Source organism: Mesorhizobium sp. WSM4306 (assembly GCF_007003975.1).
Taxonomy (GTDB): Bacteria; Pseudomonadota; Alphaproteobacteria; order Rhizobiales; family Rhizobiaceae; genus Mesorhizobium.
This window is the reverse complement of record NZ_VFTC01000041.1, coordinates 1-44,963: the sequence shown is the minus strand read 5'-3', so window position 1 is coordinate 44,963 and position 44,963 is coordinate 1. Positions and strand designations below refer to the sequence as shown.

Below are 44,963 nucleotides of genomic sequence, written 5' to 3'. Positions count from 1 at the left end.
GGTCTCCTTTCAACCGCAATGAATCACGAACTCAAACCAAGGGGAATCCTGAATCCTTTAAAAGGCGACAGGCTTTAGGGTGCGATCAGCTTCTCGCGCCCTTCCGGCTCCACCATCTTGAGCCGGGTTTCCGGTCACGATCTCAAGCCCGCTGCCGCGCAAGATGCCGACGGCGTCCTGCGCTTTGGCCGGGAGAATCTGCATCAGACCGGTTGCTGCAAACAGCCCAGATTAACCGCAGTCACGGCACAAAATATCACTTCGCGTCGCATCGGCTGGTCGTCCAGTCATGAAACGAGTGGAGCAAGGACCGGCAGTATTTTTCGCGTCGCGCCGGGCCTATGCTTCCCAGAACTGATCAAGCCAAATATTGAGCTTGAGGAAGCCGGCATTGCTGACCGTATAGACCCGCCTCGTGCCTTCGGCCTTGGCGTGGACCAGGCCGGCGTCCAGCAATACTTTCAAATGCTGGGACACGGCCGGGCGAGAGACTGGCAGGCCCGAAGCCAGTTCGTTGACGGTTTTCGGGCCGCGCCGGAGTTCTTCCAGGAGATAGCGCCGGTTGGGATCGGCAATCGCCATGAAGGCGTCAGAAAAGATCATGCCTATACTTGTGGGGCAAAGTTTTTCAAATCTCAACCGTCAGCTTCCGCTTTTCTGAGCCGCAATGCTTCAGGGGTGACCGAGCGATCGGCCGGCTGGGTCTTGAAGGCATCGCGGTCTTCGATCGGCACTGGCGCGCGGCGGCTGATGCGCAGCAGCGTGTAGGCGGCGAGGCTGAGATGTGCCAGCGCGGTGGCCAGGAAAAGGCCTTCGGGGCGGAACCAACCCATCAAAGCGGCGGCCAGCAAGGGGCCGATCATGGTGCCGAACCCGTACAAAAGCAGCAGGCCGCCGGAGACCTTGACGAAATCCTCGGCGCGCGCGTGGTCGTTGGCATGCGCAACGGCGATCGAATAGAGCGTGTAGGCGAAGGCGCCGTAGGCGGCGGTTAGCACAATGACGAGAACCGAGGAGTGCGGTTCGAACAGGAAGATCAGGATGGCGAAGAGCGCGGCGCCGAAAGCGGCGCCCGCCAGCACGAAACGACGGTCGGTCTTGTCGGAGAGGCGCCCGGCCGGAAGCTGCATGGCGGCACCGGCGACGACGACAAGGCTCATCATCAGCGCGATCTCGGCGGTGGAAATGCCAATGCGGGCGCCGTAGACGGCACCCAGCGTGCCCCAGGCGCCGTTGGCAATGCCGACCAGCAGGCAGGCGATCGCCGACACAGGTGAGTTGGCATAAAGCCCTTTGACGTCGAGCTTGACGTCCTGCAACGGCTTGGGAGTCGAAGCCGACGACACCGCTGTCGGGATCAGCGACAGGCAGAACAAGATGCCCGTGATCATGAACAGCGATGCCGATTTGACGTCGCCGCCGGCAACGATCATCTGGCCGCCCATGATCGAAGCATAGGTGACCATCATATAGAGGCCGAAGACGGTGCCGCGGTTCTCATTGGTGGCCTTTTCGTTCAGCCAGCTTTCGATGACCATGAAGGCGCCGGCCATGGTGAAGCCGGTGAAGGCGCGCAGCAGGATCCAGACATATTCGTCGATGATCAGGCCGGTGAGCAGGGCGACGATAGCGCCCGACGCGGCAAAGGCGCCGAACGCCCTGACATGGCCGGCGCGGCGCACCAGGCGCGGTGCAAAGAAGCAGCCGGTGACGAAGCCGCCGGCCCAGGCGGTGCCCATCAGGCCGAGCGATGCGGTGGAAAACCCTTCGATCTGGCCGCGCAACGGCAGCAGCAGGCCGTGCAATCCCGAAGCCGCGAGCAGGAAAGCAGTGCCGCGAAGCAGCGAGAGGATCGGTCTGTAACTTGCAAACATTGTTTGATCCGGCTGGAGGGGCTTGTCGGTTCTGAAGACGGGGGCAGCTCTGAAGACAGGCGCATTCGGGCTTTTCGGCGGCGGATGCTCCGACGCCGAAACCAACGCGAAAACTAGCCGCGGCGAAACAGGGCTTCGGCCGCCGATTTGGTGCTCCCCTTGGTCTGCAATTCGGCTTCCAGCCGGGCGATCTCGTCGCGCAGGATGCCGATCCGCTCGGTCAGGTCACCGACCGAAAGCAGCGACAGATCCTGTCCGATTTCATGCGGCCTGGATTTCTTTTTGGGTTCGTCGTCGAAGATCGCCATCGTCGCTCCTCCCTGATTCAGCATTTGCCTGATCCGGCAATCAGCATACATAGGGCAGGGGTGCTGATGCAAACAGCCGGCGACAGACCGGCAGGATCGGGACGGAAAACTTCATGGCGAGCGGACATAAAATTCCGACCAGGATGACGGCCATAGCAATTTCGCGACCGGGCGGACCGCGGGTGCTGAAACCGGAAACGCGCGACGTGCCGGTGCCCGGCCCCGGTGAAATCCTCATCCGGGTGCGCGCAGCCGGCGTCAATCGGCCCGACGTGCAGCAGCGCAAAGGCGCCTATCCGCCGCCGCCCGGCGCTTCCGACCTGCCCGGCCTCGAGGCATCGGGCGAAGTGGCAGCACTTGGCGACGAGATTTCGCGCTGGCGCCTCGGCGACCGGGTCTGCGCGCTGACTCCGGGGGGCGGCTATGCCGAATATGTCAAGGTTCACGTCGGCAGCGTGCTGCCGCTGCCCGCCGGCTTCACCCATACGGAAGCGGCCGCGGTGCCGGAGAACTATTTCACCGTCTGGCACAATGTGTTCGAGCGCGGCGGCCTGAAGAAAGGTGAGACATTGCTCGTGCATGGCGGCTCGTCGGGCATCGGCACCACGGCGATCCAGCTGGCGTCGGCCTTCGGCGCCTATGTCGTCACCACCGCCGGCTCCAAGGAGAAATGCGACGCCTGCCTGAAGCTCGGCGCCGACCAGGCGATCAACTACCGCGAGGAGGATTTCGTCACCGCGGTCAAGGATGCCACCGGCGGCAAGGGCGTCGACGTCATTCTCGACATGGTCGGCGGCGACTACGTCCAGCGCAACTACGAGGCGGCGGCGGTCGAGGGCAGGATCGTCCAGATCGCCGTCCAGGCCGGCGCGGTGGCGAGCGCCGATTTTTCAAAAATCATGGTCAAGCGGCTGACCCATACCGGCTCGACGCTGCGGCCCCGCACGGTCGAGTTCAAGGCAGCGATCGCTGCGGCGCTCGAAGCGCAGGTGTGGCCGCTGCTCGGTACACGCAAAGTGTCGCCGGTCATGGACATGATCTTCCCACTGGCCGATGCCTGGCGTGCGCATGAGCGCATGGAAGAGGGCGAGCATATCGGCAAGATCGTTCTCGACGTCGGCTAGGGCATATCGAGGGTTCAGGTGAGGCCGGTCTGCAAATGATGGCGTCCTACGCTTCCGGCCTTCGCCGGCCGAAGCCCTTCTCTGAAGAGTGGTTGCGGTTAGGGCTACGGCCGGCGTAGGCCGGTGCTCACGTACGAAAAGTACGCTCCGCTCCGGTTCTCGGACGCCACCATTTTCGACTCGGCCTGACCTGAATCTCGACACGCCCTAGGCGTGTGTCGCCTGCCGGCAAGATGAACAGAACCTTAATGGTGCAATGCAGCATTTGCATTGCGGCTATGCAAAGACGTCTGTTCAATTCGTGGGCAGCGCTGCCTATCTAAGCGTCATCGAAACGATTTGATCCAACAACTGGAGGAATACCATGAACCCGATCCGCGCTTTCCGTAACTGGCGTATGTACAACGAAACCGTGCGCGAGCTGAACAAGCTCAACGCCCGTCAGCTCAGCGACCTCGGCATCAGCCGCGGCGACATCGAGCGGATTGCCCGCAAGGCCATCTAATTCGAAGCATGGCCGGCCGTAAGGCCGGCCATGTGCTAGAAGCAAGAGCCGCAGCAGACGTTTACCGTCGCCGGTTCCGAGCCCGCTGGACCCTGTCCGGCGGGTTTTGTCGTTTTGGAACGCTTTTTTACGTCTCGGCATCAATGATCGCCGAAGATGAGGCTTTTCCGGCCTCCACGCAGTCTGCGTCCGGCGGGCACCCTGCGCCAAAAACATGTCGGTAGCTAATCAAGTTGTCCGGGTTAGGTAGCACATGAGTTGTCCGGTTTTATGAGCAGTCCGATGGAGGCTGCGAATGAAACGGACAGCATGGCTACCTAACCCGGACAACTCATGTGCTTACGACACCCTGCGCCAAAAACATTGCGAAACGGCGGCGGAGCGGTTATACAGGCCGCGAATTTCCCATTTTGGTGGCTCTAAACCACCGCCCGCGCGGGAACGCGGGCGAACGAGAAGGATTTTTGAAATGGCCAATACGCTGCTGATGCCCAAAGCGACCGCCGTCTGGCTGGTCGACAACACCGCGCTCTCCTTCGAGCAGATCGCGCAGTTCTGCGGGCTGCATCCGCTCGAGGTCAAGGCGATCGCCGACGGCGAATCGGCGCAAGGCATCAAGGGCATGGACCCGATCATGACCGGACAGCTGACCCGCGACGAGATCGCGCGCGCCGAGAAGGATCCGAACCAGCGCCTGAAACTGTCCGACCCCAAGGTGCGGGTGCCGGAATCCAAGCGCAAAGGTCCGCGCTACACGCCGCTGTCGAAGCGCCAGGACCGACCCAATGCCATCCTGTGGCTGGTGCGCAATCACCCGGAATTGAAGGACGCGCAGATTTCGCGCCTGGTCGGCACGACCAAGTCGACGATCGAACAGATCCGCGAGCGCAAGCACTGGAATTCCGCCAATCTGCAGCCGATGGATCCGGTGACGCTGGGTCTCGCCTCGCAGATCGACCTCGACATGGAAGTCAACCGTGCCTCGCGCGGCCGCGAACAGGCGCAGCCGGTCGGTGACACGCTGCTGCCGGCGGCACTGACCGAGCGCCTGGTGCCGGCGCCGGAGAAGCCGAAGGACGAGGATGCCGAACTCGACGCCAACGCCGTGTTCGCCAAGCTCTCGGCGCTCAAGTCCAAGAACGAAGACGCCGACGAAGAGTGAGTGCTTTCACCTTCTCCCCTTGTGGGCGAAGGTGGCCTCGCGAAGCGAGGTCGGATGAGGGGTGTTCCAGAAAACACTGACGCCTCACTCCGCTGGAACACCCCTCAACCGTCTCGGCGCTATCGCGCCGATCCACCTTCTCCCACAAGGGGAGAAGGCAAGAGCCAGTTCACTCAGCTTCGGGCCGCCCGGTCCGGCGTCATGCCGTAATCCTCCGAGCGCTCGACCGCGCGGTAGAAATCGGCGAGTTGCTTGCCGCGCTCCGGCTTGAAGATACGGCCGGCGATGACCACGGAGCCGATGCGGTCGATGCGGAAGGCACGGAAATCGTCGCGCATCTCGCACCAGGCGACCAGCGTCCATACCTTGCCCCAGAACCATAGGCCGAGTGGGCGGATATCGCGCCCGGTGCCGCGACCGGCCTCGTCACGATAGTCGATGGTCAACACCTGGCGCTTCTCGACGGCGCGCTCGATCAGGTCGATCGCCTCGCGGGCGGCGTCGCTCACCACCCACATCGGCGTGTGGATCTCGGTGCGGGCGATGCGGTCCTTCTCTGTGTCGGGCAGCACGGCGCCGATCTTGACCAGCGCCTCGTCGGCGGCACGCGCCATGGCCGCACCACCAAAGGCGCGCACCATGCGCGCGCCTGCGACCAGCGCGACGATCTCGTCACGCGTGAACATCAGCGGCGGAAGGTCGAAACCCTCCCTCATCATGTAGCCAACGCCCGCCTCGCCGTCGATCGGCACCCCGGTCGACTGAAGGTCGGCAATGTCGCGGTAGATGGTTCGTTCGGAAACCTCGAGCCAGGTACCGAGCTTCTGAGCGGTGACCAGCCGGCCACCGCGCAGATGCTGCACGATCTGGAAGAGCCTGTCGGCACGGCGCATCGTATGGTCCCTCGGCTGCGTTTCTATGAATGTCGTGGTCCCCAAACCGGTTCCGGGCGACATCCATTTCCTGTTTCATGCCTGCCGTTGCCCCAAAAACCGCTAAACACTTTTTGGGCGGCAGGCATTATGGTTTCAGTCCTTCGCGCTTGCGCTGCGCGGCGACGAATTCCGCGCCGAAGGACAGTTTCTTCGTCGTCGGCGCGTTGGTGTCGAGCACGCGCCAGAACGGCGCAATCGCTGACAATTCCATGCCGCGCTCGAGATCCTCATTGGCGGCTTCTGCAACAGTGCGCAGATGATAGCCGATGGTGACCGGACATGTCACTTGCGCCCCATGCTCGATGGCGAGAGCGGTGCGCAAGGCGCGGACGTCCATCTCGACGCCTTTGGGTATGGAGCGGATGAAATCTTCGACCTGGCGCGCCGTCGGCACCAGCATCGGCTGGCCCTCGACGACGTCACCTATCGTGTGCGGCGTCGGCTTGACGCCATTGATACCGGGCGTGTTCAGCCTGTCGTTCCAGCTTTTCACCACTCATGTCTCCTGACACAGTTATGGCATGGTGCTCCTGACAGCATTCTGTCAGGAGCCTTCAGCATCGTCGGTAAGCGGGCGCAAAAAAGATTTTGCGCCCAGCCCAGGGAATCGCCGGCCGAGTCTCATGTGATCTGGGCGTTGCCGGGGCCGCATCCAAGCATTGTCATGAAAAAACGCCTCAGACCTCGCGAATGCGGCTGGGACCCTCATACATATCAGGCCAGCCAATGTCCTTGCGGATGTCCGCCGGCAGGGAGTTCAAGAAGCGCTGGGTACGGACTTCATTGCGCATCGTGCGGATCTTGCCGACATAGTGCTGTACGCTGTTCAAAATACCGAAGCTGTTCATGACCGTCTCCTCTTCTCTGATGGAGACACTATCGCACACCCCTCCTGACAGCAGTCTGTCAGGAGCCTGTCAGGTCGCTGAAGAAAGCTGCGAGGCGCTTTGCGGGCGGCGGGGAAAACGAGCCTTTTGTCAGGAATGGCCGATTGGCAAAGACCATGCAAGAAGCGCTTTGACAGCCGTCCGCGATGCTGGTCAAAGGCAGCATGTCGAAACTGCTCGCCCTTGTCATCATCGGCATGATGGCCATCCAGTTGATCAAGCCACTCGGCTGGCCGGGTCTGCGGCGGCGCGGTGATTTCTGGAAGCTGGCGCTGCTGGCCATGGCGGCTATCGCGCTGGCCGGCGCCCTGGGGCACTGGACATAACGCAGCGCCGCGACGCTATGCCGGAGCTTTCGTCAGGTCGGGTCGACCGTGCCCATGGCGATCATGCGGATTGCGGTCAGGCTTGGCACGAAGAAATAATCGCCGCCGCGCGTGGTCACGAATTCGGGTAGATTCGCCGCGATGAAGGGCGTGGCATTGGCCGGTCCAGCCGGAATGACGTGCTTGCTGGATTCGGCCCGGTTGCCGGTCAGCGGGCAGGTGTCATTGCCGGCTTCGAAATCCAGGCCGTAGCTCATCCATTGCTGCTGAATGAATTCGAACTGCCGGAAAATGCTTGAACAGATCGCCATCATGATCACGCCCTGTTCGCCGTCGGGATCGGCATAGGGCAGCCCGCGCCGCAGGATGCGGCGGCGGTTGGTGAGCGTGCTTGCCCCATGCGTCTCGCTCAGCAGCGGGTCGAGCATGTCGCGCGGATTGGCGCGGCGTATATGGGCGCCGAACGGGCATTTGGCGCCGTCGGGGTCATCGCCGTAACGGAAGCCGGTGAGCAGCTGGGCAAACGCCGCCAGCCGCTCCTGGTGCCTGGCGTCGTCGCGCGGCTTGCGCAGCGCGGGGTCGATGCAATCCGCCCATTCGGCCATCAGACGCTGGTGATCGGCCCAGCTCGGCGCGGCCAGCAGCGGTATGCCGGACCGCCAGCGGCCGACCAGTTTGGCCGAGACGGTCTCGTAGGCCTCTTTGTCGTCGGCAATGCCGGTAACCTGCTTCCATAGGGCCGCCTGTCGCCGCATCTCGGCCTCGAATCCAGGCACGTCCTGGCGTAGCTTGCGCCAGACCATGAAGGTGCCGTTGCGGGCAAAGCCGGGCGGCTGCGTGGCGACCGGAAATTCCTGGCCCTCGTCGACCTGACCGAGGATGAACTCGCCGGTCTCCAGCGCTTTCCAACTGGTCTTGGGATCGTATAGGCCCTCAGCGATCTTGCCGGCGCCAATCACGGCGCGCGCCTCTGCGTCAGCCTGGAACTGGCCGCGAAAGACCGGATCGCTGATGCCATCGGTGAAGCCGAAGGGCTCCTTCGGCTGCGGGATCATCGTGCCGTCAGGACCGGGGTCCATCAGCGCGGCGGAATCCTGCCAAAGGCCTTGTCCGTCAGCTCCGTGCCCTGCGAGCAGAGCCACGCTGCCGTTGGACTTTGCCGCAAGTCCCTGCAGCCATGTCGTCCACTCGGCGAGTTTAGGCAGCGGCGTGCCGTCGGGATTGGCTCCGACGTTGAGCGAGACCCAGACGTGGACCGGCCGAACGCTGCCGTCGAGATGCGAGCGCCACACCGGGTCCCAGTGTCCCGGCGCGCTGCCTTCGACGTCGCCGAGAATGTCAGCGCGGCAGCCCATGCCGTCGATGAACTCGTCGGGCAAAAGGCGCAGCGTGCGGGTCGGCAGATCGAGTGCGCGCAGGCCGAGAAAGGTAAAACCGATGTTGAGCGTGATCGGCGGCTTGAGCAGCAGCGTGGGTCCGGCGCCGCCAGCCTCGGATTTCCCCCACGGCTCAGCGGTGGTGATGCGCGGCCGGATGCCTTGCACGAACAGCCGGCCGGCGGCGGCGTCGCTAATGGTGAAAAACAGATGGCGGCTGTGCGGAAAACCGAAACGGCCATAGGGGCGATGGATGTTGCCCTGGATGTCGGGAAGGTCGAGTTCGATCATCGCGCCCACTCCGCCGCCGGCGCCCGGATTTCACCGGCCTGCTGTGTTGGTTCTGCCGGATCGTCCGGTTTTACGGCGCCGACAAAGGCACCGAAGCGGGCGTGAAGTGCGGTGTCGTCAAGGCCCTGCGCCTCGATGGCGAAACGGGTGAAATGCTGCTGGATGAACAGCGACTTCAGGACCGAAGGCAGGTCGGCGCCGGGTGCGGCTGGAAAGGGCGTCATGCCCTGGCGGAAGACCTTGCGATACAACTCCCAGGCCATGAGCAACGTCAGGATGACCAGCAGCGTAACCACGACGACGCCCCAAGTAGCTGCCGTCGCGATCCATTGCGCAAAAGCATCGTGCACGCCGAAGACAGCGAAGACGCCGTGCAGGAGCAGGACCGCAAGCCAGATTACGATCGCCCCAGCGGCAGCTATGCCAACCGGCTTGAGCGCGCCGATCTCCAGCGTCTTGTCTTTGACGTCGAGGCCGTCCGGCCAGTAGTCGTTGAACGGCATCGTCGTCTCTATCTGGCAGCGTTTGATGTAGGCGTGAAACCCGTCCGCGGAATCGATGCCGTCGAAGCCGACGCAATGGCCGAAGATGATCACCAGATCGCGTTTCATCGTCGCCCACAATTGATCGGTGTAGGCGCGTAGAGCATCGCCTTCGGCCTGTGCGTCGATATCGGCCGCGAACAGCAGAAAAGGCGTACCCAGCTGGTCTACGGGCTGCGGTGCCAGCGGATTGACGGCGCGCACGGCGCTGACCAGCGCATCGCTCGAAATGCGCCCGTTGAAGGCTGGTCCATGGATGATGACGAACCGGGCGAGGTGGTTCAAAGTGTTGAGTGAGAAGGGCGAGGGCCGCGCATTGGGCGGCGATTCCGCCGTTTGCTTGCCGGTGGCAAGCAACGCCAGCTTCTGCGCCAGCAGTTGCCGGTGCGAGCGCGAACGGCCGATCTCGTCGGGGTCGATCATGATGTCGACGCGGATAGGGGCGAGGACCGTCAGGAAGTAGTGGCCACCGTCAAGGTTTGGCATTGGCCGCCCCACGCTTCTTTTCGAGCATGTCGATGAATTCGTTCCGCGCCTTGTCGGCCTTGCGCGTCGCCACCGACGCGATCGGGGCAAAGCCCGGCGACGCCAGCGAGTTTGCCACCTTCACAAGCGCTTCCCTGTAGGCCTGCGCAAAGGCCTTCGGGTCGCTGCTGGCGTGGATCCTGGCGAGCCTCAGCACCTCGTTTCGGACACGCAGCGCCGCCTTGATGTCGCGCTGTGCTGCCCCGGGCGTGGCGTTGTAGTAGTAGTTGGTATGGATCTGGTTGGCGCCGATATAGTCCTTGAAACTCGAGATCGGGATCGAGTGCGGATATTTGGTGCTGGCATACCAGAACATGTCCAGGCCGCTTGGAATGCCGTCGGCGAAGGCGTCGATATACTGGTCCCAGGTGCCGTTGAAATTGGACAGGAACAGCATGTAGTCGTTCTGGATGGCCTGCTTGCCCTGGCCGAGATCAGGCCATTGGTCGCGCCGGATGATCACCCAGCGCGCGAAATGAATGAGCTTCAGGCCAAGCAAACCCGACAGCTGCGCAGGCCCGGCGCGCGCCACCATGAAAATCAGGTGCTGGATCCAGGTCCACCGAGGCCGCATCGGTGTTAGCACATTCATTGCATATGCTTTGCCGGCAATGTTCGACATGCCACCCCACACCTCTTGCCCAATGTCAGAATGACCCAGCAGTCTTGAATCCGCAAGGTGGCATTGCAGAAGTAACACCGGGCTGGCGCATTCATGTTGTTTTGACTTGGAATATTCTTCCTCCAATTCATTGGAGGGATGCCAAAATCAACAGTATTTCGAAAATAATCGATCCAGTTATCCGAAACCGGCTAGTCCGAACTCGTGCCTGATCTGGTCAATCGGCGAGGACCTGCCCAACCAGGTGTTCGGCCCAAGCTCGATACCCGGCTTCCGAGGCATGAAAACCGTCGGAGGCAAAACCCTCTTCGGGATTGGTGATCGGCAGGCGCGGCGCGGGTACGGCGCCGCGCTCGAAACACAGGCGCTCGCCCATGCGGTTCATTGCGGTGGCGCGGATCTCAAGGATTTTGCCGAGCAGCGGAGGCATGGCTGGCGCACGGGTGAACTCGAGCACCGGCGACCAGACGACACGTGCCTCCGGCCATTTGGCCCGGAGTGCGTAAAGCAGGCCGCCGAACTCTTTCTTGAAGCGCGGCACCGAGTGGAAATTCTTGGTGTCGTTGGTGCCGATGGCGAGCACGATATGCGTCCATGGATCGGCCGACAGATTGGGCAGCACATGGTCGCGGATCTGGCCCGACGTGGCCGAGTTGAAGCCGGCGGCGCGCCAGCGCACGGCGTCGCCGGTACGCTGCGCGATCATGACGGCAAGCTGCGCGGCAAGCCCGTCCTCGGAATTGCCGATGCCGACCGAGGCGGCGGAGGAATCGCCCAGCACCAGCAGCGAGATTGCCGGCGCCTTGCCCGATATCTCATGCATCACTGGTCCTTGTGCCGGCAGCATGCGGGTGGTGCGGCGGCGCACGCCGAGCCCCTGCCAGACATAGACGGGGTAGGCGAGCCAGGTGAAGAGGGCCGGGAAGCGCATGGCGATACCGTTATAGATTGGCGGCAGGCTTAGCGCATGTTCGGGCTGAGGTGAACGCCTTCAATCGTCGCAGCAGTTCGGCTTGTCCGCGTGCCTGTCCTGATATTCGTCATGCAGCCGCACCCAGTCCATCAGGCTTTGATAGGGGCCATTTTCGTCGCGGCCCTTCGGCGTCATGTCGAGATAATCGTAACAGCCGATCTGAGACTCGCCGCCACGGGCGCGCGACGTGAAGGTAAGGAAGATGTCGCCGTTCTCGTCCTTGTAGAAAACACTGGTGCCGGGAAGATCCTTCGATGTCCGTGGACGGGTCTCGAAATTGTAGGTGGTGTCGCCGGCGGCGATCTGCTTGTCGGTGAAGGAGACCTGCATGTCGAAGTTGAAGTCCGAGGCATAGGACGACACCCAGTCGAATTTCCAGCCCATGCGCTGCTTGTAGGGCAGGAGCTCCGCCAGCGGCGCGCGCGCAACCACAACCAGAGACACGTCGTGATGCCTCAGATGCTGGTTGGCGCCGTCTATATGGTCGGCAAGGAACGAACAGCCTTCGCAGCGATGATCCGACCCTGGCGTCATCATGAAGTGATAGACGATGAGCTGGCTGCGGTTGGCGAACAGCCCGGCCAGGTTCTTCGGACCTTGCTCGGTCTCGAAGACGTAATCTTTCCGGATCTTCAGCCAAGGCAATTCACGCCGTTCGGCAGCGATGCGCTCGCGAAACCGCGTCAGCTCCTTCTCGCGCGCCAGATGCGCCTTGTGCGCCTCAAACCAGTCTTCGCGCGAAACCACCTTGTTGCGAGGCATGAACTTCTCCCTGTTTGTCATCCCAAGGACGTTCGGGATAGACGCAAACCGACATCGTCAGCGGTTTTGCCGAAGGGGAGATAAGAATGGACAGGCTTCGCCCCAAGCCCGGGCTCGGCACAAACAAAAACCCGGGCGCATCGGCCCGGGTTGTATGACAATGGAAGGATTGCGCTCAGGCGGCCTGTTCGAGGCTCGCCTTCCACTTTCCGAGTGCCGCCAGATGGTTCATGTGGGCCCGATGGGTGAAGGCGGCCTGGCCGGCGGCGACGTTCGATGCCTTGCCGCTCCAGGCCTTTTGCGGGGCGGCCTGCAGGGCGCGGCCGTAGGAGAAGGTCAGCTTCCACGGATGCGGGCCGATGGCGTTGATGGCGTTTAGGTTGGCGGTCGCTTCCTCGTCCGACTGTCCACCCGAGAGGAAGGCGATGCCGGGCACCGCGACCGGCACGGTTTCGCGGAAAAGCTTGATCGTCTTCTCTGCGATCTCCTCGGGGCTGTTCGTCTTGCCGGATTTCTTGCCGGCAATGACCATGTTGGGCTTCAGGATCGAGCCTTCCAGCACCACGCGCGCCGCATGAAGCTCGTCATAGAGCTTGATCAGCGTCGCCTTCGAGACGGCGTAGCAGGTGTCGATGTCGTGGGCGCCGTCCATCAGCACCTCCGGTTCAACGATCGGTACGATGCCGGCTTCCTGGCAAAGTGCCGCATAACGGGCCAGCGCATGGGCATTGGAGGCGATCGAGTTGGCCGAAGGCACGCCCTTGCCGGTGTCGATGTCGATCACCGCGCGCCATTTGGCGAAGCGGGCGCCGAGCTTGTAATAATCGGCAAGGCGTTCACGCAGGCCGTCGAGGCCCTCGGTGATGGTGTCGCCCGGGAAGCCGGCCAGCGGCTTGGCGCCGGCGTCGACCTTGATGCCGGGAATCGCGCCCGCGGCCTTGATGATATCGACCAGCGGCGTGCCGTCGGCGGCCTTCTGGCGGATCGTCTCGTCATAGAGAATGACGCCGGAGATGTATTTGGTCATCGCGTCCTTGGCGCGAAACATCATCTCGCGGTAGTCGCGGCGGCTGTCGGCGGTCGATTCGACGCCGATGACGTCGAAGCGTTTCTTGATGGTGCCGGAGCTTTCATCGGCGGCCAGCAGGCCTTTGCCGCCGGCCACGATCGCGGCGGCAATATCTTCGAGACGTTCGCTCATTTTTGCTTCTCCTGAAGGGGTCTGTTCCGCACATAGAGCGGTTCACCGTTTCACGGAAACGGCGAACCGCTCTATGTCATTGTTTTTACGCAATTCCGGACGGAAAACCCGCTCACACTTTTCCTGGAATTGCTCTAACGGAAGTCTACCGCCAAAGGAATGGCATCGGAAAGCTCGAATCGATTGAAAGTTTCCGGCGCGTCATTTGGCGCCGACGTTCCGGTCAGGCCTGCTTTTTCAGCACATCGACGCCGGGCAGTGGCTTGCCTTCCATCCATTCCAGGAAGGCGCCGCCGGCGGTCGAGACATAGGTGAAGTCGTCGGCGACGCCGGCATGATTGAGTGCGGCCACCGTATCGCCGCCGCCGGCGACCGAGACCAGCATGCCGGCCGTGGTGCGGGCCGCCGCGTGCCTGGCCGCGGCCACGGTCGCATGGTCGAAAGGCTCGATCTCGAAGGCGCCGAGCGGGCCGTTCCAGACCAGCGTCGCGGCGCGGTCGATCCATTCGCCGATCGCCTTCACGGTCTTTTCGCCGACATCGAGGATCATGCCGTCGGCCGGCACGTCGGAGATGGCGACGGTCTCGCAAGCCGCGCCCGCCTTGAACTCTTTTGCGACGACGCCGTCGACCGGCAGGATGATGGCGCAGCCGGCTTCGGCGGCCTCGATCATGATCTGCTTGGCGGTCGGGGCAAGGTCGTGCTCGCACAGCGACTTGCCGACAGCTGTGCCGCGCGCGGCGAGGAAGGTGTTGGCCATGCCGCCGCCGATCACCAGCGCGTCCACCTTCTTCACCAGGTTCATCAACAGGTCGATCTTGGTCGACACCTTGGCGCCGCCGACAATGGCAACGACAGGGCGGACCGGATCGCCCAGACCTTTCTCCAGTGCCTCGAGTTCGGCCTGCATGGTGCGGCCGGCATAGGCAGGCAACAGCCGCGCCAGGCCTTCGGTCGAGGAGTGCGCCCGATGCGCGGCCGAAAAGGCGTCGTTGACGAAAATGTCGCCATTGGCGGCAAGCCTTTCGGTGAAGGCCGGGTCGTTCTTCTCCTCGGTCTTGTAGAAGCGGGTGTTTTCCAAGAGCAGCACGTCGCCCTTGTTCATGGCGGCGACTGCACTTCCCGCCGTGTCGCCAACGCAATCCGAGGCAAAGCCAACGGGACGGCCGAGCACCTCGGCTGTGGCCTTGGCGATCGGTTCCAGCGAGAGTTCGGGCGAGGGACCGTCCTTCGGCCGGCCGAAATGGGCGAGCAGGATGACCTTGGCACCCTTGCCGGACAGTTCGGCGATGGTCGGCGCGATGCGTTCGATGCGGGTGGCGTCGGTGACCTTGCCGTCGGCGACGGGCACGTTGAGGTCGACCCGCACCAGCACGCGCTTGCCGCTGATATTGCCGATATCGTCGAGTGTCTTGAAGGCGGCCATGCTGGTTCCTTTCCGTGAAAATCGCCGGGACCATAACCAGCACCGGCTACGATGCAAGGCTTGAGCCGCGCTGCGCGTTAAATTTTGAAGTCAGGGCGAAGGTAGCAGTGATGCTGGGGACAAACTTGCTTCGGCTGGTGGCGCAGACGGATCGTGGTCAGCTCTCGGTCGCTGCCTTCTCCGCGGCAGGCTCCGAGGACGGCTTCTCCTCAGCCCGAGCCTCCGCCACCTGCGTTTCCGTCGGCTTGCGCCAGCTGCGGATGAAGGCGGAGACACGGTCGCCGATCTCGCCGGCGCTGAGGAACACCGGTACCCGCGCCACCGGCGCGGTCGGCTCGAAGGACAGGCCGAGGCCTGTGATCTTGCCCTTGTCGTCGACGTCGCGGACGATCAGCTCGATCGGGCCGATCAGTACACGGTCGGCATATTCGGCATGGCCGCCGAGCCTTGCCGCCACCAGCGCGCCGACGGTGAGCTTCTGCTCGGCTTCGGTCAGGCCTGGCGTGTAGGCGGCTTCCAGTTCGCCGGCTGAACGTGCCGGATCGACGGCGAAGGCGCCGAAGAAATCGGCATCCTCGGGGTCGACCACGGCGCGGCTGGCGAACAGCTTGTCGAGCAGGCGCGGATAGCGGTCGGGCACGAAGATGTAAACCTGGTCGCCGGCGGCGAGCCGGCCCATGTCCTGGAAGCGCATCGAGCGGCCGTCGCGCAGCACCAGCGAGGGCCTGGCCCAGCGCGGGATGCGCTCGCCGCGCGCCACCGGACTGCCGGGCGCGACGCGATAGGCGAGAAGCTCGTGATGGGCCGAGCCCGGCAGTTCGAGCTCGACCTTGTCGAGAGGCCCGAGCCTCGCCGGCACGATCAGGCCGAGGCGGCGCGCCAGTGGCCCGACCGTCCAGCCCTGCACCACCAGCGACACCAGCACGATGATGAAGGCGGTGTTGAAGATGACGCGCCCGTTCTCCAGCCCGCCGAGCAGCGGGGTGATGGCAAGCAGGATGGAGACTGCGCCACGCAGGCCGACCCAGGACACGAAGGCGACCTCGGGACGCGGCAGGCGGAACGGGATCAGGCAAAGCCAGACGGCGATCGGGCGCGCGACAAACATCAGGAACAGGCCAAGCAGCACCGCAGGCACCAGGATCGCCGGAAATTGCGACGGCGTCGCGAACAGGCCGAGGATCAGGAACATGATGATCTGCGCCAGCCACGACATGCCGTCCTGGAAGCGCTTCAGGATGGTGACGGCGCGGATGTCGGAATTGCCGGCAATCAGACCGGCGAGATAGACCGCGAGAAAACCAGATCCGCCGATGGCGCCGGCGGCGGCGAACACCATCAGCGACAAGGTCAGCACGAAGATCGGCAGCAGGCCGTGGTCGAGATTGAGCCGGTCGACGAGGCGTACGATGGCAAGGCCGCCAAGCACGCCGACAATGGCGCCGAGGCCCATGTTGAGCACGAAGCCGAGGACCAGATTGGTGACCAGCACATGGGTCTCGGGATTGGCGTGGGCGGCGATGACCTCGACCAGCGTGATGGTGAGGAAGATGGCGATCGGGTCGTTGGTGCCGGATTCGACTTCGAGCGTGGCGCGCACGCGCTCGCGCAGATTGATCTCGCCGGCACGCAGCAGGAAGAACACCGCAGCCGCGTCGGTCGAGGCGACGGCGGCCCCGAGCAGGAAGGATTCCAGCCAGCTGAGGTCGAGCAGGTAATAGGCGGCGGCGCCGAACAGGCCGGTGGTCAAAAGCACGCCGAAGGTCGCCAACGACAGCGCCGGCCCGGCCGCCTGGCGCAGCGCATTGAGCGGCGTGCCGAAACCGGAATCGAACAGGATGACCGCCAGCGCCAGTGAGCCGGCAAAATAAGCCACGCGCGCATTGTCGAATTCGATGCCGAGACCGTCAGTGCCGGTGGCGAGACCGATGCAGAGGAAGAGCAGCAGCAGGGGAGCGCCGAAGCGGAAGGCGATCAGGCTCGAGAACGCGGCGGCGACGACGAGCGCTGTGCCGACCAGCGTAACGAGATAGATCGCATGCTCCATCCGTGACTTGCCCCTCGAATTCCTCTTTCTCCCGATTTACGGCAGAGTGGGGCGAAGGCATGGCCAGTGCAAGGCGGGAGGGTGGTTTTTTGCCCTATCCCGCTGATTTTCGTGCATTTTGGCCGGTCGGTCCGGCTAGGCACGCGCCCGACGAAAAACGCCCGGACAAAACCGGGCGTTTCGAGGCTGTAAGACGATACCTGCGATCAGGCGATGGTCTTGCCGAAGGCAACCGAGGTGTCGGCCATGCGGCTGGAGAATCCCCACTCATTGTCGTACCAGGACAGCACCGAAACGAAGTTGCCGTCCATGACCTTGGTCTGGTCGAGCGCCATGATCGAGGAGCGCGGGTCGTGGTTGAAGTCGATCGAGACGTTCGGGTGATGGGTGACGCCCAAAATGCCCTTGAGCTTACCGTTGGAGGCGGCGATCACCGCTTCGTTGATCTCCTGCACGGTGGTGGCGCGCTTGGCGATGAACTTGAAGTCGACGACCGAGACGTTCGGGGTCGGCACGCGGATCGAGATGCCGTCAAGCTTGCCCTTGAGGTCGGGCAGCACCAGGCCGATCGCCTTGGCGGCGCCGGTCGAGGTCGGGATCTGCGACAGCGCGGCGGCGCGGGCGCGGTAGAGATCCTTGTGCATGGTGTCCAGCGTCGGCTGGTCGCCGGTGTAGGAGTGGATCGTCGTCATCATGCCTCTTTCGATGCCGACGGCCTCGTGCAACACGGCGGCCAGCGGCGCCAGGCAATTGGTGGTGCAGGACGCGTTCGAGATGACGATATGGTCCTTGCTCAGCTTGTCGTGGTTGATGCCGTAGACCACTGTGAGGTCAGCACCCTCGGCAGGCGCCGAGACGACGACGCGTTTTGCGCCGGCGGTCAGATGCGCTGCGGCCTTGTCGCGAGCGGTGAAGATGCCGGTGCATTCGAGCGCGATGTCGACGCCGAGTTCCTTCCACGGCAGCTGCGCCGGGTCCTTGATGGCGGTGACCTTGAAGGTCTCCCTGCCGACGGTGATCTGGTCGCCGGATACCGAAACTTCGTGCGGGAAGCGGCCGTGCACGCTGTCATAGCGCAGCAGGTGGGCGTTGGTCTCGACCGGGCCGAGATCGTTGACGGCGACGACGTCGATGTCCTTGCGGCCGGATTCATGGATGGCGCGCAGGATGTTGCGGCCGATGCGGCCAAATCCGTTGATGGCAACTCTGACGGTCATTTTACTCTCCCTGGGAGTTCGAAAGGCGGCAGATGGGTCCGCAGCTTCATAGCTGCGGATGGCACAAGAATCCAGCCGCAGAAAGCCGAATTTAAATCGATTAGGTTGGTCCAGTCCCGCGAAACCGCCTTTGCGGTTCGCGGGACTGACGCCGGTGTCACTTGCTGTGCAGGCGGGCTTCCGCTGCCTTGGCTGCCGCTTCGGCGGTGATGCCGAAATGCGGGTAGAGCTGCTCGATGGTGCCGGAGGCGCCGAAGCCGTGCATGCCGACGAAGATGCCGTCGGAGCCGATCAGGTGATCCCAGCCCTGGCGGATGCCGGCCTCGATCGCCATCTTGATCGGCGCGTTGCCGATGGTTTTCTTGCGGTAGGCGTCGCTCTGCTGGTCGAACAGTTCGAAGCAAGGCACAGAGACGACGCGGGTCGGATGGCCGTGCTTTTCAAGCAGGTCGCGGGCGCCGAGAGCGACCTCGACCTCGGAGCCGGTAGCGAAGATCGTTACCGCCGCCTCGCCACTGGCCGCGGCCAGTTCATAGGCGCCCTGGCTGCTCAGGTTCTTGGCCGAGTATTCGGTGCGCACCGTCGGCAGGTTCTGGCGGGTCAGCGCCATGGTCGCCGGCGTCTTTTCCGTCTCAATGGCAATCTGCCAGCATTCGGCGGTTTCCACCGCGTCGGCCGGACGGAAGACATTGTGGTTCGGGATGGCGCGCAGCGCCGCCAGATGCTCGACCGGCTGGTGGGTCGGGCCGTCTTCGCCGAGACCGATGGAATCATGGGTCATGACGAAGATCGAGCGGATGCCCATCAGCGACGCCAGCCGCATCGACGGGCGGGCATAGTCGGAGAAGCACATGAAGGTGCCACCATAGGCGATGAGGCCGCCATGCAGCGTCAGGCCGTTTAGCGCGGCGGCCATGCCGTGTTCGCGAATGCCGTAATGGACATAACGCTGGCCGTAATCGTCCGGCGTGATGTTCTTGGTCTGGCTGGTCTTGGTGTTGTTGGAGCCGGTGAGGTCGGCCGAGCCGCCGATGGTCTCGGGCACGGCGCCGTTGATGACTTCCAGCGCCATCTCAGAGGATTTGCGGGTGGCGACCTTCGGCTTGTCGGCCGACAGCTTCTTCTTGTAGTCGGCGATGACGGTATCGAAGTTCGACGGCAGCTTGCCGGCGAGGCGGCGCTCGAACTCTACCCTTAGCTTGGCGTCGGCCTTGGCCAGGCGGCCCTCCCAATCGGTGCGCGGCTTGGCGCCGGCCTTGCCTGCGGTGCGCCAGGCGTCGAGGATGTCGGCCGGAATTTCGAAAGGCGGCGAGTCCCAGTTGAAGAATTTGCGCGCGCCGGCGATTTCGTCGGCGCCGAGCGGCGAGCCGTGCGCCTTGTTGGTGCCGGCCTTGGTCGGGGCGCCGAAGCCGATGGTCGTCTTGCAGGCGATCATCGTCGGCTTGTCGGAATGGCGGGCGGCTTCGATGGCATAGGCGATCGCTTCCGGGTCGGTGCCGTCAATGTGGCTGGCGTTCCAGCCGGAGGCCTGGAAGCGGGCAACCTGGTCGGTGTTGTCGGCAAGCGAGACCGGGCCGTCGATCGAGATGTTGTTGTTGTCCCAGAAGACGATCAGCTTGTTGAGCTTGAGGTGGCCGGCAAGCGCGATGGCTTCCTGGGAGACGCCTTCCATCAGGCAGCCGTCACCAGCCAGAACGTAGGTGTAGTGGTCGACGAGGTCGTTGCCGAAGGCGGCGTTCATGATGCGCTCGCCGAGCGCGAAGCCGACCGAATTGGCAAGACCCTGGCCGAGCGGGCCGGTCGTCGTCTCGATGCCGGTGGCGTGGCCGTATTCGGGATGGCCGGCGGTCTTCGAGCCGAGCTGGCGGAAATGCTTGATCTGGTCGATCGTCATGTCCTCGTAGCCGGTCAGGTGCAGCAGCGAATAGAGCAGCATAGAACCATGGCCGGCCGACAGGATGAAGCGGTCGCGGTCGGGCCAATGGGGGTTCTTGGGATCATATTTCAGGAAGCGGGTGAACAGCACGGTGGCGATGTCGGCGCAGCCCATGGGCAAGCCTGGATGGCCGGACTGGGCCTTTTCGACGGCGTCCATGGCGAGAAAACGGATCGCATTGGCCATCCGGTCATGTTGTTCACGCGACGTCATGGTACCTCCGGGGTGGGGATTTGCGGGCTTGGCAGAGCCCTGGAAAGGGTGCGCGACACATAGCAGGCGCGGGCTTTTAGTCAACAAATCGGCTGCACATTTGCCGGTCTTGTGATGCCGGCGGCAGGCCAACATTAGCGTTAGCAGGGGACAGTCGCGAGAGCTTTGTTGACGTTGCCTTCACCCGGTGCCTAATGTTTCCGGGATAACGCGTTCTGAACGCGAGCGATTCGGTGATGGGCAGGGCACAGGACGAAGGCCATGACCGGGGAAACCACACTCAAGGAAGTCATCCACAGGCTAGGCAAGGCCATCGAGGGGCTGGAAAACGCCGTCGCGGCCAAGCTCGAGCACGAGCGCGACTATTCCGAAGCCGAGGCTGAAGTGCAGCGCATGAACGCCGACCGTTCCCGGCTGGCGCAGGAACTCGACAATTCCGAAGCCCGCGCCGAAAGGCTGGAAGATGCCAACAAGGAAGTGTCGCGCCGCCTGGTGACCGCCATGGAAACCATCCGCGCGGTGCTGGACAGATAGGAGCTGCAGGCCATGGCACAGGTCACGGTTTCCATCGACGGCAAGCAGTACCGCATGGCTTGCGACGAGGGCCAGGAAGAGCATCTGATCGACCTGGCCGAACGCTTCGACCGTTATGTCTCGCATCTCAAGGATTCGTTCGGCGAGATCGGCGACCAGCGGCTGACGGTGATGGCCGGCATCATGGTGATGGACGAGCTGTCGGAGCTGCAGAAGCGCGTCAAGGGCATGGAGACCGAGGTGCAGACGCTGCGCAAGACGCGCGACGAGGCGCTGACCAAGGCCGACAAGAACGACACCGTGCTGACCAGCGCGCTTGGCGCGCTTGCCCAGCGCATGGAAGACCTGGCCACGTCGCTCGCCGTCAACAAGACCTGAGCGCAGGCTTTTCTCGCGGAAACGAAAGATTGTCGGGCACTATGTCGGGTCCATAGAACGAAAGTGCTCGTTCCGTCGCCGACAAGAGTTTCCTATTATCTTACAGCCGCAATTTATGCGCTAATATGCGGCAATGCCGGAGTGTGGGCGCCGCCTTGGTGCCACTCCTAACGAAATCTGTTGCAGGGGAAATGTGCCATGAGCCTTCGTATCAACGACATCGCGCCAGACTTCACCGCCGAAACAACACAAGGGACGATCAGTTTCCATGACTGGATCGGCGACGGCTGGGCGATCCTTTTCAGCCACCCGAAGAATTTCACCCCGGTGTGCACGACCGAGCTCGGCACGATGGCGGGTCTGGCGGGCGAATTCAAGAAGCGCAACGTCAAGGTCATCGGCATTTCCGTCGATCCTGTTGCGAGCCATGACAAGTGGCAGGCCGACATCAAGACGGCGACCGGCCAGACGGTGAACTACCCGCTGATCGGCGACAAGGACCTCAAGGTGGCCAAGCTCTACGAGATGCTGCCGGCGGGGGCCGGCGAGACGTCGGAAGGTCGTACGCCGGCCGACAACGCCACGGTGCGCTCGGTCTATGTCATCGGGCCGGACAAGAAGATCAAGCTGGTGTTGACCTATCCGATGACCACCGGCCGCAACTTCGACGAGATCCTGCGCGCGGTCGATTCCATGCAACTGACCGCCAAGCACCAGGTGGCGACGCCGGCGAACTGGAAGCAGGGCGAGGACGTGATCATAACAGCTGCCGTCTCCAACGAGGATGCGATCAAGCGCTTCGGCGCTTTTGACACGATCCTGCCCTATCTCAGGAAGACCAAGCAGCCGTCCGCCTAGGTTTTCGACCCGGGTCGGTTTCGATTTTTGTCCTGTTTCTGGCAGGGTGTGCTTGACGGGTGGGCCTTGCTGGATGACCATGCTCCTGGTTCATTCCGGCAGAGAAAATCATTCCTGCCGGAGCGAGGGGCAGGGGGCCGGAAATTGGACGCAGCTTTGGCTAAGCCGCTGGTCAGCGGCTTCTACGACAAGCCGACCGGAGCCATACAGTATGTCGTCGCCGATCCGGCGACGAAGCGCTGCGCCATCATCGACCCGATCCTCGATTTCGACGAAAGGTCCGGCGCGACGGCGACGAAAAGCGCCGATGCCTTGCTGGATTTCATCCGGGCAAACGGACTGGAACTCGAATGGATCTTGGATACCCATCCGCATGCCGATCATTTCTCGGCGGCTCGTTATCTTCATGAGAAGACCGGAGCGCCGACGGCGATCGGCGACAGGATCGTCGAGGTCCAGAAGCTGTGGAAGGCGATCTACAACTGGCCCGATTTTCCCGCCGACGGGTCGCAGTGGGACCGGCTGTTTGAGGAAGGCGAAACGTTCCTGATCGGCAGCCTTCCGGTCAAGGTACTGTTCTCGCCGGGGCATACGCTCGCCTCGATCACCTATGTCATAGGTGACGCCGCCTTCATCCACGATACGCTGTTCATACCCGACAGCGGCACGGCGCGGGCCGATTTTCCCGGTGGCAGCGCGGCGCGGCTGTGGCGATCGATCCAGGATATCCTGGCGCTGCCGGACGACACGCGCGTATTCGTTGGCCACGACTACCAGGAGGGTGGCCGTGAGGCGCGTTGGGAGAGTACCGTCGCCGAGCAAAGGGCGAAGAATATCCATCTCGTTGCCGCGCACACCGAGGCCGAATTCGTCGCCTTGCGTGAGGGACGCGACAAGACACTGCCGATGCCGCGGCTGATCCTGCATGCGCTGCAGGTCAACATGAATGGCGGACGGCTGCCGGAACCGGAAGCCAATGGAAGGCGATATCTGAAGTTTCCGCTGGACGGGTTGTGAGAGATGTCGCGCGGCGTCGCGGTGGCGGCAGCCGGATCAGGGGCGGCGCGAACGTTTTGTGACGAACTCGCCGCCGATTGCTGCGCCGGCAAACCCGCAATCTCGGCGCTGCCCCTCATTGTCCTGCCGGACGTTCGTCATTCGAAAAGCCAAGCAGTTGGCTTTTCGTCCGCTTCGCGGACCATTCCTCAACTCCCCGTATAGTGACGGGAGAAAGAGGCTGTCTCTTCGGTTTCGCAGCTTCTGGCACAAAAAAGGCGGCGCCAGTTTCCTGGCGCCGCCTTCGTGTTTTTCGTAACCGAACCCGGCCTTAAGCCGCGGGCTGCGCCTCAATCGTGCGCAGGGCCTGCATCTGGCGCTTGGCGGCGGCCTTGACCGCATCCTGCACCTTCTCGAAGGCGCGCACCTCGATCTGGCGCACGCGCTCGCGGCTGATGTCGAACTCGGCCGACAGCTCTTCCAGGGTCAGCGGCTCTTCGGCGAGGCGACGGGCCTCGAAGATGCGCCGTTCACGATCGTTGAGCACTGCAAGAGCGCCCGACAGCATGCCGCGCCGGTTTTCCAGCTCGTCCTGCTCGATCAGCATGTCTTCCTGGCTTTCGTGGTCATCGACCAGCCAGTCCTGCCATTCGCCGGATTCGCCTTCGCTGGCGCGGATCGGCGCATTGAGCGACGCATCGCCCGACAGGCGACGGTTCATCGACACGACTTCAGCTTCGGAGACGTTCAGCCTGGTGGCGATCTCGGTGATCTGATCAGGCTTGAGGTCGCCATCGTCCAGCGCCTGGATCTTGCCCTTCACCTTGCGCAGGTTGAAGAACAGGCGCTTCTGGTTGGCGGTCGTGCCCATCTTGACCAGGCTCCACGAGCGCAGGATGTACTCCTGGATCGAGGCCTTGATCCACCACATGGCGTATGTCGCGAGGCGGAAGCCACGCTCGGGTTCGAATTTCTTGACGGCCTGCATCAGGCCGACATTGCCTTCCGAAATCACTTCGCCGATCGGCAGGCCGTAGCCGCGATAGCCCATGGCGATCTTGGCGACGAGCCGAAGGTGGCTGGTGACGAGCTTGTGCGCAGCGGAAGTGTCTTCATGCTCGGCGTAACGCTTGGCGAGCATGTACTCTTCCTGCGGCTGAAGCATGGGAAAGCGGCGGATTTCTTCCAGGTAGCGGCTGAGACCGCCTTCGCCGGAAACGATACTGGGTAATGACTGGGCCATGATAGCGCCCCCTCTCTATTGGAGTGATGCCCCCGAAACGCGGCGGGCATGTGACGCGAGCACCAAAAGGCTCGCCCGCGACAACCGATTTATATAGGAACAAAACCAGAAAAGACAGGCATTTGTTCAACACGAAACAGTGTGTCACGCCAAAGTGAACAATGCCGCTCAGGTTTTAGATGGCGGGTTTAGAGTTTCCGAAAGCCGCCGACGAGTTCCTCCATGTCCCTCGGTATCGGCGCCTCGAACCTCATCGATAGATGGGTAGTCGGGTGACGAAATGCAAGGAGCCAGGCATGCAAAGCCTGGCGGGGAAATGCCTTGACCTGGCTTTTCAGCGGCTCGGGCAGCCGGTTGGCCTTGGTGCGGAAGGCCTGGCCGTAATCGGGGTCGCCAATGACAGGATGGCCGATATGAGCCATGTGGACGCGGATCTGGTGGGTGCGGCCGGTCTCCAGCCGGCATTCGACCAAGCTGGCGGTGGCAAACGCCTGTTGGTCCTCGCCGAAACGCTCCTGCACGGTGAAATGGGTGACGGCGTGGCGGGCGTCGTCGCGGCCTTCGGGCACCACGGCGCGGCGCACGCGGTCGGCGGCGCGGCCGAGCGGCGCGTCGACCGTTCCCGTCGGCCGCGGCGGGATGCCCCAGACCAGCGCCAGATAGGCGCGTTCGAGGTCGCCGGTGCGGCCATGATCGGCAAAGGCCTCCGACAACGCCTTGTGGGCGCGGTCGGTCTTGGCCACGACCATGACGCCGCTGGTCTCCTTGTCCAGGCGATGGACGATGCCCGGGCGCCTGACACCGCCAATGCCTGAGAGACTGTCGCCGCAATGATGGATCAGGGCGTTGACCAGCGTGCCGGTCCAGTTGCCGGCGCCGGGGTGGACGACGAGACCGGCCGGCTTGTTGATGACGATCAGCTCGTCGTCCTCATAAAGCACGTCGAGCGCGATGGCCTCGCCTTGCGGCTCGGCCGGTTCGGGTTCGGGCATGACGACCGAGACGCGCTCGCCAGCCCTCATCTTGCGCTTGGTCTCGTCAACACGCTTGCCGTCGACCGACACCGCGCCCTGTTTAATCAGCATCTGCACGCGGCTGCGCGACATGTCGGGGCCCAGGCTCGCCGCCAGCCACTGGTCGAGGCGCTGGCCGGCGGCATCGGTGCCGGCTTCGAGCACGGTTGGCTCCGCCTCTATGAATTGTCTGGTCTCTTCGCTATGAGCGCTCATCGAAAAAAGTTCCGGAATGTTCTGCCATGGCCCGGCCCGTTGCCGACGAAGAAGAAAAGCCGCTCGATCCCGAGATCGAAAAGGTGCGCGGCAGGCTCATCCGCTTCATGGCCATCAATCTCGGCCTGCTTTTGCTGGCCCTTATGGTGGTGATCGCGGCCATTGTCTACAAATCGCGCAAAGCGCCGCCCACGAACCCGCCGCTCGCCAGCGACATCCCGGTGCCGGGTGGCGAGCCACTGGCAGAGGACATCGTGTTGCCGGTCGGGGCCAAGGTGATCAGCCAGTCGCTGTCGGGCAACCGTATCTCGATCGACGCCGAGCTTGCCGACGGCAGCCGCGCCATTTTCATCTACGACATCGCCGAGCGCCGCATCATCGGCCGCTTCGCCATCCGCAACAAGTGAGCCTGCTGGCATGACCAGGTTTGCCGAACATCGCCGGGTTGCGACCGTCGCGCTGGTCGTCGCCAATTACGATGAAGCGATCGCGTGGTATGTCGAACGGCTGGGCTTTCTGCTGACCGAAGACGTCGATCTCGGCGGCGGCAAGCGGTGGGTGACGGTGGCGCCTGCCAACGGACAGGGCGCCAGGCTGCTTCTGGCTGAAGCTGACGGCGAGGCGCAAGAGAAGAGCATCGGCAACCAGACTGGCGGTCGCGTCTTCCTGTTCCTCGAAACCGACGATTTTGCCCGCGACCACAGAGCGATGCTGGAAAAGGGCGTCGACTTTCGCGAGGCGCCGCGCTTCGAGCCCTATGGCACGGTGGCGGTATTCGCCGATCTCTACGGCAATCTGTGGGACCTGATCGAGCCGAAACGTCAGGTCTGAGCGGCCAATTCAGCCGTTTGTCCAAACCACTCAAAGCCCGGTTGCTTTTTTCAAACCGGCAGCCTATATCGCCGGTTCTTGAACGCGCCCATCGTCTAGCGGTCAGGACACCGCCCTCTCACGGCGGGAACAGGGGTTCGATTCCCCTTGGGCGTACCAAGCAACGGCTAGGCCGTCTCTCTCCATACATCAAACGACATTTCGACAGAGCAGCCGTGTGAGCCACGTTTGACCGCAAGGTTGGCGAAGGCCGTGAAGACCCGGACGCTCGGATACACCCAATTTAAGTCAGGCGGCTGCGCTTGAAAGCGTAGCAATCTCTGTTACTTGCGGTGCGGGGCAGTATCTGCGGCAGCGCAGATTTGGGTCGGGTAAAGCAGGTATGAGTTCGGTGAAAATGACATGCCCGCACTGCCTCGGCAGCGGGAAGGTTTTCGATTGTTCCAGATGGCGCGCGTCAAAGGGGCACTGCTGCCCGCAAGGGACGCACCGAGCCGGCTGCCCTGGGCAGACCATCGCGTGCGCCGAATGCGCGGGTCTCGGCACATTGGCGGAAGCCGAGCTCAGAGCCGTCGCCTAGCCAAGGCCCTGCGACGCTTGGCTCTTTTCACCGCCATGCACCGTTAGATATCGTCGCTTCTGGCGCGTCGCTGCCAATTGCACTAGCATCATTGCACGACGCCGTTACGGCGCGCAGAACGCCGGGGAACGGATCGGGAAAAGCCGCTGTGCATACTATCGCCGCGCGCAGGGCGTGCGGCGATAGTATGATTTGGCAGAATCCAAGCTCGCCCCATAAGGCGAGGGGCCGGCGAGGAGGAGACCGATGCAGAAACTGCAATCGCAGGGCGTCCATCACATCACGCTGGTCGGCGCCGGGCGCCAGACGTCGATCGATTTCTGGGAAGGCGTGCTCGGCATGCCGTTCATCTTCGAGCAGCCCAATCTCGACAAGGCGAGCGAAAGCCATCTCTATTTCGATCCCGGCGACGGCAGGCTGATCACCGTCTTCACCGACGAGAGCCGCACGGCGGTCAAACGGCGCACGCCGACCGAACCGGGCTGCGTCCACCACATCGCCTTTGCCGTGTCGCGCGTCACCTTTCTGCAGGCGGTCGCCCGGCTCGACGAGCGCGCCATCAAGCACAGCGGCGTCAAGGATCGCGGCTTCATGGACTCGATCTATTTCGAGGATCCGCTCGGCCTATTGATCGAGCTGGCGTCCTACCGCTTCGAACCGCCAACCGGCTTCACCCACGCCGACGTCTTGATGCAGGCGCACAAGCTGCGCGTCGCGCGCGGCGACTACAACATCGCCGAAGTGCATCTCGCCGACGCGATCCAGACGTTGATCGAGTGGTCGCGCACGACCTTGTCGGACGACCGGACGCCGAAGAATCCATACTGACGGCCAACAAAAAGGGGAGAACCACGATGGCAAAGACAGTGAAGAGCGCGAAGAAGCCGGCGGCCAAGGCAACGCCGAAAACCGCCGCCAAGCCGGCAGCAAAAGCCGCCGTCAAGCCTGCCGCAAAGGCATCGGCAAAGCCCGCCGCGAAAGCCGCGGCAAAGCCGGCCACCAAAAAATCCGCGCCGAAGACGGCCAAGGCTAAAAAGCCGGCGCTGAAGATCAGCATGTTGAAGCCGAGCGTCAACAACATGACGGTCCGTGTGTTTGCGCGTGCTGCCGGGTTCGATGCTGCCGAGACCGACGCCTGGGGCCACACGCGTTCGCCCGAATATATGGCGCGCAACCCGGCGCATCTGACGCCGATGATCGAGGACAAGGGGCTGCCGCGCGGCGTGCTCTGGGAAAGCTGCGCCATCATGCAGTACCTCGCCAACAAGCACGGGCTGGAGAAATTTTATCCCAAGGCGCCGGCGAAGCGGGCGATGGTCGACAGCGCCATGTTCTACCTGATCGGCACGCTCTATCCCTATGTGGCACGCGCCACCTATCCGGCACTCAACTTCCCGCAGTATGCCGGCGAGGTCGGCCATAGCGATGCGCATCCAGACAAGAAATCCGAAGCGCAGAAGGCAGCCATGGCGGCGATTGCCGAGCCTCTGGAAGTGTTTCACTCCTTCTTCAGGGACGGCAAGCCGTTCATCGGTGGCAAGCACCCGTCGATCGCCGACATTCGCCTGGCATCGACGCTCGAGTTCCTGGCCGTCATCGACTACCCGCTGCCCAAATGGGCGAAGGAGTATATGGCGGCGATCGAGAAGAAACTCGGCAAAGCCTATGCCGAGCCGGCCGGCGACGTCAGAGGCTATATCGCCTATGTGAAATCACAGGCCAGCGCGCCAAGCTAAGGATTCGTTAACCAAAGCCCTGTCTATTGAGGGCAATCCACCCCGCGACCACGGATGTACTGGCGCCGAAGTGGAAGGAAAGGTCGGCGCAATGCCGGCCTTTTTGCTTTTCGCCGATGTGCCATCAGGCGCGTCCCCGCGCTCTGCCATAAAGTCTGCCATCAGGCATATTGCCATTGTTGGCGTCGACCCTACCATCATCCTTGGCGGCCGAGGTACGAGGAGCTTTGCTATGAAGGGCGTGGCGACATTGTTTGCGATTGCCGGTGTTGTGTTGGCCGGAGGCTATCCGTCCAATGCCGCGCCGCTCGACACGATGAGCGAAGTCGGCGATGCGATCCAGGCGTGCTGGACGCCGCCGGCCGATGCTGGAAATGCCACCGTCACCTTGAGCTTCAGCTTCAAGCGCGACGGAATGCTGATTGGTCCGCCGCGACCGACGGCGATCAAGGTCGACGGCGACGCCAATGCCAAGAAAGCGTTTGTCGACGCCGCGACCACTGCTCTGCAGAAATGTCTGCCGCTGAACTTCTCGCCCAAGCTTGCACAAGGCGTCGCTGGCAATGTCTTCACCATGCAGTTCGCCTCGCCCAAGCAATAGCGATCGGTAGAGCGTTTCACCGCTCCACAGAAACGGCGACCCGCTCTCTCGTTGTTTTGACGCAATTCCGGACGAAAAACCGCTCACACTTTTCTTGGAATTGCTCTGATCAGTTGTGCCGGCGCCTTATGTCGACATGCCGTTGCAGGTCCGGTGTCTCGAAAACGTAGTCGGCCCAGGCGGATTCCGGAATCTGCCCGGCCAGATAGCATTCCAAAAGCAGGCTCTGTTCGGGGTCGAGCGCTCTCGGCGCCCGCTCATGGTCCAGTCCCAGCGAGTGGAACAGGTTCCTGGTCAGGCCAGAGACAGTGAAGTGAATAGACATCTTCGGTCTCCTTTGCCCGATACAACGCGAGACAGCGGAGAAAGGTTTCAACCGCAAGGGCCGATAGCGCGGGATTGATCATGGCGGCGCCCAGCCATCGTCGATGCCTGGCTTCGTCTCAATCTTGAAACAAAAGTGTAATAGCGAATTTACAGGAGACGGCATAATACAGTGGCGTAAAATACCTGACTGTTGCTGACATTCCGCTGAATTAGACTTGCCTCATATATTGAGGCTCAATCGGCTGGAGCGGCTATCGGCTCCACAGGGTACAAGGACCAGGGGCGCCGATGATGCGTTTGTGGCCAGTTGTGATCTTTGCACTGGTGATGACGGCGACCGTCCTCGGAAGCTCGGCTGCCCTCGCCGATGCTTGCGCCGCACTCAGGGACCAGATGGCATCGTCCGGCCGCGGCGGCGGGATCAGCTCCGAGCTTGCGCAGCTGCGCCGCCAGCTTGCGGCGATCCAGGGCCTGGAGAGGCAACGCCGCTGCACGGCGCAAAGTGCGATGGGCAGAGGCCACGGGCGCTGCCCAGCAGCAGTCGGTCGAAGCTTTCTCGCGGCCGGTCAGGATGGTCGGGCCGGCTTTCTTCCCGGCGGAGTGAGCCGCGCGGCGCCGAAATACCCTGTTTTATCCATGTCTTGATCCCAAAACCGCGGGCCGCTTTCGGCGACGTGCATCAGGCTATTCACAGACCATCTTGTAGCGTTTGCCGGGCTGGCTGACATTCTTGCAGGTGAGCGGGTTGGCCGGTTCGGAAGTCGTCGCGGGCGGGCTGGACCTGACGTGCCGTCTCGGCGGAGCCGGTGTCGTCTGTCGGCGCGCCGCAGGCCGGTACGGCTCCTGCGGCGGCGGCGTCGGAAACACACCAGCTGCCGCCTGCATCTTGCTGGCCTCGGTCTGCGACGGATCGCGATCCCAGACCCGCCTGATATCGAGCGGCCTCGGGATCACAACCGTGCCGTCATAGCTGCGCGCGCAGCCGCTGCTCGCAAGCAGCGTCAGCCCCAGGAAACAAGGCACGATCCAACCAGTCATCCGCAATACCCCTGCCGACTTATAGCCCGGCCGGGGTTCCGCCGACAACCGGCGGAATACCGCAGGGCAATGTGGGCTCTGGTTGGAGTTTGGAGTCGTTATGGTTAGCGGATCATTAATGCTTCTCGGGCACATTCCGCCGGCGAACCGCTGAGGGGGTTCGGCCTTGGCTTTCGGGGTGGGAACGGAATGGCTGACGGGACTGTTGGAACACGCGGCGGACGCCGTCCCCGAGAGGGGGCTGTGATCGGCGAGGATACGTCCGTCAGGGGTTCACCCGAAGCGCTGCGCGAACTGGTCGAGGCCGACGCCGACTGGGTCTGGGAGACCGACGCCGAACTGCGCTTTTCCTGGCTTTCGGAAAATTACCAGGCCGCCACCGGCATCGATCCCGCCAGCATTCTTGGTCGCTTTCGCTTCGATTTCCTCAAGCAGATGGTGCACGGCAATCGACACGCCGCCGCACATTTGGAGGATCTGCAGGCGCATCGGCCGTTTCGCGACTTCGTCTATGAATTGAAGGGCGGCCGCCCCGGCTGCCGCTGGGTTTCGATCACCGGCTCGCCCCGTTTCGACAGCGAGGGCAAGTTTACCGGCTATCGCGGCATTGGCCGCAACGTCACGGCGCTGGCCGGTGCGCTGGACGACCTTCGGCAGGTGCCGCCGGCGGCAGGCGAAAGCACGCAGCATCTTGCTGATCTCGAGCGGACGATGGATGCCATGCACATGGGCGTCGTGCTGCTCGACGCCAAGCTCGACACGCTCATCGTCAACAAGGCCTATCGCGACCTCTCCAGGATTCCGGACGGCGCCGTCACCGTCGGCGCGCCGTTCAGCCTCCTGATGGAGCTCAACCGCCGCAACGGCATCTATGGCGATCTCGACGAACAGCAGTGGCAGCATTACCTCGCCGCCCGTATCGAGGAGATCCGCGCCGGCTCGGTTGCGCCGCGCGAGTTCATCCATGCCAACGGCCGCACGATGATGTTCTCGGTGACGGCGCTGTCCGGCGGCAAGCGGTTGCTGACCTACTATGACGTCACCGAGCTCAAGCTTCGCGATGCGGCAATCGAAAGCGCCAACGCAAGGGCCGCCGAAACCTTTGCCAATCTGCGCACGATGGTCGACCAGATGCCGATCGGCGTGCTTGTCCTCGATGCGGACATGCGCGCGGAGGTGATCAACCGCGCCTTCTATGATTTCTGGAAAATCGATCCGCACCGCGCCGGTATCGGCTGCGGCTTCCGCGAGCTGATGCAGGCCAGCCGCGACATGGACCCCTACGGCACCGACGACGCGACATGGCAGCGCCACATGGCAGAGCGCGAGGCCGAAATCATGGCCGGCGTGGCAGGCTCCAGGCAATTGCCGCGCAACGACGGGCGCACGCTCATTGCATCGACGGCGCCGCTCGCCGGCGGCAAAAGGCTGATCTCCTATGTCGACGTCAGCGAGATGAAGGACCGCGAAGCGGAGCTCGCCGATGCGCTGGAAAAATCAAGGCTGGCCGAAGCGGTGATCAACGCCGTCGAGGACCCGATCTTCGTCAAGGACGACAACCTGCGCTTTGTCTTCGTCAACGAGGCGTTCTCCGCGCTGTTCGGACAGACGCCGCAAGCGATGCTGGGCAGGCATGGCGGCGACTTCATGCCGGGGAAGGACGCCGCGCTGTTCGAAGACAGCGAACGCACCGTGCTCGCGACCGGCACGCCTTACGAGGTGGAGGAGAATTTCGAAGTCGAGGGCGCCAGGCGCTCGCGCATCGTGCGCAAGAACCGCGTCGGCATGCCGAGCGGCCGCAACTATGTCGCCGGTTTCCTGTTCGACATTTCCGACATGAAGCGCCGCGAGACGGAAGCCGAGGACGCCCGCAAGAACTTGGCCACCGTGCTGGAATCGCTCCCCGCGGCCGTCATCATCTACGACCGCGACGACAAGTTCGTTTTCGCCAACCGCAAGCTGCAGGACACGCTGCCGGCGCTGGTGCCGGCATGGCAGCCCGGCAGCAGCTTCCGCGACGCGCTGGAACTGGGACACTCGGTCGGCTATTTCCGATCGAGCGGCGATCCCGAGATCGACAGACTCTATGATGGCGATCGCGATGTCTGGCTCAATGCCATCCTCGCCCGCTACCACTTGCCGAACTCCTCCTACGAACGGCGCAACGCGGACGGCCGCTGGTACCAGGTCTACGATATGCGGACCGAGGACGGCACCTTCATCGGCGTGCGCGTCGACATTTCCGACATCAAGAGCCGCGAAAAGGCGCTGCAGGATTCGATGCGCCAGATCGACCTGTTCCGCCATGTCATGGACGAATTGCCGGTCGCTGCTTTCATCAAGGCGCAGGATCTCAGCATCGAATTCGTCAACAAGGCCTGGTGCGCGATCACTGGTCTGGCCAAGGAAGATGTCATCGGCCGCACCGATCGCCAGCTGTTCGGCGCCGACGATGCCGAAAGCTACAGCCATGACGACACCGAAGTGGTCGTCGCCGGGGCAGTGCGCGAGGTCGAGGAGCCCGTCACGCATCGCGACGGCACGGTGCGGCAATTGATGACGCGCAAGAGCCGCCTGGTGGCGCTCGACGGGTCGGTGCATCTGGTCGGCTCCAGCACCGACATCACCGAGGTCAAGGCGCGCGAGCAGGCGCTGGAAGAAAGCATGCGCGAGAACGAGGTGTTCCGCAATCTCATCGACAACGTGCCGGTGTCGATCTACGCCAAGCGCTCGGACCTGCGCCAATTCTACGTCAACAAGGGCTGGTGCGACCTTACCGGCCTGAGCAAGGAGGAGGCGATCGGCAAGACCGACGTCGAGATCTTCGGCGCGGACGGCGAGGCCTTTGTCGCCGGTGATATGGCCGTGCTGCGCACCGGCGAGACTCAGGAGATCGAGGAGACGGTGACGCTTGCCGACGGCAATGTGCGCCACCAGTTCGCGCGCAAGGGCGCGATGATCGCCTCCGACGGTTCGCTCTATCTCATCGGATCGACCACCGACATCACCGAATTGAAGATGCGCGAGGCCGAGCTGCGTGAGGCGCGCCAGCGCGCCGTGCTCGCCGACCGCGCCAAGTCGGAATTTTTGGCCAATATGAGCCACGAGATCCGCACGCCGATGAACGGCGTGCTGGGCATGGCCGAGCTGCTCGCCAAATCCGACCTCGACACCAAGCAGAAGACGTTCACCGACATCATCGTCAAGTCGGGCAACGCGCTTTTGACCATCATCAACGACATCCTCGATTTCTCCAAGATCGATGCCGGGCAGCTCGTGCTCGATCCGGCGCCGTTCAACCTGCCCGAGGCGATCGAGGATGTGGCGACGCTGGTGTCGACACGCGCCAAGGAGAAGGATCTCGAACTGATCGTGCGCGTCGAGCCAGGCCTGGAAAGCCTGTTCATCGGCGATGTCGGCCGCATAAGGCAGATCGTCACCAATCTGCTCGGCAATGCGGTGAAGTTCACCGACGAAGGCCATGTGCTGGTCGATGTCACCGGCGAGAGGGTTGTGGCCGGAACCAGGCTCACCATCTCGGTCACCGACACCGGCATCGGCATTCCGGAGGACAAGCTGAAGGCCGTCTTCGAAAAGTTCAATCAGGTCGATACCTCGTCGACCAGGCGCCACGAAGGCACCGGGCTCGGCCTTGCCATCACCTCGCGGCTGGTCGAGTTGATGGACGGCGAGATCGGCGTCGAGAGCGCCGAAGGCAAGGGCTCGACCTTCTGGTTCACCGTCACGCTGCCCAGGGCCGGCCAGCAGACGCGGCAGCGCATCATGCCGGTGGACGTTACCGGCGCGCGGGTGCTGATCGTCGACGATAACGCCGTCAACCGCTCGATCCTGACCGAGCAGATGGTTTCGTGGACGTTCGATTCCTGCGCCGCCGAAAGCGGCGCCGAAGGGCTGAAGGTGCTGGTCGCCGCGGCTGCCTATGGCGTGCCGGTCGACTGCGTCGTGCTCGACTACCAGATGCCGGGGATGAGCGGCGCGGAAATGGCGCGCATCGTGCGCAACACCGCAGGGCTGGCTGACACGCCGATCATCATGCTGACCTCGGTCGACCAGTCGCTCGCCAACACCAGCTACCGCGACCTCGGCATCGACGCGCAGCTGATCAAGCCGGCGCGCTCCTCGGTGCTGCTGGAGACGCTGGTCGCGACCATCCAGCGCCATCGCCACGGCACGACGGATGGCCGTGAGGAACACACAGCAAGCGACAGCTCCGGCCAGGCGATAGTACAGCCGGTGTCTGCGCCGCCGGCACGGGCCGCATCCGAGCGGGCGCAACTACATCCGCCGCCACTGCGCGCCCGCGCCCGGGCCGGTGGCAACGAACGCGGGCTCGACATCCTCGTTGCCGAGGACAATGAGGTGAACCAGATGGTGTTCACCCAGATCCTCGGTGAAACCGGCTACAGTTTCGAGATCGTCGGCAACGGTCGCAAGGCGCTCGACGCTTTCGGCCGGCTCAATCCGCGCATGATCCTGATGGACGTCTCGATGCCGGAGATGAACGGGCTCGAAGCCACGGCCGCGATTCGCCGGCTGGAGCAAGAGAGCGGCACGCATATCCCGGTCGTCGGCGTCACCGCGCATGCCTTGAAGGGCGATCGCGAGCGCTGCCTGGAAGCCGGCATGGACGACTATCTGCCCAAGCCAATCAGCCCGAAGGCGCTGCTCGAAAAGGTCGAACGCTGGGTTGGCATATCGGGCCAAGCCCAACGAGACGCCGGCTAGCGAATTTTCCGCGCCGGGATTCGGCGGTGCCGCGACGTCCAGGGATATGGTGCGATCGCACCATATCAAAGCTTGCGCCCAGTCGGGAAAATGGCGGCAACTCAACCGCTCATTCAGTTACGGGCGGGAGCAAGCGACCGCCGACAAAGAAACAGCGTCGAAATCTACCCCAACGGACCTGTTTTTGGCGATGGCTCGGCCAAGACACGCTCTGGCCACGGGCAACGCGCTCCCGTCCGGTTTTTCTTTCTCGGCATCGCAGCCCGCGATCTGCCGGGACAAATGCCGGCGCAGAATCCCGCAAGCTTATGATTCCAGCGGCAAACTGCGGCTCTCGCGAAGAGCCTGGCCGGCTGCAGCTTTCGGTGCGTCCATCCGACGTTTACCGGGCTGACACGAAACTGTCATGCGACTGTAATAATCGAAGGCTATTGGCCTCAGCGGGCGCCGGCTGAAGAGGGCGCCGAGAGACCATATTCCGAACAGGAGCAGGCCACATGAAGAAATTCCTCGTTACGGCGTCGGCCGTGGCGGTAGCGTTCGCCGCATCGTCGGGCGTCGCCGCTGCACGCGACCAGATCCAGGTCGCCGGTTCGTCGACCGTGCTACCCTACGCCAAGATCGTCGCCGAGCAGTTCGGCGAAACCTTCACCAACTTCAAGACCCCGGTGGTCGAGTCCGGCGGCAGCGGCGCCGGCATCAAGGAATTCTGCAAGGGCGTCGGCGAAGACACCATCGACATCGCCAACTCCTCGCGTCCGATCAAGAAGGACGAACTGAAGTCCTGCGCCGACGCCGGCGTGAAGGAAGTCCAGGAAGTCCGCATCGGCTATGACGGCATCGTCTTCGCCACCGACATCAAGGGCCCGGATTGGGCGCTGGTTCCCGCCGACATCTACAAGGCGCTCGCCGCCAAGCTGGTGGTTGACGGCAAGCTCGTCGACAATCCGAACACCAAGTGGAACCAGGTCAACCCGAAGCTGCCCGACTGGGATATCGCCGCCTACATCCCCGGTGAAAAGCACGGCACCCGCGAAGTGTTCGAGACCAAGCTTCTCGACGCCGGCTGCGACAAGGCCGCCCTGAAGGCCGCCGGCATCGCCGACGACAAGGAAATCGGCAAGACCTGCATCGCCATCCGCAAGGACGGCAAGGCTGTCGACATTGACGGCGACTACACCGAGACGCTCGCCCGCATCGACTCCAACAAGACCGGCGTCGGCGTGTTCGGCCTCGCCTTCTACGAGAACAATGCCGACAAGCTGAAGGTCGCCACCGTGGAAGGCATCGTGCCTTCGACCGAGACAATCGCGACCGGCAAGTATCCGGTTTCGCGCCCGCTGTTCTTCTACGTCAAGAAGGCGCATCTCGGTGTCGTTCCCGGCCTCAAGGAATATGTCGAGTTCTTCCTTGACGACCAGATGATCGGCCCGGAAAGCCCGCTCGCCCAGTACGGCCTGGTTTCGGCTCCCGACGCCGAGCGCCAGAGCCAGCGCGACGCCTTCGCCGCCGGGAAGACCATGTAGTCAACGACTGGATCAGGGCGCGGATCAAATCCGCGCCCTGATTTCGCTGCTTGCCGCAACGGCGGCGGCGATCTGAATTTTCCCTGGGGTGGGTGATGTCGTCCTTGCTCGTACTCGCCATAGTCATTGCCATCGGCGTGGTCGCCTTTGTGATCGGCCGTCAGCGCGCCGCGGCGCAGGATACCGGCAAGGTCAAGCCGCATTCGCGTGCCCACTATCATGGCTGGTGGGCCTTTCTGCTCGCCGTCCTGCCTGCCGTCCTGCTGCTCGCCGTCTGGGACATCGGCTCGTCCTTCTATCTCGATCGGCACATTCACGCCGCCCTGCCCGAGCGCACTGTCGACTCCAAGGTCGCCAGCGAAGCGCTCGACGCCAGCCTGGTGAAGAGCCTCGCCAAGGGCCTGCGCCGGCTCGATGCCGGCACGCCGCTTCCCGCCACGTTCGCTGAGTTGCAGCCGTTGCTCATCGCCAAGGGCGTGGCGCTGGCCAGCGACACGCAGGATTACATGATCCCGATCGCCGTCGATGCGAACTCGGTCCAGGACAGGCTCGGCCTGTTCGGCGCCGTCGTCACCTTCGCCTTGTCGGTCGCCGGCGCCTTCTATGCGCTGAGGCAGATCGCGCCGCGCGCCAGGGCGCGCAACAATGTCGAGAGGCTGATGCTGTGGGGGCTGCTCGCTGCGTCGACCATCGCCATCCTGACCACGGTCGGCATCGTGCTGTCGATGCTGTTCCAGACCATCACCTTCTTCGAAAGCGTGTCGCCGATGAGCTTCTTCTTCGGCACCGTGTGGGATCCGCGTTTCGCCGCCGCCGGCTCCGGCGGCAGCCAGGGCCAGTTCGGCCTCATCCCGCTTCTCGCCGGCACGCTCTACATTGCCGCCGTCGCCCTGGTGGTGGCCGTTCCGGTCGGGCTGATGTCGGCGGTCTACATGTCCGAATATGCCTCGCGCAGCGTGCGCTCGGTGGTCAAGCCGGCGCTGGAACTGCTGGCCGGCATCCCGACCATCGTCTACGGCATCTTCGCCGTGGTCACGCTCGGACCGTTCCTGCGCGACCTGTCGGCTGCACTCACTGGCGGTTCGCCCTTCATCCAGGGCCAGAGCATCTTCACAGCCGGGCTGGTGATGGGCGTCATGCTGATCCCGGTCGTGTCGTCGCTGTCCGACGACATCATCACCGCGGTGCCGCGCGCCATGCGTGACGGCTCGCTGGGCCTAGGTGCCACGCGCTCCGAGACGATCAAGCGGGTGATCCTGCCGGCCGCACTTCCCGGCATCGTCGGCGCCATCCTGTTGACGGCGTCGCGCGCCATCGGCGAGACGATGATCGTCGTGCTGGCGGCCGGCGTTGCCGCCAATCTCACCGCCAATCCATTCGAGGCGATGACGACCATCACCGTCAAGATCGTCAACCAGTTGACCGGCGACCTCGAGTTCAACTCGCCGCAGACGCTGGTCGCCTTCGCGCTCGGCCTGACGCTGTTCGCGCTGACGCTGGTGATGAACATCGTCGCCCTCTACATCGTGCGCAAGTACCGGGAGCAGTACGAATGACCGACATTCCCCTGGACACGATGGCGGGCACCGTCGCGCGTCCGCGCCGCGACATCGGGCTGAAGGCGCGCTATGCCGCCGAACGCCGGTTCCGCATCTACGGTGTGATTGCGATCTCGGTCGGCCTGGCCTTCCTGGCCATCATGCTGATCACCATCGTCGCGAAGGGCTACACCGCCTTCTGGCAGACGACGGTGACGCTGCCGATAACCTTCGACGAGAAGGTGATCGATCCCTCCGGCAAGCGCGCCACCGATTCGAGCGTGCTGATCAAGGCGAATTATCCCAAGCTTGCCGAAAACGCGCTGGTGACCAAGCTCGGCATCGATCCCGCCAACAAGCCGATGATGCTGAAGCTCAAGGGCTTCCTGTCGGAAGGCGCCCGCGTGCAACTGCGCGACATCGTTACCGCCGATCCGTCGGTAATCGGCACCACGCGCGACGTCAACATCCTGGCCGCCGCCAATCTCGACTCAGCCTTCAAGGGCCAGATCGACCTCAGCGTCGATGAAGGGCGGCGCAAGGTGTCCAACCAGCAGATCGACTGGATGAACAAACTTAGGGCGGACGGCGTGATGGACGAGCATTTCAACACCGGCCTGTTCAGCTATGGCGCCTCCAGCCGCCCGGAAACGTCGGGCATGGGCGTGGCGATTATCGGTTCGTTCTACATGATGATAATCGTTCTCCTTTTGGCGCTGCCGATCGGTGTCGCCGCCTCCATCTATCTGGAGGAGTTCGCCAAGAAGAACCGCTTCACAGATCTGATCGAAGTCAACATCAACAATCTGGCGGCGGTGCCGTCGATCGTCTTCGGCCTGCTCGGCCTTGCCGTGTTCATCAACTTCCTCGGCATGCCGCGCTCGGCCGCTTTCGTCGGCGGCCTGGTGCTGACGCTGATGACCCTGCCGACAATCATCATTGCCACGCGCGCCGCGCTTGCCGCCGTGCCGCCGTCGATCCGCTCGGCAGCGCTTGGGCTTGGCGCCTCGAAGATGCAGATGGTGTTCCAGCATATCCTGCCGCTTGCCGCCCCCGGCATCCTCACTGGCACCATCATCGGCTTGGCGCGCGCGCTCGGCGAAACGGCACCCCTGCTCCTGATCGGCATGGTCGCCTTCGTCGCCGACTATCCGGCGACGCCCTTCGATCCGGCGACGGCGCTGCCGGTGCAGATTTATTTGTGGTCGAACGAAGCCGAACGAGCCTTTGTCGAGCGTATGTCGGGCGCCATCATCGTCCTTCTGATTTTCCTAATGGCCATGAACATCACCGCGATCGTGCTTCGGCGCCGGTTCGAGCGGCGCTGGTAGAAAAAAGGCAATTTGGTATGAACATCATGACCGAACAGACCCTTGAAAACGCAGTGGGCGACAAAATGAACGCCAAGTCGAACGAAGTCATCAAGATGCGCGGCGACAAGGTCGGCGTGTTCTACGGCGAGAAGCAGGCGCTGTTCGACGTCAATCTCGACGTCCGCCAGAACCAGGTGACTGCGCTGATTGGTCCTTCGGGCTGCGGCAAGTCGACCTTCCTGCGCTGCCTCAACCGCATGAACGACACCATCGATTCGGCGAGGGTGACCGGCAAGATCACGCTCGACGAGGACGACATCTACGACAAGAACATCGACGTCGTCGAACTGCGCGCCCGCGTCGGGATGGTGTTCCAGAAGCCCAATCCGTTCCCGAAGTCGATCTACGAGAACGTTGCCTACGGCCCGCGCATCCATGGGCTGGCCAAGCGCAAGTCCGACATGGACCAGATCGTCGAGTCGAGCTTGAAGAAGGCGGCGATCTGGAACGAGGTCAAGGACCGCCTGCAGGAGCCCGGCACCGGACTGTCCGGCGGCCAGCAGCAGCGCCTGTGTATCGCGCGCGCCATTGCGGTGTCGCCGGAAGTGATCCTGATGGACGAGCCCTGCTCGGCGCTCGACCCGATCGCCACCGCACGCGTCGAGGAGCTGATCGACGAGCTGCGCCAGAATTACACGATCGTCATCGTCACGCACTCGATGCAGCAGGCGGCGCGCGTCTCGCAGCGCACGGCGATGTTCCATCTGGGCTACCTCGTCGAGGAGGGCGCCACCGACAAGATGTTCACCAACCCCGACGACAAGCGCACCCAGGACTACATTACCGGCCGCTTCGGCTGAGCCGTCCAGCGGTTGAATTTTCAGGCACGAGGACCACGATCATGGGTGAACATACCGTCGCCTCCTTCGATGAAGAGCTGGGGCAGATCAGCAAGCTGATCCGCGACATGGGCGATCTGGCCGGCTCGATGGTCAGCGGCTCGACCAAGGCGCTGCTCACATCGGATAATGCGCTGGCGCAGCGTGTCGTTTCCGACGACACCATCATGGACGCGCGCCAGCGGGAACTCGACGATCGCGCCATCACGCTCATCGCCAAGCGCCAGCCGATGGCCAACGATCTGCGGGCCGTGGTCGGTTCGATCCGCATGGCCGGCGACCTCGAGCGCATCGGCGACCTTGCCAAGAACATCGCCAAGCGCGTCGGCACCGTGGGCCTCAGCGTCACGCCGCGCGACCTGTCGCATTCCATCGACGCCATGGCGCAGCTCGTGCTGATCCAGGTGCAGGGCGTTGTCGAGGAGTATGCCGCCGCCGATGCCGCAGCGCTCGCGAAGCTCCGGAATGACGACGAGCGCATCGACGTCAAATACACGTCGGTGTTTCGTGAGCTCTTGACCTACATGATGGAAGACCCGCGCAACATCACCGCCTGCACGCATCTCCTTTTCTGCGCCAAGAATCTGGAGCGCATCGGCGATCATGTCACCAACATCGCTGAAAATGCGTATTATGTGCTGACCGGCCAGCAATTGCCCGCCAATCGCCCGAAACAGGACGAGACGGCGATGGCCACGTCGGCCTGACAAGGGTGAATTGCTGATGATCGCGCCACGCATCATGGTCGTGGAGGACGAGGAGCCGCTGGGCGTGCTTCTCCGCTACAACCTCGAATCCGAAGGCTACCAGGTCGAGGTGGTGACGCGCGGCGACGAGGCCGAAATCCGGCTGCAGGAAAATGTGCCCGACCTTCTGGTGCTCGACTGGATGGTGCCGGCGGTGTCCGGCATCGAGCTCTGCCGCCGGCTGCGCATGCGTCCCGAAACCGAACGGCTGCCGATCATCATGCTGACCGCGCGTGGCGAGGAGAGCGACCGCGTGCGCGGCCTGTCGACCGGCGCCGACGACTATCTGGTCAAGCCGTTCTCGACACCGGAATTCATGGCGCGCGTGAAAGCGCTGCTGCGCCGCGCCAAGCCGGAAGTGCTGTCCAGCGTGCTCAAGGTCGGCGACATCGTGCTCGACCGCGAGTCGCACCGCGTCTACCGCAAGAAGAGCGAGATCCGGCTCGGGCCTACCGAGTTCCGCCTGCTCGAATTCATGATGCGCCATCCCGGCCGGGTGTTCTCGCGCAGCCAATTGCTCGACAATGTCTGGGGCGAGACGATCTATATCGACGAGCGCACGGTCGACGTGCATGTCGGCCGGCTGCGCAAGGCGGTCAACAATGGCCGCATGCCCGATGTCATCCGCACCATCCGTGGGGCGGGATACGCGATCAGGGAAGATTAAGCTCAGGGCGCTGAAGTTCTGGCGCTCGGCACTTCAGCATCTCGCTGGTGAGTGGCCGAAACTTCGTCATCCACGGGCGGAGCAAGGAGCGCAGCGACGCAGCGCAGACCCGAGGATCCATGCCGCGACATCGATGCGTTGCCGCGGTGCAGAATTCTGCTCCGTTGCACTTACGATGAGAGTCACGGAATGGATCCCAGGGTCTTCGCGACGGAGCTTCGCTCCTGCTTCGCCCTGGGATGACGACGTCGCGGAGCCCTTTCGCTAATCTCCGACGCCTGCACTGGTCTTCAAACCAGGCGTCACGTCAAAAGCGGTCTCACGCTACGTTCTTTCCGGCACCCGTTCTTGCCTGCGCGCCCGCTGCGAAAATCTCCTGGTCAACGAAGCCGAGCGCGCGCATGGCGCAGCCTTCGCGGATCAGCGGCAGTTCGTTGGGCTCGGTGTCGAAGGAGATCGATTTCGAGTGCTGGCCGCCGGCGGTCTGGGCAATCGCTTCGCGCAATGCCGGCTCGATCAGATCGAACGCGGCGGCGCTGACTCCGACCATGGCGACAGGTGCTGGATCGATCAGCGCAAACAGGCTGCCGAGGCCGAAGCCAAGCGCCTCGCCGGCCTTGCGATAGGCTTCGCGCTCGGGGCCATCGGTCTCGCGGGCACGCGCGGCGAGCGCCCGCATGTCGGCGTCGCCGACATCGACCGGTTCGGCATCCTCGCTCATCATTTTGGCGCTGCGCCAGATGGCGTAGTTGCCGGCATAGGCCTCGACGCAGCCGCGCCGCCCGCAACGGCAGAGCGCGCCGCCGGGCCGGTGGATCATGTGGCCGAACTCGCCGCCCGACGAATGGGTGCCGGTAAACAATTCGCCCTTCAGGACCAGCCCCATGCCGATGCCGTGCGAGAGCAGGATGGCGATGAAATCGTCGCGATAGCGCTCAGGCTGGCGCCATTGCAGCGCCACCGCCATCATGTTGCAATCGTTTTCCATCGTGGCCGGAATGCCGAATTCCGCTTCCAGTATGTCGGCGAAGGCAATGTCGGTCAGCGGCGTGATGGGCGACCACAGCATGGCGCGCGCCTGCGAATCGGTGATGCCCTGGATGCCCATGGCAATGCGGGCGATGCTCTGAACATCGAGGTCGGGATCCTCGAGCCGCCGCCGCACGATTGCCGTGCATTCGCCGATCAGCTTGTCGCGCGGCATGGTCAGTGTATCCAGCCGGCGCTGCTCCTCGGCGACCACATGGCCGGCATAGTCGATGACAGTGACGGAGAGGAAATTCAGCGACAGCACCACAGTCATCACCGCGGCGGCTTCCGGGTTGAGCGCAAGGCCAACCTGCGGCCGGCCGCGTTTCAGCGCACCGGTCTCGCCAGGCTTGCTCTCGGCCAGGATGCCTTCTTGAATCAGATCAGACGAGATCGCCGATATGGTCGAATGGCTGAGGCCGGTGGTCGCCGCAATCTCGGTCCGTGACGGTTGGCCTGCCCGGCGCACGGCCGAAATCACCATCGCACGGTTGCGACGGCGCAGATCGTCGTGGCGGATTCCAACCGACATTTTTTCCTCCCGGTCCTCCTCGCGCCTCATGATAGTGGAGGCATTTGGTGGTACCAGCCAAATATTGGCAGAAGCAGGCCGCGCTGTCATTGTTTATTGCGAGTCTCGAAAAAATTCACGGAGGCCATCAGATTCCATCAGAATCGATGTTGACAGCGCCTCGCCGTTGGACCAGTATTTTTTCGAGGCTCGAAAAAATAGAGCCTCTGTGTGCCGGCCTTCGGGCCAGTTTTGTCGCGCCGCGCGCGGCGCAGGGAGGATTATCATGAACAGATTTGCAGCCGCCATGCTGGCGGGTGTCGCCATGTCGCTGACGCTGGTGTCGGTCGCGCAGGCGAAGGACAAGGTCATCGGCGTGTCGTGGTCGAATTTCCAGGAAGAGCGCTGGAAGACCGACGAAGCGGCGATGAAGGCGGCGATCGAGGCGGCCGGCGACAAGTACATTTCCGCCGACGCGCAGTCCAATCCCGGCAAGCAGTTGACCGACGTCGAAAGCCTGATCTCGCAGGGCGCCAATTCGCTCATCATCCTGGCGCAGGACGCCTCGGCCATCGGCCCGGCGGTGCAGAAGGCGCTGGACGAAGGCATTCCGGTCGTCGGCTATGACCGCCTGATCGAGAACAAGGACGTCTTCTATCTGACCTTCGACAACAAGGAAGTCGGCCGCATGCAGGCCCGCGAAGTGTTCAAGGCCAAGCCGGAAGGCAACTACGTCTTCATCAAGGGCTCGGGTGCCGATCCGAATGCCGATTTCCTGTTCGCCGGCTCGATGGAAGTGCTGAAGGAAGCTATCGACTCGGGCAAGATCAAGAATGTCGGCGAGGCTTACACGGATGGCTGGCTGCCCGCCAACGCCCAGAAGAACATGGAACAGTTCCTGACCGCCAACGACAACAAGGTCGATGCGGTGGTTGCGGCCAATGACGGCACCGCCGGCGGCGTCGTCGCGGCGCTGACGGCGCAGGGTCTGGCCGGAACGGTTCCGGTCTCGGGCCAGGACGGCGACCATGCCGCGCTGAACCGCATCGCGCTCGGCACGCAGACCGTGTCGGTGTGGAAGGACGCGCGCGAACTCGGCAAGAACGCCGCCGAGATCGCTTCGCAGCTGGCCGACGGCAAGAAGACGGCCGACATTGCCGGCGCCAAGGACTTCACGACGCCCGGCGGCAACACCGTCAAGTCGCTGTTCCTGACCCCGGTTGCCATCACCAAGGACAACCTCAACGTCGTCATCGACGCCGGCTGGATCAAGAAGGACGAAGTCTGCGCCGGCGTCACTGCCGGCAGCGTTGCAGCCTGCAACTAAAACCCAGACCGCTATCGGTTCGAAATCTCGGCGGCGCGCGGGCCCAAGCGCCGGGGGG

Annotated in this window: 42 protein-coding genes and 1 tRNA gene; 22 read left to right on the top strand and 21 right to left on the bottom strand. The window is 63.2% G+C overall.

Annotation, left to right across the window (positions count from 1 at the left end):
- Nucleotides 1–339: 339 nt before the first annotated feature.
- The 3 genes from FJV77_RS29975 to FJV77_RS29965 are packed head-to-tail and all read right to left on the bottom strand — an operon-like array spanning nucleotide 340 to nucleotide 2,182.
- The gene (locus FJV77_RS29975; protein ID WP_142869983.1) at nucleotides 340–603 is read right to left on the bottom strand and encodes a metalloregulator ArsR/SmtB family transcription factor; all 264 of its coding nucleotides are present in this window, start codon (nucleotides 601–603) and stop codon (nucleotides 340–342) included.
- A gap of 32 nt (nucleotides 604–635) precedes the next feature.
- On the bottom strand, nucleotides 636–1,979 hold the full coding sequence (locus tag FJV77_RS29970) for an MFS transporter (RefSeq protein WP_348643848.1): 1,344 nt from the start codon (nucleotides 1,977–1,979) through the stop codon (nucleotides 636–638).
- An 8-nt stretch (nucleotides 1,980–1,987) separates the two neighbouring features.
- Nucleotides 1,988–2,182 carry a DUF1192 domain-containing protein gene (locus FJV77_RS29965; protein ID WP_112559543.1) on the bottom strand — a complete coding sequence of 65 codons (195 nt, stop codon included), beginning with the start codon at nucleotides 2,180–2,182 and terminating at the stop codon, nucleotides 1,988–1,990.
- A 113-nt stretch (nucleotides 2,183–2,295) separates the two neighbouring features.
- Here FJV77_RS29965 and FJV77_RS29960 point away from each other — a divergent pair, with 113 nt between their 5' ends.
- The 3 genes from FJV77_RS29960 to FJV77_RS29950 all read left to right on the top strand — a co-directional run bounded on the left by FJV77_RS29960 (nucleotide 2,296) and on the right by FJV77_RS29950 (nucleotide 4,973).
- Nucleotides 2,296–3,306: an NAD(P)H-quinone oxidoreductase gene (locus FJV77_RS29960; RefSeq protein ID WP_142869981.1), complete on the top strand. Its 1,011-nt coding sequence runs from the start codon at nucleotides 2,296–2,298 to the stop codon at nucleotides 3,304–3,306.
- A gap of 364 nt (nucleotides 3,307–3,670) precedes the next feature.
- Nucleotides 3,671–3,811 (top strand): DUF1127 domain-containing protein, encoded by a 141-nt coding sequence (locus FJV77_RS29955; protein WP_023670143.1) that lies wholly within the window; start codon nucleotides 3,671–3,673, stop codon nucleotides 3,809–3,811.
- Between the two features lie 469 nt (nucleotides 3,812–4,280).
- Nucleotides 4,281–4,973 carry a DUF1013 domain-containing protein gene (locus FJV77_RS29950; protein WP_142869980.1) on the top strand — a complete coding sequence of 231 codons (693 nt, stop codon included), beginning with the start codon at nucleotides 4,281–4,283 and terminating at the stop codon, nucleotides 4,971–4,973.
- A 173-nt stretch (nucleotides 4,974–5,146) separates the two neighbouring features.
- Here FJV77_RS29950 and FJV77_RS29945 read toward each other — a convergent pair whose 3' ends face one another.
- The 3 genes from FJV77_RS29945 to FJV77_RS29935 form a co-directional block, all read right to left on the bottom strand.
- Complete coding sequence (locus tag FJV77_RS29945; RefSeq protein WP_142869979.1) at nucleotides 5,147–5,866, bottom strand: YafY family protein; 720 nt, start codon at nucleotides 5,864–5,866, stop codon at nucleotides 5,147–5,149.
- A gap of 127 nt (nucleotides 5,867–5,993) precedes the next feature.
- Nucleotides 5,994–6,401, bottom strand: a complete 408-nt coding sequence (locus FJV77_RS29940) for a hypothetical protein (protein ID WP_142869985.1) — start codon at nucleotides 6,399–6,401, stop codon at nucleotides 5,994–5,996.
- A 184-nt stretch (nucleotides 6,402–6,585) separates the two neighbouring features.
- On the bottom strand, nucleotides 6,586–6,756 hold the full coding sequence (locus FJV77_RS29935; protein ID WP_142869978.1) for a hypothetical protein: 171 nt from the start codon (nucleotides 6,754–6,756) through the stop codon (nucleotides 6,586–6,588).
- Nucleotides 6,757–6,941: 185 nt separating this feature from the next.
- Here FJV77_RS29935 and FJV77_RS29930 point away from each other — a divergent pair, with 185 nt between their 5' ends.
- Nucleotides 6,942–7,121, top strand: a complete 180-nt coding sequence (locus FJV77_RS29930) for a hypothetical protein (protein WP_185970474.1) — start codon at nucleotides 6,942–6,944, stop codon at nucleotides 7,119–7,121.
- A 32-nt stretch (nucleotides 7,122–7,153) separates the two neighbouring features.
- On the opposite strand, the gene FJV77_RS29925 is transcribed toward FJV77_RS29930, so the two are convergent.
- The 10 genes from FJV77_RS29925 to tkt all read right to left on the bottom strand — a co-directional run bounded on the left by FJV77_RS29925 (nucleotide 7,154) and on the right by tkt (nucleotide 20,252).
- Nucleotides 7,154–8,788 carry a hypothetical protein gene (locus FJV77_RS29925; RefSeq protein ID WP_142869977.1) on the bottom strand — a complete coding sequence of 545 codons (1,635 nt, stop codon included), beginning with the start codon at nucleotides 8,786–8,788 and terminating at the stop codon, nucleotides 7,154–7,156.
- Complete coding sequence (locus FJV77_RS29920; protein WP_142869976.1) at nucleotides 8,785–9,816, bottom strand: hypothetical protein; 1,032 nt, start codon at nucleotides 9,814–9,816, stop codon at nucleotides 8,785–8,787. The genes FJV77_RS29925 and FJV77_RS29920 overlap by 4 nt, the downstream gene beginning before the upstream one ends.
- A complete protein-coding gene (locus FJV77_RS29915; RefSeq protein WP_246691423.1) occupies nucleotides 9,803–10,447 on the bottom strand; it encodes a hypothetical protein in 645 nt (214 codons plus the stop codon). Before FJV77_RS29915 ends, FJV77_RS29920 begins: the two co-directional genes overlap by 14 nt.
- A gap of 247 nt (nucleotides 10,448–10,694) precedes the next feature.
- Nucleotides 10,695–11,408 (bottom strand): SGNH/GDSL hydrolase family protein, encoded by a 714-nt coding sequence (locus FJV77_RS29910; protein WP_142869974.1) that lies wholly within the window; start codon nucleotides 11,406–11,408, stop codon nucleotides 10,695–10,697.
- Nucleotides 11,409–11,468: 60 nt separating this feature from the next.
- On the bottom strand, nucleotides 11,469–12,212 hold the full coding sequence (locus FJV77_RS29905; protein WP_142869973.1) for a thioredoxin family protein: 744 nt from the start codon (nucleotides 12,210–12,212) through the stop codon (nucleotides 11,469–11,471).
- Between the two features lie 175 nt (nucleotides 12,213–12,387).
- Nucleotides 12,388–13,413 (bottom strand): class I fructose-bisphosphate aldolase, encoded by a 1,026-nt coding sequence (locus FJV77_RS29900; protein ID WP_142869972.1) that lies wholly within the window; start codon nucleotides 13,411–13,413, stop codon nucleotides 12,388–12,390.
- Between the two features lie 223 nt (nucleotides 13,414–13,636).
- Nucleotides 13,637–14,839, bottom strand: coding sequence for a phosphoglycerate kinase (locus FJV77_RS29895; protein ID WP_142869971.1), 1,203 nt, complete (start codon nucleotides 14,837–14,839; stop codon nucleotides 13,637–13,639).
- 157 nt (nucleotides 14,840–14,996) lie between these two features.
- The gene (locus FJV77_RS29890; protein WP_142869970.1) at nucleotides 14,997–16,886 is read right to left on the bottom strand and encodes a potassium/proton antiporter; all 1,890 of its coding nucleotides are present in this window, start codon (nucleotides 16,884–16,886) and stop codon (nucleotides 14,997–14,999) included.
- Between the two features lie 206 nt (nucleotides 16,887–17,092).
- The gene (gene gap, locus FJV77_RS29885) at nucleotides 17,093–18,103 is read right to left on the bottom strand and encodes a type I glyceraldehyde-3-phosphate dehydrogenase (RefSeq protein ID WP_142869969.1); all 1,011 of its coding nucleotides are present in this window, start codon (nucleotides 18,101–18,103) and stop codon (nucleotides 17,093–17,095) included.
- 157 nt (nucleotides 18,104–18,260) lie between these two features.
- Nucleotides 18,261–20,252 carry a transketolase gene (tkt, locus tag FJV77_RS29880; protein WP_142869968.1) on the bottom strand — a complete coding sequence of 664 codons (1,992 nt, stop codon included), beginning with the start codon at nucleotides 20,250–20,252 and terminating at the stop codon, nucleotides 18,261–18,263.
- A 261-nt stretch (nucleotides 20,253–20,513) separates the two neighbouring features.
- Here tkt and FJV77_RS29875 point away from each other — a divergent pair, with 261 nt between their 5' ends.
- From FJV77_RS29875 to FJV77_RS29860, 4 genes are all read left to right on the top strand, one after another.
- Complete coding sequence (locus tag FJV77_RS29875) at nucleotides 20,514–20,786, top strand: DUF4164 domain-containing protein (RefSeq protein WP_023670128.1); 273 nt, start codon at nucleotides 20,514–20,516, stop codon at nucleotides 20,784–20,786.
- Nucleotides 20,787–20,798: 12 nt separating this feature from the next.
- Complete coding sequence (locus FJV77_RS29870) at nucleotides 20,799–21,164, top strand: cell division protein ZapA (RefSeq protein ID WP_142869967.1); 366 nt, start codon at nucleotides 20,799–20,801, stop codon at nucleotides 21,162–21,164.
- 198 nt (nucleotides 21,165–21,362) lie between these two features.
- Nucleotides 21,363–22,022 carry a peroxiredoxin gene (locus tag FJV77_RS29865; RefSeq protein WP_142869966.1) on the top strand — a complete coding sequence of 220 codons (660 nt, stop codon included), beginning with the start codon at nucleotides 21,363–21,365 and terminating at the stop codon, nucleotides 22,020–22,022.
- 144 nt (nucleotides 22,023–22,166) lie between these two features.
- Nucleotides 22,167–23,039: an MBL fold metallo-hydrolase gene (locus FJV77_RS29860; RefSeq protein WP_142869965.1), complete on the top strand. Its 873-nt coding sequence runs from the start codon at nucleotides 22,167–22,169 to the stop codon at nucleotides 23,037–23,039.
- Nucleotides 23,040–23,349: 310 nt separating this feature from the next.
- On the opposite strand, the gene rpoH is transcribed toward FJV77_RS29860, so the two are convergent.
- On the bottom strand, nucleotides 23,350–24,261 hold the full coding sequence (gene rpoH, locus FJV77_RS29855) for an RNA polymerase sigma factor RpoH (RefSeq protein ID WP_142869964.1): 912 nt from the start codon (nucleotides 24,259–24,261) through the stop codon (nucleotides 23,350–23,352).
- Nucleotides 24,262–24,449: 188 nt separating this feature from the next.
- Entirely contained in the window at nucleotides 24,450–25,490 is a 1,041-nt protein-coding gene (locus FJV77_RS29850) for an RluA family pseudouridine synthase (protein WP_142869963.1), read from the bottom strand.
- A 26-nt stretch (nucleotides 25,491–25,516) separates the two neighbouring features.
- On the opposite strand from FJV77_RS29850, the gene FJV77_RS29845 reads away from it, so the two are divergent.
- The 6 genes from FJV77_RS29845 to FJV77_RS29820 all read left to right on the top strand — a co-directional run bounded on the left by FJV77_RS29845 (nucleotide 25,517) and on the right by FJV77_RS29820 (nucleotide 29,238).
- Nucleotides 25,517–25,897: a fimbrial protein gene (locus tag FJV77_RS29845; protein WP_142869962.1), complete on the top strand. Its 381-nt coding sequence runs from the start codon at nucleotides 25,517–25,519 to the stop codon at nucleotides 25,895–25,897.
- A 10-nt stretch (nucleotides 25,898–25,907) separates the two neighbouring features.
- Nucleotides 25,908–26,321: a VOC family protein gene (locus tag FJV77_RS29840; RefSeq protein WP_142869961.1), complete on the top strand. Its 414-nt coding sequence runs from the start codon at nucleotides 25,908–25,910 to the stop codon at nucleotides 26,319–26,321.
- Between the two features lie 84 nt (nucleotides 26,322–26,405).
- A tRNA-Glu gene (locus FJV77_RS29835) sits at nucleotides 26,406–26,480 on the top strand.
- 667 nt (nucleotides 26,481–27,147) lie between these two features.
- Nucleotides 27,148–27,729 (top strand): VOC family protein, encoded by a 582-nt coding sequence (locus FJV77_RS29830; protein ID WP_142869960.1) that lies wholly within the window; start codon nucleotides 27,148–27,150, stop codon nucleotides 27,727–27,729.
- A gap of 26 nt (nucleotides 27,730–27,755) precedes the next feature.
- Complete coding sequence (locus FJV77_RS29825) at nucleotides 27,756–28,637, top strand: glutathione S-transferase family protein (protein WP_142869959.1); 882 nt, start codon at nucleotides 27,756–27,758, stop codon at nucleotides 28,635–28,637.
- Nucleotides 28,638–28,869: 232 nt separating this feature from the next.
- Nucleotides 28,870–29,238, top strand: coding sequence for a hypothetical protein (locus tag FJV77_RS29820; protein WP_142869958.1), 369 nt, complete (start codon nucleotides 28,870–28,872; stop codon nucleotides 29,236–29,238).
- A 109-nt stretch (nucleotides 29,239–29,347) separates the two neighbouring features.
- Here the strand turns inward: FJV77_RS29820 and FJV77_RS29815 are convergent, their stop codons facing one another.
- Together FJV77_RS29815 and FJV77_RS29810 are read right to left on the bottom strand one after the other, a co-directional pair.
- On the bottom strand, nucleotides 29,348–29,563 hold the full coding sequence (locus FJV77_RS29815) for a hypothetical protein (protein ID WP_142869957.1): 216 nt from the start codon (nucleotides 29,561–29,563) through the stop codon (nucleotides 29,348–29,350).
- 686 nt (nucleotides 29,564–30,249) lie between these two features.
- Nucleotides 30,250–30,603 carry a hypothetical protein gene (locus tag FJV77_RS29810; RefSeq protein ID WP_142869956.1) on the bottom strand — a complete coding sequence of 118 codons (354 nt, stop codon included), beginning with the start codon at nucleotides 30,601–30,603 and terminating at the stop codon, nucleotides 30,250–30,252.
- 189 nt (nucleotides 30,604–30,792) lie between these two features.
- Between FJV77_RS29810 and FJV77_RS29805 the strand changes: the two genes are divergently transcribed.
- From FJV77_RS29805 to phoB, 7 genes are all read left to right on the top strand, one after another.
- A complete protein-coding gene (locus FJV77_RS29805; protein WP_185970473.1) occupies nucleotides 30,793–35,349 on the top strand; it encodes a PAS domain-containing protein in 4,557 nt (1,518 codons plus the stop codon).
- 497 nt (nucleotides 35,350–35,846) lie between these two features.
- Nucleotides 35,847–36,875: a substrate-binding domain-containing protein gene (locus FJV77_RS29800; RefSeq protein WP_142869955.1), complete on the top strand. Its 1,029-nt coding sequence runs from the start codon at nucleotides 35,847–35,849 to the stop codon at nucleotides 36,873–36,875.
- A gap of 95 nt (nucleotides 36,876–36,970) precedes the next feature.
- On the top strand, nucleotides 36,971–38,431 hold the full coding sequence (gene pstC / locus FJV77_RS29795) for a phosphate ABC transporter permease subunit PstC (RefSeq protein WP_142869954.1): 1,461 nt from the start codon (nucleotides 36,971–36,973) through the stop codon (nucleotides 38,429–38,431).
- Nucleotides 38,428–39,744, top strand: coding sequence for a phosphate ABC transporter permease PstA (gene pstA, locus FJV77_RS29790; protein WP_142869953.1), 1,317 nt, complete (start codon nucleotides 38,428–38,430; stop codon nucleotides 39,742–39,744). Before pstC ends, pstA begins: the two co-directional genes overlap by 4 nt.
- Nucleotides 39,745–39,761: 17 nt before the next feature.
- On the top strand, nucleotides 39,762–40,586 hold the full coding sequence (gene pstB, locus FJV77_RS29785) for a phosphate ABC transporter ATP-binding protein PstB (protein ID WP_142869952.1): 825 nt from the start codon (nucleotides 39,762–39,764) through the stop codon (nucleotides 40,584–40,586).
- A 41-nt stretch (nucleotides 40,587–40,627) separates the two neighbouring features.
- Nucleotides 40,628–41,332: a phosphate signaling complex protein PhoU gene (gene phoU, locus FJV77_RS29780; protein ID WP_142869951.1), complete on the top strand. Its 705-nt coding sequence runs from the start codon at nucleotides 40,628–40,630 to the stop codon at nucleotides 41,330–41,332.
- Nucleotides 41,333–41,348: 16 nt separating this feature from the next.
- Nucleotides 41,349–42,038 carry a phosphate regulon transcriptional regulator PhoB gene (gene phoB, locus FJV77_RS29775; protein WP_010911896.1) on the top strand — a complete coding sequence of 230 codons (690 nt, stop codon included), beginning with the start codon at nucleotides 41,349–41,351 and terminating at the stop codon, nucleotides 42,036–42,038.
- A gap of 319 nt (nucleotides 42,039–42,357) precedes the next feature.
- Here phoB and FJV77_RS29770 read toward each other — a convergent pair whose 3' ends face one another.
- Nucleotides 42,358–43,599 (bottom strand): ROK family protein, encoded by a 1,242-nt coding sequence (locus FJV77_RS29770; RefSeq protein ID WP_142869950.1) that lies wholly within the window; start codon nucleotides 43,597–43,599, stop codon nucleotides 42,358–42,360.
- A 265-nt stretch (nucleotides 43,600–43,864) separates the two neighbouring features.
- On the opposite strand from FJV77_RS29770, the gene xylF reads away from it, so the two are divergent.
- A complete protein-coding gene (gene xylF, locus FJV77_RS29765; protein ID WP_142869949.1) occupies nucleotides 43,865–44,905 on the top strand; it encodes a D-xylose ABC transporter substrate-binding protein in 1,041 nt (346 codons plus the stop codon).
- The last annotated feature ends 58 nt before the right edge of the window (nucleotides 44,906–44,963 follow it).

Bases quoted from the DNA above. Each gene is read 5' to 3' on its own strand.
- FJV77_RS29975 (WP_142869983.1), bottom strand. From the start codon at position 603: ATGATCTTTTCTGACGCCTTCATGGCGATTGCCGATCCCAACCGGCGC.
- FJV77_RS29965 (WP_112559543.1), bottom strand. From the start codon at position 2,182: ATGGCGATCTTCGACGACGAACCCAAAAAGAAATCCAGGCCGCATGAA.
- FJV77_RS29960 (WP_142869981.1), top strand. From the start codon at position 2,296: ATGGCGAGCGGACATAAAATTCCGACCAGGATGACGGCCATAGCAATT.
- FJV77_RS29955 (WP_023670143.1), top strand. From the start codon at position 3,671: ATGAACCCGATCCGCGCTTTCCGTAACTGGCGTATGTACAACGAAACC.
- FJV77_RS29950 (WP_142869980.1), top strand. From the start codon at position 4,281: ATGGCCAATACGCTGCTGATGCCCAAAGCGACCGCCGTCTGGCTGGTC.
- FJV77_RS29945 (WP_142869979.1), bottom strand. From the start codon at position 5,866: ATGCGCCGTGCCGACAGGCTCTTCCAGATCGTGCAGCATCTGCGCGGT.
- FJV77_RS29935 (WP_142869978.1), bottom strand. From the start codon at position 6,756: ATGAACAGCTTCGGTATTTTGAACAGCGTACAGCACTATGTCGGCAAG.
- FJV77_RS29930 (WP_185970474.1), top strand. From the start codon at position 6,942: ATGCTGGTCAAAGGCAGCATGTCGAAACTGCTCGCCCTTGTCATCATC.
- FJV77_RS29925 (WP_142869977.1), bottom strand. From the start codon at position 8,788: ATGATCGAACTCGACCTTCCCGACATCCAGGGCAACATCCATCGCCCC.
- FJV77_RS29920 (WP_142869976.1), bottom strand. From the start codon at position 9,816: ATGCCAAACCTTGACGGTGGCCACTACTTCCTGACGGTCCTCGCCCCT.
- FJV77_RS29915 (WP_246691423.1), bottom strand. From the start codon at position 10,447: ATGAATGTGCTAACACCGATGCGGCCTCGGTGGACCTGGATCCAGCAC.
- FJV77_RS29910 (WP_142869974.1), bottom strand. From the start codon at position 11,408: ATGCGCTTCCCGGCCCTCTTCACCTGGCTCGCCTACCCCGTCTATGTC.
- FJV77_RS29905 (WP_142869973.1), bottom strand. From the start codon at position 12,212: ATGCCTCGCAACAAGGTGGTTTCGCGCGAAGACTGGTTTGAGGCGCAC.
- FJV77_RS29900 (WP_142869972.1), bottom strand. From the start codon at position 13,413: ATGAGCGAACGTCTCGAAGATATTGCCGCCGCGATCGTGGCCGGCGGC.
- FJV77_RS29895 (WP_142869971.1), bottom strand. From the start codon at position 14,839: ATGGCCGCCTTCAAGACACTCGACGATATCGGCAATATCAGCGGCAAG.
- FJV77_RS29890 (WP_142869970.1), bottom strand. From the start codon at position 16,886: ATGGAGCATGCGATCTATCTCGTTACGCTGGTCGGCACAGCGCTCGTC.
- gap (WP_142869969.1), bottom strand. From the start codon at position 18,103: ATGACCGTCAGAGTTGCCATCAACGGATTTGGCCGCATCGGCCGCAAC.
- tkt (WP_142869968.1), bottom strand. From the start codon at position 20,252: ATGACGTCGCGTGAACAACATGACCGGATGGCCAATGCGATCCGTTTT.
- FJV77_RS29875 (WP_023670128.1), top strand. From the start codon at position 20,514: ATGACCGGGGAAACCACACTCAAGGAAGTCATCCACAGGCTAGGCAAG.
- FJV77_RS29870 (WP_142869967.1), top strand. From the start codon at position 20,799: ATGGCACAGGTCACGGTTTCCATCGACGGCAAGCAGTACCGCATGGCT.
- FJV77_RS29865 (WP_142869966.1), top strand. From the start codon at position 21,363: ATGAGCCTTCGTATCAACGACATCGCGCCAGACTTCACCGCCGAAACA.
- rpoH (WP_142869964.1), bottom strand. From the start codon at position 24,261: ATGGCCCAGTCATTACCCAGTATCGTTTCCGGCGAAGGCGGTCTCAGC.
- FJV77_RS29850 (WP_142869963.1), bottom strand. From the start codon at position 25,490: ATGAGCGCTCATAGCGAAGAGACCAGACAATTCATAGAGGCGGAGCCA.
- FJV77_RS29845 (WP_142869962.1), top strand. From the start codon at position 25,517: ATGGCCCGGCCCGTTGCCGACGAAGAAGAAAAGCCGCTCGATCCCGAG.
- FJV77_RS29840 (WP_142869961.1), top strand. From the start codon at position 25,908: ATGACCAGGTTTGCCGAACATCGCCGGGTTGCGACCGTCGCGCTGGTC.
- FJV77_RS29830 (WP_142869960.1), top strand. From the start codon at position 27,148: ATGCAGAAACTGCAATCGCAGGGCGTCCATCACATCACGCTGGTCGGC.
- FJV77_RS29825 (WP_142869959.1), top strand. From the start codon at position 27,756: ATGGCAAAGACAGTGAAGAGCGCGAAGAAGCCGGCGGCCAAGGCAACG.
- FJV77_RS29820 (WP_142869958.1), top strand. From the start codon at position 28,870: ATGAAGGGCGTGGCGACATTGTTTGCGATTGCCGGTGTTGTGTTGGCC.
- FJV77_RS29815 (WP_142869957.1), bottom strand. From the start codon at position 29,563: ATGTCTATTCACTTCACTGTCTCTGGCCTGACCAGGAACCTGTTCCAC.
- FJV77_RS29810 (WP_142869956.1), bottom strand. From the start codon at position 30,603: ATGACTGGTTGGATCGTGCCTTGTTTCCTGGGGCTGACGCTGCTTGCG.
- FJV77_RS29805 (WP_185970473.1), top strand. From the start codon at position 30,793: ATGGCTGACGGGACTGTTGGAACACGCGGCGGACGCCGTCCCCGAGAG.
- FJV77_RS29800 (WP_142869955.1), top strand. From the start codon at position 35,847: ATGAAGAAATTCCTCGTTACGGCGTCGGCCGTGGCGGTAGCGTTCGCC.
- pstC (WP_142869954.1), top strand. From the start codon at position 36,971: ATGTCGTCCTTGCTCGTACTCGCCATAGTCATTGCCATCGGCGTGGTC.
- pstA (WP_142869953.1), top strand. From the start codon at position 38,428: ATGACCGACATTCCCCTGGACACGATGGCGGGCACCGTCGCGCGTCCG.
- pstB (WP_142869952.1), top strand. From the start codon at position 39,762: ATGAACATCATGACCGAACAGACCCTTGAAAACGCAGTGGGCGACAAA.
- phoU (WP_142869951.1), top strand. From the start codon at position 40,628: ATGGGTGAACATACCGTCGCCTCCTTCGATGAAGAGCTGGGGCAGATC.
- phoB (WP_010911896.1), top strand. From the start codon at position 41,349: ATGATCGCGCCACGCATCATGGTCGTGGAGGACGAGGAGCCGCTGGGC.
- FJV77_RS29770 (WP_142869950.1), bottom strand. From the start codon at position 43,599: ATGTCGGTTGGAATCCGCCACGACGATCTGCGCCGTCGCAACCGTGCG.
- xylF (WP_142869949.1), top strand. From the start codon at position 43,865: ATGAACAGATTTGCAGCCGCCATGCTGGCGGGTGTCGCCATGTCGCTG.